This window comes from Streptomyces mobaraensis, from assembly GCF_020099395.1.
Lineage (GTDB): Bacteria > Actinomycetota > Actinomycetes > Streptomycetales > Streptomycetaceae > Streptomyces.
This window is the reverse complement of record NZ_CP083590.1, coordinates 344,969-399,847: the sequence shown is the minus strand read 5'-3', so window position 1 is coordinate 399,847 and position 54,879 is coordinate 344,969. Positions and strand designations below refer to the sequence as shown.

General features: G+C 74.5%; 55 protein-coding genes and 1 pseudogene (1 of these 56 running past the window's edge). 17 read left to right on the top strand and 39 right to left on the bottom strand.

What is annotated here, in order from left to right; all coding sequences use genetic code 11:
- Together K7I03_RS01425 and K7I03_RS01420 are read right to left on the bottom strand one after the other, a co-directional pair.
- A protein-coding gene (locus K7I03_RS01425; protein ID WP_185945044.1) for a cytochrome P450 crosses the window boundary here: on the bottom strand, window positions 1-973 show its 5' portion. The gene continues 230 nt to the left of window position 1, outside the view; 973 of the gene's 1,203 nt are visible here — the first part of the coding sequence; its start codon is at window positions 971-973; its stop codon lies beyond the left edge, outside the window.
- A gap of 587 nt (window positions 974-1,560) precedes the next feature.
- The gene (locus K7I03_RS01420; protein WP_185945043.1) at window positions 1,561-2,589 is read right to left on the bottom strand and encodes a ParB/RepB/Spo0J family partition protein; all 1,029 of its coding nucleotides are present in this window, start codon (window positions 2,587-2,589) and stop codon (window positions 1,561-1,563) included.
- Window positions 2,590-3,231: 642 nt separating this feature from the next.
- Here K7I03_RS01420 and K7I03_RS01415 point away from each other — a divergent pair.
- Entirely contained in the window at window positions 3,232-5,001 is a 1,770-nt protein-coding gene (locus K7I03_RS01415) for an NAD(P)/FAD-dependent oxidoreductase (protein ID WP_224346807.1), read from the top strand.
- 103 nt (window positions 5,002-5,104) lie between these two features.
- Here the strand turns inward: K7I03_RS01415 and K7I03_RS01410 are convergent, their stop codons facing one another.
- The 3 genes from K7I03_RS01410 to polX form a co-directional block, all read right to left on the bottom strand.
- Complete coding sequence (locus K7I03_RS01410) at window positions 5,105-6,466, bottom strand: cytochrome P450 (RefSeq protein WP_224346806.1); 1,362 nt, start codon at window positions 6,464-6,466, stop codon at window positions 5,105-5,107.
- Between the two features lie 286 nt (window positions 6,467-6,752).
- Entirely contained in the window at window positions 6,753-7,589 is an 837-nt protein-coding gene (locus K7I03_RS01405; protein WP_185945042.1) for a pentapeptide repeat-containing protein, read from the bottom strand.
- 165 nt (window positions 7,590-7,754) lie between these two features.
- The gene (gene polX, locus K7I03_RS01400; RefSeq protein WP_185945041.1) at window positions 7,755-9,485 is read right to left on the bottom strand and encodes a DNA polymerase/3'-5' exonuclease PolX; all 1,731 of its coding nucleotides are present in this window, start codon (window positions 9,483-9,485) and stop codon (window positions 7,755-7,757) included.
- Between the two features lie 94 nt (window positions 9,486-9,579).
- On the opposite strand from polX, the gene K7I03_RS01395 reads away from it, so the two are divergent.
- The gene (locus tag K7I03_RS01395; RefSeq protein WP_185945040.1) at window positions 9,580-11,262 is read left to right on the top strand and encodes a bifunctional 3'-5' exonuclease/DNA polymerase; all 1,683 of its coding nucleotides are present in this window, start codon (window positions 9,580-9,582) and stop codon (window positions 11,260-11,262) included.
- A gap of 632 nt (window positions 11,263-11,894) precedes the next feature.
- On the opposite strand, the gene K7I03_RS01390 is transcribed toward K7I03_RS01395, so the two are convergent.
- Window positions 11,895-12,821, bottom strand: coding sequence for a phytoene/squalene synthase family protein (locus K7I03_RS01390; protein ID WP_185945039.1), 927 nt, complete (start codon window positions 12,819-12,821; stop codon window positions 11,895-11,897).
- Between the two features lie 86 nt (window positions 12,822-12,907).
- The gene (locus tag K7I03_RS01385) at window positions 12,908-13,516 is read right to left on the bottom strand and encodes a TetR/AcrR family transcriptional regulator (RefSeq protein ID WP_185945038.1); all 609 of its coding nucleotides are present in this window, start codon (window positions 13,514-13,516) and stop codon (window positions 12,908-12,910) included.
- A gap of 108 nt (window positions 13,517-13,624) precedes the next feature.
- Here K7I03_RS01385 and K7I03_RS01380 point away from each other — a divergent pair, with 108 nt between their 5' ends.
- Window positions 13,625-14,527 (top strand): NAD(P)-dependent oxidoreductase, encoded by a 903-nt coding sequence (locus tag K7I03_RS01380; RefSeq protein WP_185945037.1) that lies wholly within the window; start codon window positions 13,625-13,627, stop codon window positions 14,525-14,527.
- A 66-nt stretch (window positions 14,528-14,593) separates the two neighbouring features.
- Here the strand turns inward: K7I03_RS01380 and K7I03_RS01375 are convergent, their stop codons facing one another.
- Window positions 14,594-15,220 carry a CBS domain-containing protein gene (locus K7I03_RS01375; RefSeq protein ID WP_185945100.1) on the bottom strand — a complete coding sequence of 209 codons (627 nt, stop codon included), beginning with the start codon at window positions 15,218-15,220 and terminating at the stop codon, window positions 14,594-14,596.
- Between the two features lie 182 nt (window positions 15,221-15,402).
- Here K7I03_RS01375 and K7I03_RS01370 point away from each other — a divergent pair, with 182 nt between their 5' ends.
- Window positions 15,403-15,783: a hypothetical protein gene (locus tag K7I03_RS01370; protein ID WP_185945036.1), complete on the top strand. Its 381-nt coding sequence runs from the start codon at window positions 15,403-15,405 to the stop codon at window positions 15,781-15,783.
- A gap of 136 nt (window positions 15,784-15,919) precedes the next feature.
- On the opposite strand, the gene K7I03_RS01365 is transcribed toward K7I03_RS01370, so the two are convergent.
- The 4 genes from K7I03_RS01365 to K7I03_RS01350 form a co-directional block, all read right to left on the bottom strand.
- Complete coding sequence (locus tag K7I03_RS01365; RefSeq protein WP_185945035.1) at window positions 15,920-18,874, bottom strand: tetratricopeptide repeat protein; 2,955 nt, start codon at window positions 18,872-18,874, stop codon at window positions 15,920-15,922.
- Window positions 18,871-20,697, bottom strand: a complete 1,827-nt coding sequence (locus K7I03_RS01360) for an HSP90 family protein (protein WP_185945034.1) — start codon at window positions 20,695-20,697, stop codon at window positions 18,871-18,873. The genes K7I03_RS01365 and K7I03_RS01360 overlap by 4 nt, the downstream gene beginning before the upstream one ends.
- A 100-nt stretch (window positions 20,698-20,797) precedes the next feature.
- A complete protein-coding gene (locus K7I03_RS01355; protein ID WP_185945033.1) occupies window positions 20,798-22,264 on the bottom strand; it encodes a hypothetical protein in 1,467 nt (488 codons plus the stop codon).
- A gap of 116 nt (window positions 22,265-22,380) precedes the next feature.
- Entirely contained in the window at window positions 22,381-22,680 is a 300-nt protein-coding gene (locus tag K7I03_RS01350; RefSeq protein ID WP_185945032.1) for a hypothetical protein, read from the bottom strand.
- A 123-nt stretch (window positions 22,681-22,803) separates the two neighbouring features.
- On the opposite strand from K7I03_RS01350, the gene K7I03_RS01345 reads away from it, so the two are divergent.
- Both K7I03_RS01345 and K7I03_RS01340 read left to right on the top strand, forming a co-directional pair.
- The gene (locus K7I03_RS01345; protein ID WP_185945031.1) at window positions 22,804-23,172 is read left to right on the top strand and encodes an arsenate reductase family protein; all 369 of its coding nucleotides are present in this window, start codon (window positions 22,804-22,806) and stop codon (window positions 23,170-23,172) included.
- A gap of 150 nt (window positions 23,173-23,322) precedes the next feature.
- Window positions 23,323-23,745: a hypothetical protein gene (locus K7I03_RS01340; protein ID WP_185945030.1), complete on the top strand. Its 423-nt coding sequence runs from the start codon at window positions 23,323-23,325 to the stop codon at window positions 23,743-23,745.
- A 7-nt stretch (window positions 23,746-23,752) separates the two neighbouring features.
- On the opposite strand, the gene K7I03_RS01335 is transcribed toward K7I03_RS01340, so the two are convergent.
- Window positions 23,753-24,958 carry a flavin-dependent oxidoreductase gene (locus tag K7I03_RS01335; RefSeq protein ID WP_185945029.1) on the bottom strand — a complete coding sequence of 402 codons (1,206 nt, stop codon included), beginning with the start codon at window positions 24,956-24,958 and terminating at the stop codon, window positions 23,753-23,755.
- Entirely contained in the window at window positions 24,955-25,326 is a 372-nt protein-coding gene (locus K7I03_RS01330; RefSeq protein ID WP_185945028.1) for a YybH family protein, read from the bottom strand. The genes K7I03_RS01335 and K7I03_RS01330 overlap by 4 nt, the downstream gene beginning before the upstream one ends.
- Window positions 25,327-25,432: 106 nt before the next feature.
- Between K7I03_RS01330 and K7I03_RS01325 the strand changes: the two genes are divergently transcribed.
- On the top strand, window positions 25,433-26,323 hold the full coding sequence (locus K7I03_RS01325) for a LysR family transcriptional regulator (protein ID WP_185945027.1): 891 nt from the start codon (window positions 25,433-25,435) through the stop codon (window positions 26,321-26,323).
- 40 nt (window positions 26,324-26,363) lie between these two features.
- Here the strand turns inward: K7I03_RS01325 and K7I03_RS01320 are convergent, their stop codons facing one another.
- Together K7I03_RS01320 and K7I03_RS01315 are read right to left on the bottom strand one after the other, a co-directional pair.
- Window positions 26,364-26,918: a hypothetical protein gene (locus K7I03_RS01320; protein ID WP_185945026.1), complete on the bottom strand. Its 555-nt coding sequence runs from the start codon at window positions 26,916-26,918 to the stop codon at window positions 26,364-26,366.
- Window positions 26,919-26,993: 75 nt separating this feature from the next.
- A complete protein-coding gene (locus K7I03_RS01315) occupies window positions 26,994-27,665 on the bottom strand; it encodes an AAA family ATPase (RefSeq protein WP_185945025.1) in 672 nt (223 codons plus the stop codon).
- 163 nt (window positions 27,666-27,828) lie between these two features.
- On the opposite strand from K7I03_RS01315, the gene K7I03_RS01310 reads away from it, so the two are divergent.
- Window positions 27,829-28,554, top strand: coding sequence for a class I SAM-dependent methyltransferase (locus K7I03_RS01310; RefSeq protein ID WP_224346805.1), 726 nt, complete (start codon window positions 27,829-27,831; stop codon window positions 28,552-28,554).
- A 9-nt stretch (window positions 28,555-28,563) separates the two neighbouring features.
- On the opposite strand, the gene K7I03_RS01305 is transcribed toward K7I03_RS01310, so the two are convergent.
- Entirely contained in the window at window positions 28,564-29,025 is a 462-nt protein-coding gene (locus K7I03_RS01305; protein ID WP_185945024.1) for a MarR family winged helix-turn-helix transcriptional regulator, read from the bottom strand.
- 61 nt (window positions 29,026-29,086) lie between these two features.
- On the opposite strand from K7I03_RS01305, the gene K7I03_RS01300 reads away from it, so the two are divergent.
- Complete coding sequence (locus K7I03_RS01300) at window positions 29,087-29,488, top strand: VOC family protein (RefSeq protein ID WP_185945023.1); 402 nt, start codon at window positions 29,087-29,089, stop codon at window positions 29,486-29,488.
- A gap of 18 nt (window positions 29,489-29,506) precedes the next feature.
- Here K7I03_RS01300 and K7I03_RS01295 read toward each other — a convergent pair whose 3' ends face one another.
- The 5 genes from K7I03_RS01295 to K7I03_RS01275 all read right to left on the bottom strand — a co-directional run bounded on the left by K7I03_RS01295 (window position 29,507) and on the right by K7I03_RS01275 (window position 32,784).
- Window positions 29,507-29,911, bottom strand: coding sequence for a hypothetical protein (locus K7I03_RS01295; RefSeq protein WP_221903448.1), 405 nt, complete (start codon window positions 29,909-29,911; stop codon window positions 29,507-29,509).
- 116 nt (window positions 29,912-30,027) lie between these two features.
- Window positions 30,028-30,978: an anti-sigma factor RsbA family regulatory protein gene (locus K7I03_RS01290; protein ID WP_185945021.1), complete on the bottom strand. Its 951-nt coding sequence runs from the start codon at window positions 30,976-30,978 to the stop codon at window positions 30,028-30,030.
- Between the two features lie 121 nt (window positions 30,979-31,099).
- The gene (locus K7I03_RS01285) at window positions 31,100-31,354 is read right to left on the bottom strand and encodes a WhiB family transcriptional regulator (RefSeq protein ID WP_185945020.1); all 255 of its coding nucleotides are present in this window, start codon (window positions 31,352-31,354) and stop codon (window positions 31,100-31,102) included.
- Between the two features lie 185 nt (window positions 31,355-31,539).
- Window positions 31,540-32,382 carry an RNA polymerase sigma factor SigF gene (locus K7I03_RS01280; RefSeq protein ID WP_398858450.1) on the bottom strand — a complete coding sequence of 281 codons (843 nt, stop codon included), beginning with the start codon at window positions 32,380-32,382 and terminating at the stop codon, window positions 31,540-31,542.
- 231 nt (window positions 32,383-32,613) lie between these two features.
- Complete coding sequence (locus tag K7I03_RS01275; protein ID WP_004947742.1) at window positions 32,614-32,784, bottom strand: hypothetical protein; 171 nt, start codon at window positions 32,782-32,784, stop codon at window positions 32,614-32,616.
- On the opposite strand from K7I03_RS01275, the gene K7I03_RS01270 reads away from it, so the two are divergent.
- A complete protein-coding gene (locus tag K7I03_RS01270; protein ID WP_185945018.1) occupies window positions 32,783-32,959 on the top strand; it encodes a hypothetical protein in 177 nt (58 codons plus the stop codon). The genes K7I03_RS01275 and K7I03_RS01270 overlap by 2 nt on opposite strands.
- A 40-nt stretch (window positions 32,960-32,999) precedes the next feature.
- Entirely contained in the window at window positions 33,000-33,173 is a 174-nt protein-coding gene (locus K7I03_RS01265; protein ID WP_185945017.1) for a CsbD family protein, read from the top strand.
- A gap of 129 nt (window positions 33,174-33,302) precedes the next feature.
- Here K7I03_RS01265 and K7I03_RS01260 read toward each other — a convergent pair whose 3' ends face one another.
- On the bottom strand, window positions 33,303-33,752 hold the full coding sequence (locus K7I03_RS01260) for an SRPBCC family protein (protein WP_185945016.1): 450 nt from the start codon (window positions 33,750-33,752) through the stop codon (window positions 33,303-33,305).
- A gap of 267 nt (window positions 33,753-34,019) precedes the next feature.
- On the opposite strand from K7I03_RS01260, the gene K7I03_RS01255 reads away from it, so the two are divergent.
- On the top strand, window positions 34,020-34,286 hold the full coding sequence (locus tag K7I03_RS01255; RefSeq protein WP_185945015.1) for a hypothetical protein: 267 nt from the start codon (window positions 34,020-34,022) through the stop codon (window positions 34,284-34,286).
- A 46-nt stretch (window positions 34,287-34,332) separates the two neighbouring features.
- Here K7I03_RS01255 and K7I03_RS01250 read toward each other — a convergent pair whose 3' ends face one another.
- The 11 genes from K7I03_RS01250 to gvpO all read right to left on the bottom strand — a co-directional run bounded on the left by K7I03_RS01250 (window position 34,333) and on the right by gvpO (window position 43,252).
- Complete coding sequence (locus K7I03_RS01250; protein ID WP_185945014.1) at window positions 34,333-36,390, bottom strand: phosphocholine-specific phospholipase C; 2,058 nt, start codon at window positions 36,388-36,390, stop codon at window positions 34,333-34,335.
- Between the two features lie 189 nt (window positions 36,391-36,579).
- Window positions 36,580-38,391 (bottom strand): hydroxysqualene dehydroxylase, encoded by a 1,812-nt coding sequence (locus K7I03_RS01245; RefSeq protein WP_185945013.1) that lies wholly within the window; start codon window positions 38,389-38,391, stop codon window positions 36,580-36,582.
- A gap of 466 nt (window positions 38,392-38,857) precedes the next feature.
- Window positions 38,858-39,244 (bottom strand): hypothetical protein, encoded by a 387-nt coding sequence (locus tag K7I03_RS01240; protein ID WP_185945012.1) that lies wholly within the window; start codon window positions 39,242-39,244, stop codon window positions 38,858-38,860.
- A gap of 143 nt (window positions 39,245-39,387) precedes the next feature.
- Window positions 39,388-39,675: a gas vesicle protein K gene (locus K7I03_RS01235; RefSeq protein ID WP_185945011.1), complete on the bottom strand. Its 288-nt coding sequence runs from the start codon at window positions 39,673-39,675 to the stop codon at window positions 39,388-39,390.
- A gap of 7 nt (window positions 39,676-39,682) precedes the next feature.
- Complete coding sequence (locus K7I03_RS01230) at window positions 39,683-39,913, bottom strand: gas vesicle protein (protein ID WP_185945010.1); 231 nt, start codon at window positions 39,911-39,913, stop codon at window positions 39,683-39,685.
- Window positions 39,910-40,863, bottom strand: a complete 954-nt coding sequence (locus K7I03_RS01225) for a GvpL/GvpF family gas vesicle protein (RefSeq protein WP_224346804.1) — start codon at window positions 40,861-40,863, stop codon at window positions 39,910-39,912. Before K7I03_RS01225 ends, K7I03_RS01230 begins: the two co-directional genes overlap by 4 nt.
- Window positions 40,860-41,246 carry a gas vesicle protein gene (locus K7I03_RS01220; protein ID WP_185945009.1) on the bottom strand — a complete coding sequence of 129 codons (387 nt, stop codon included), beginning with the start codon at window positions 41,244-41,246 and terminating at the stop codon, window positions 40,860-40,862. The genes K7I03_RS01225 and K7I03_RS01220 overlap by 4 nt, the downstream gene beginning before the upstream one ends.
- A 108-nt stretch (window positions 41,247-41,354) precedes the next feature.
- Complete coding sequence (locus K7I03_RS01215) at window positions 41,355-41,561, bottom strand: gas vesicle protein GvpG (protein WP_185945097.1); 207 nt, start codon at window positions 41,559-41,561, stop codon at window positions 41,355-41,357.
- Window positions 41,561-42,280, bottom strand: coding sequence for a GvpL/GvpF family gas vesicle protein (locus tag K7I03_RS01210; RefSeq protein WP_185945008.1), 720 nt, complete (start codon window positions 42,278-42,280; stop codon window positions 41,561-41,563). The genes K7I03_RS01215 and K7I03_RS01210 overlap by 1 nt, the downstream gene beginning before the upstream one ends.
- Window positions 42,277-42,693: a gas vesicle structural protein GvpA gene (locus tag K7I03_RS01205; protein ID WP_185945007.1), complete on the bottom strand. Its 417-nt coding sequence runs from the start codon at window positions 42,691-42,693 to the stop codon at window positions 42,277-42,279. Before K7I03_RS01205 ends, K7I03_RS01210 begins: the two co-directional genes overlap by 4 nt.
- Window positions 42,694-42,871: 178 nt before the next feature.
- The gene (gvpO, locus tag K7I03_RS01200) at window positions 42,872-43,252 is read right to left on the bottom strand and encodes a gas vesicle protein GvpO (protein WP_185945006.1); all 381 of its coding nucleotides are present in this window, start codon (window positions 43,250-43,252) and stop codon (window positions 42,872-42,874) included.
- Between the two features lie 196 nt (window positions 43,253-43,448).
- Here gvpO and K7I03_RS01195 point away from each other — a divergent pair, with 196 nt between their 5' ends.
- Entirely contained in the window at window positions 43,449-43,904 is a 456-nt protein-coding gene (locus K7I03_RS01195) for a VOC family protein (RefSeq protein ID WP_185945005.1), read from the top strand.
- A gap of 122 nt (window positions 43,905-44,026) precedes the next feature.
- Here K7I03_RS01195 and K7I03_RS01190 read toward each other — a convergent pair whose 3' ends face one another.
- Both K7I03_RS01190 and K7I03_RS01185 read right to left on the bottom strand, forming a co-directional pair.
- The gene (locus K7I03_RS01190) at window positions 44,027-45,367 is read right to left on the bottom strand and encodes a UDP-glucose dehydrogenase family protein (protein ID WP_185945004.1); all 1,341 of its coding nucleotides are present in this window, start codon (window positions 45,365-45,367) and stop codon (window positions 44,027-44,029) included.
- Window positions 45,368-45,990: 623 nt separating this feature from the next.
- A complete protein-coding gene (locus K7I03_RS01185; protein WP_185945003.1) occupies window positions 45,991-47,133 on the bottom strand; it encodes a PP2C family protein-serine/threonine phosphatase in 1,143 nt (380 codons plus the stop codon).
- A gap of 124 nt (window positions 47,134-47,257) precedes the next feature.
- On the opposite strand from K7I03_RS01185, the gene K7I03_RS01180 reads away from it, so the two are divergent.
- Window positions 47,258-48,055 (top strand): maleylpyruvate isomerase family mycothiol-dependent enzyme, encoded by a 798-nt coding sequence (locus K7I03_RS01180; protein WP_185945002.1) that lies wholly within the window; start codon window positions 47,258-47,260, stop codon window positions 48,053-48,055.
- On the top strand, window positions 48,052-48,285 hold the full coding sequence (locus K7I03_RS01175; RefSeq protein WP_185945001.1) for a hypothetical protein: 234 nt from the start codon (window positions 48,052-48,054) through the stop codon (window positions 48,283-48,285). Before K7I03_RS01180 ends, K7I03_RS01175 begins: the two co-directional genes overlap by 4 nt.
- Window positions 48,286-48,354: 69 nt before the next feature.
- On the opposite strand, the gene K7I03_RS01170 is transcribed toward K7I03_RS01175, so the two are convergent.
- Window positions 48,355-49,275 (bottom strand): alpha/beta hydrolase, encoded by a 921-nt coding sequence (locus tag K7I03_RS01170; RefSeq protein ID WP_185945000.1) that lies wholly within the window; start codon window positions 49,273-49,275, stop codon window positions 48,355-48,357.
- Between the two features lie 444 nt (window positions 49,276-49,719).
- Here K7I03_RS01170 and K7I03_RS01165 point away from each other — a divergent pair, with 444 nt between their 5' ends.
- Window positions 49,720-50,292: a signal protein gene (locus K7I03_RS01165; RefSeq protein WP_221903446.1), complete on the top strand. Its 573-nt coding sequence runs from the start codon at window positions 49,720-49,722 to the stop codon at window positions 50,290-50,292.
- Between the two features lie 16 nt (window positions 50,293-50,308).
- On the opposite strand, the gene K7I03_RS01160 is transcribed toward K7I03_RS01165, so the two are convergent.
- Together K7I03_RS01160 and alaS are read right to left on the bottom strand one after the other, a co-directional pair.
- Window positions 50,309-50,815, bottom strand: coding sequence for a hypothetical protein (locus tag K7I03_RS01160; protein WP_185944999.1), 507 nt, complete (start codon window positions 50,813-50,815; stop codon window positions 50,309-50,311).
- Between the two features lie 267 nt (window positions 50,816-51,082).
- Entirely contained in the window at window positions 51,083-53,740 is a 2,658-nt protein-coding gene (gene alaS, locus K7I03_RS01155) for an alanine--tRNA ligase (RefSeq protein ID WP_185945095.1), read from the bottom strand.
- 213 nt (window positions 53,741-53,953) lie between these two features.
- On the opposite strand from alaS, the pseudogene K7I03_RS01150 reads away from it, so the two are divergent.
- Window positions 53,954-54,688 (top strand): annotated as a pseudogene (locus K7I03_RS01150) (phosphatase PAP2 family protein); the annotation flags it as partial.
- Window positions 54,689-54,879 lie beyond the last annotated feature (191 nt).

Genomic DNA, 54,879 nt, shown 5'->3' with positions numbered 1-54,879 from the left:
CGAAGACCCGCTCGTCGCGGTCGCCGGCGGCCCGCTGGAAGATCACGGTGTCGCCCTTGCGGATCGGCACCCCGCCGATCTCCACGTCCTCGGCGGCGCGGCGCGGGAAACTGCCCACCGAGCGCAGCGGGATGACGCGCAGCATCTCCTCGATCGCGGGGTCCAGCAGCGACCGGTCCGCGCGGAGCCGCTCGTAGAGCTCGTGCTGGGCGAGCAGGAGGAAGGAGACGTTGGAGATCATGCTGAGGGACGTCTCGTGGCCGGCCATGAGGATGCCGATGCCCGTCCGCACCGCCTCGACCTCGGACAGCCGGCCGTCGTCCAGCGCTTCTATGAGCACGGATATGAGGTCGTCGGAGCGGCTGTCCCGGCGCTGCTTGATCAGCCGGCGCAGGAACGCCTCCAGGCCGTCGCGGGCCTCGTCGATCTCCTCCTTGGTGTGCGCGGAGGTGGCCACGAAGACGTCGGAGAACCTTCGGAACTGCGCCCGGTCCTCGTACGGGACGCCGAAGAGCTCGACGATCATCCGGACGGGGAGCGGGATCGCCAGCCGCTGGACGAGGTCGCCGGGCGGGCCGGCCGCCTCCATGGCGTCCAGCTCGCTGGTGACGAGGTCGCGCATGCGGTCGGCGAGCTGCGACACGATGCGCGGCCGGAAGGCGTGGGCGACGACCTTGCGGATCCTGCCGTGGTCCGGCGGGTCCATGCTGAGCAGGTTGCCCGGGCGCAGCGGCAGCGGCGTCACCCGGGCGGTGTCGGGGGCCGTCGCCGCGAACGAGCTGAACCGGGTGTCGGCGAGGAACTGTTTGATCTCGTGATAGCCGGTGACGAGCCAGGCGTCACCGCCGTAGGGCAACCGCACCCTGGCGACCGGCTCGTTGCGGCACAGTTCCAGGTAGCGGGGGTGCAGGTCGAGACGGACCACCGGGCCGAAGGGGTAGGCCGGTGGCCCGGACGTGTCTGTGGCAGACATGGGTGCCACCTTCTGCGAGTCGTCCGGCGCACGGAGGATCCGTCGCACGGTGATGGAGAACCGGGGCGGCCCTTGCTCGGCCGCTGGCGGCCCGCGAGGTCCGACGTCGCCCTGTGGGGGTTCCGGCGACCGGTGTCGAGAGGACGGAAGAGAACTGAGCTGAGAGCCGAGAGCACTGAAGAGGACCGGACGGGACGGTGAACGGCACTCCTGAGGGCGGAACCGGTCGTGACGGCGGTGGCGTCTGGCGCCCGTCGGCCCGATCCGGCGTGGGAATCCTCCCACAACGGCCGCCGGGGGAAGGCGTGTTCGACGCCGCTCACGGGCCCGGCCCGCCGGCCTCTATGACGAACGGGGCCGGACGGACGCGAGGGGCCGACGGAGACCGGTGGGGAGCAGGGACGCGCCGGATGCGGCGGTGCCGGACATGCCGAACGCCCGCGCGACCGGATGGCATGGAAGCCGTACGGCCACGCGGGCGCGTGGTGTCCCGGGAAGGGCGCCGGGCGGCGCTCTCGGCGGGCGGAGAAGGGCGGCGCCCGGCCGGTGGGACGCGTGGGACGGAGGGGGCCGTTGTGGTGGTCCGGTCAGGCCCTCGGCCGGGACCGCCCGCCGGCCGGCTCGGCCTGCCCCGCCTCCCCGGCCTGCGCCTCCCGCTCCACCTGCTCGGCGAAGCGGGCCCACACGTCGGCGCACTCCCGCGCCAGTTGGGTGATCCCGTCCGCGCAGTGCGGCGGGATGGTGGCGGCGAGCTTCGCCCACACGGTGGCGTCCAGGTCGTGCACGGCGAAACCGCGCAGCAGGAAACGGCCGGACTGGGAGAGCCGCAGCGCCGGGTCCTTGCGGAGCCGGTCCAGCCGCTCCCGCGCGTCCCGCAGGGACGGCGCCTCGGCGATACGGGTCTCCGGACGCGGCTCGGACCGCGGCTCCCGGGCGCGCTCGGCGGCGGCGCCGGAGCCTTGCGGCACCGGGTCCATGCCGAGGAGCAGGCGCTTCTTCACGTCGTGCGCCGTGCCGAGCGAGATCCCGGCGAGCCGGGCGATCTCGCGCAGACTCGCCTCGGGGCGCTGCCGGATCACCTCGACCGCGCGCAGCCGGCCGCTGGCGACGCTCGCCACGTCCGCGCGGCGCCGCTTGCCGTCCAGCCCGATCCGGGTGTTCAAGTGGGCAACGTCGACGCTTGAACGCCGTACCCGGGAGACGGTCCGGGGCGACAGGGCGGTGACGGACGCGACGTACCGGTCCGAGAGCGCCGGGCTCTCCCGGAGGATCCGGGCCGCGGCGGCCAGCCGGTCGTCATGGCTGAGCGGTTTGCCGTGGGTGATGTTCAGACTCACCGCGGTGGCGAACACGTTCCGCTCCGGCATGTCCAGCAGGTAGGCGCTGATGGTGCGGTCGCCCCGGACACGGGCGGCGGCGAGCCGGTGCATCCCGTCGATCACCCGCCCGGTGGGCCGGTGGACGACGATCGGCGGAAGCTCGTCCTCGAGCGCGACGAGGGTGTCGATGTAGGCCCGGTCCAGGCCGTTGGTGCGCGGTGAGTCCGCGGACAGTAAGGAGTCGACCGGCACGTCGGCGCGCGTCGTCGCGCTCAGGACCGGTGTCAGAAAAGGCATGGAGCCGCCATCGTCACTCATCAGATCCCCCGCGTTCCCCCGCATGACTGATGGTGCTGCGCCTTTACGCTAACCATGCGCTTCCGATCCAGGCAAGAGGTTAACGGAGGGTATAACCGGACACCGTGCGGAAGATCGAACTTCCTTACGTAACAGTCGACTTGGAAGAGGAACCGGTATAAGGGGATCCGGTCTCCTGCCGCGGTTTTCCGCCGGTGAACGCGCGGGGACGAAGGTACGCTCGCGGCGCGCCGTGGGCCGGAAGCGGAAGCACCCCACCGGACCCGCACGGCGTCCCGCCGCTCCGGCGGCCGGCGCCCGTCGTCGCCCGCGGACCCCAACCCTCCACTGGTGGCCGCCCGTTCAGGGTCCCGCACACGCATGGACGGCACCGCCGGCGCCGCGTACCGTCAGGGCGTCGATCCCGAGCCAGGCGCGGAACGACGGGGCGGTGCGCGGCCCGTTCGGCGATCGGCGGCCTCATGGCCCCGGCCCGGCGTGCGCCCCGCCGCGCGGCCACCGGGCGGACGGCCCGTGCGGGGCCCCCGAGCCGCCCTCCTCCACCCTCCGGTCCCTCGAACACTCGGCACCCACCTGTTCAGCGAACGAACCCACCTGTTCAGCGAACGAAAGGTCAGCACCGTGCGGGAGTACTACGACGTCGTGATCATGGGTGGCGGGCCGGCCGGCTCCACCCTCGGTGCCCTGCTCGCCCAGCGCAGCGACCTGCGGACGGCCATCTTCGACAAGGAAGTGTTCCCCCGCGAGCACATCGGCGAGTCGTTCGCCCACCCCGTGGTCCCCGCGCTCCAGGAGAGCGGCGCCCTCGCCAAGGTCCTCGCCAGCCCGTGCTGGGTGAAGAAGTACGGCGGCGTCTACGCCTGGGACCCGGACCGGCCGAGCGTCGCCCTCTTCGACCGGGCCCTGTTCGAGCAGGACGGCGTGCTGCGCTGGACGATGCACGTCAACCGGGCCGAGTTCGACCACATCCTGCTGGACCACGCCGCCGACGTAGGCGTCGAGGTCTTCCAGGGCACCGCCGTCACCGCCTACGAACCCGACGCGAACGGCGGGGTGGTGCGACTCGCCGACGGGACGTCGGTCCGCGCCGGGTACTTCGTCGACGCCTCGGGACGCCAGAGCAGCGTCTCCGCCGCCCGCAACAAGCGCGGCTGGCTCTCGAACTTCAAGAACATCGCCATCTGGCAGCACTTCACCGGCGGCAAGCACACTCAGAACCTGCCCGCCGACTGGAACGTCTTCACCTCGGACAACTTCTCGCCCATCGGCTGTTTCGCCTTCCGGGACGGGTGGTGCTGGTACATCCCCGTGCCGAAGATCATCGACGGCCGGCGCGTCCTCACCCACTCCGTCGGCATCGTCACCAACCCGGCCGTCCTCAAGGAGCCGGGTCGCGACTACACCGACCAGGCGACGTTCCTCGCCGCCGTGCGCGAGGTCCCGTACCTCAGGGACCTGGTCACCGACGTGGTGCCGGTCGCGGACCACATGATCACCGCCACCAACTACTCGCGCGTCGCCGAGGAGTTCGGCGACTACGACGAGCGGCACCTGCTCGTCGGCGACGCGGCCTTCTTCGTCGACCCCCTCTTCTCCTCCGGCGTCGCGGTCGCCCTCACCCAGGCCCAGGCCGCCGCGCTGCTGCTGCTGAAGACCACCGACGGCAGCCTGGAGGAGGCCGACCGGCGGCAGCTCTGGCGGGACTACAACGACAAGTGGCACGGCACCGCCGAGACCTTCGCCCTGATGATCGACCAGTGGTACCACGCCATCGCCAAGAACAACCCGGACAGCGTCTACTGGAACACCCGCGGCACCGGCGCCGACCTCGGCATCCGCGAGCAGACCTTCGACGCCCTGCTCAACACGGCGTTCCAGCCCGCCCTGCTCGACGTCATGACGCACAACAGCCGCCGGGTCGAGGACCTGGACGCGGCGGGCCCCTACCTGTCCGCCACCGCCCTCGCCGAACCGGCCGGCCTCACCCCCGACGCCGTCCTCACCCTGGCCCCCACCACCGCCGTCCGCGACGGCGTCACCATGCTGGTGCCGGGCTTCAAGGCCACCAACCCGCCCGCCAACGTCCAGCTCCCGCCCGCCGTCCTGGCCGGCATGGCGGAGTACTGGAAGAACCCCCTGACCCACCCCACCGCCGTACCGGCGCCGCTGCGCGACACCGTCCCCTGCAAACGGATCCACTCCACCGAGGACCCGCACGGCCCGTCCATCGACGCGGACGTCCGCCGGGACGGCGTCGACGAGCTGTGGGAGCTGCTGAGCGCCGGCCCGGTGAAGTACGGCGAGATCGCCGGACGCCTCACCCCCGCGCAGATCCGGCTGGTGAAGCGGATGTGCGTGGGCGGCTTCCTGCACATCGCCCCCGCCGCCTGACACGACGGACCCCGGCGTCCGCGGCAGGGGCGGCCGCCGGGATCCGCCCTGCCGCGTACGCCGGGGCGTGTGCCCGTGTTCCGCGGCCTTCCACGGCCTCCGCTCAGCCGCCCCGGACCCGCGCCGCCGTGGTCATCGGCAGCCGGTGCGGGCTCAGGACGAGGCGGGGCGCCGGGCGGACCCGGCGGCTGCCCGCCGGGCGCAGGTCCCAGTCGGCGACGACGGTCGCCAGCGCCAGCGCGGCCTCGGTGAGGGCGAAGACGTCGCCGATGCACTTGCGGGGTCCGCTGCCGAACGGCAGGAACGCCGTGCGCGGCGGCACGGGGGCGCCCGGCGCGGCCAGCCAGCGGTCCGGATCGAAGCGCTCGGGGTCGGGGAACAGGTCCGGCCGCCGGTGCAGAAGGTAGGCGCTGTAGACCACGGCCGTCCCGGCGGGGAGGGTGTGCCCGCCGAGGCGGGTGTCGCTGGTGGTGGTACGCGTGAGCAGCCAGGCGGGCGGGTACAGCCGCAGCGCCTCGTTGACCACCGCCGAGGTGAGCCGCAGGTCCGGCAGGTGGGCGAGGGTCGCGACGGGAGCGGCGCCGAGCACCGCGTCCACCTCGGCGCGCAGCCGGCGGGCCACCTCGGGGTGGCCGCCCAGCAGATGCAGGGCCCAGGCCAGGGCACTGCCGCTGGTCTCCGTGCCGGCGGCGAAGAAGGTGACGAGCTGGTCGGCGATCCCGGCGTCGGACAGCGCCCGGCCGTCCGGCCCGTCCCGCCCGGCGGCCAGCAGCAGGGAGAGCAGGTCGCCGTGGCCCGTGCCGGCGGCGTCGTCATGGCGGCCGGCGATGAGCCGGCCGATCGCCCCGCGGAGCCGCGAACGCGCCCGGTCGTAGCGGCGGTTGCCGGGCGTCGGCAGCCGGTCGGCCGCCGGTGGCACGAGGGCGCGCCGCGGGATGCCCGCCACGACGGTGGTGAAGTCGTCCAGGAGCGGCGCGAGCCGCGCGTCGTCCGCCTCCGCGCCGAACATCGCCGCGACGGTGATCCGCGCGCTGAGCGCGAGCATCTCGTCGGCGGCGTCGACCGTCCCGCCGTCCCGCCACGTCCCGGTCGTCACCCGTACCTGACGGGCCATCACCTCGGCGTACGCGGGCATCCGGGCGGAGTGGAACGCCGGCTGCAGCAGCCGCCGCTGCTCGCGGTGGTCGCGGTGGGGGCAGCTCGCCAGTCCGTTCCCGGTCACCTCCCGGATCCGTTCGTAGAGGGGGCCGCCCTTGTCGAAGGTCCGGTCGTCCCGCAGGACCCGGCGGGTCAGTTCGGGATCGCAGACCACCACCGCCCGGACGGGACCGAGCCGGACCTGGACCAGGTCGCCGCGGCCGGGCAGCGCGCTGAGGAAGGCGAGGGGGTCGCGGAGGAGGGGCAGGGCGTGGCCGAGGAGCGGCAACGCCCCCGGGGCGACACCGTAAGTGCAGCGAGCGTTCACGAGCGCTCCGAGGTTCGTACCGACGGGGTGGCGGCGGCCCGGTGCGGTGTGACGGCCGGGCGGCCGTCGGGCACGGGCTGAACCCCGCGTTCCGGGCCGCCGAGGTACCCCGTGCCCCCGACGGGTCGCCACAATCCCCGGCAATCGGGGAGCACCGGGGTGAAAGACGGGCGAACACCCGCGGAGGGCTCCCCTCCGCGCGCCTCGGCACGGACGCGACCGGCGCCCGGGCGGCGGGGGTGGCGCGTTGCCGCCCGTGTGCGCCGTCCGGAGCCTCGGTGGCGCGCTACCGCTCCCAGTGCGCCGGCCGGTCCAGCCCCTCGGGCAGCCGGGTCCGCGCGTCGCCCTTGGCCGCGTTCACCTGGAGCTGGGTGAGGAAGAAGGCGCCCGTCAGATCCGCCCCCGCGAGGTTCGCGTCACGCAGGTCGGCGCCGATCAGGTCGGCCGAGCGGAGGTCGGCCCCCGAGAGGTCGGCGGCGATCAGATAGGCACCGCGCAGGTTCGCCGCCCGCAGGTCCGCGCCCCGGAGAGCGGCGCCCATCAGATCGGCGCCGCGCCGGTTCTTCCCCTTGCCCTTGCCGTCCCGGCCGCGCACCAGCTCGCTCGCGCGCAGCAGCAGGACGTTCACCTCCTGCCGGAGCGCCGGCACGTCCAGCCCGAGGAGCACCTCGGCGTCCGACCGCGTCAGCGCCTCGACCTTCCCGAGCACCACGCGGACGTCACGGTGGACCGGCCGGGCCTTCGGCAGCGTCAGCACCTCCGCCAGATACCGCAGCAACTCGTGCAGCTGCCGCATCACCGGGAACACGTCGAACATCGGCTTGGCCGTCACCGGCGCCTCCCGCCAGCTGGTCCCGCCGAAGGTGACCTGCGAGACCTTCTGCCCGGCCCCGAAGCAGTCGTAGACCGTGCACCCCGAGAAACCTTTCTCCCGAAGCGTGGTGTGCGTGCCGCAGCGGAAGTCCTCCCGCAGGTTCGGGCACGGCTTCCCCGCCTCCTTGTTCATCGCGAAGTCGGCCGACGCCGCGAACGGCAGGGCCACGCAGCAGAGCGCGAAACAGCTGCCGCAGTCGGCCCGCAGGCCGAGGGAGTCGATGTCCGGGACGTCGCGTATGTCGGGCACGGTGCGCGCGGTTCCTCTGAGCGTGGCGGCGGCGGAGCGGGAGCTCCGGCCGGCGGGGGCGGGCGGGATTCCGGGCCGGACCGGCGGGCACGGCGCGGGGTGATCCACCCAGTCTAGGCCGCCCCGGGGCCGGGGCGCCGGGGCGGGCGGCCGTCCCGGCCCTGGTCAGCCGCGCCGCCGCCCCTCGTCCAGGAAGCGCCTGAGCTTCCGCAACGGCCAGGTGTTGACGACGTCGTCCGCGGTGAGCCAGCCGCGCCGGGCCGTTCCCACCCCGAACCGCAGGTACGGCAGGTGCGTCACCGAGTGCGCGTCCGTGTTCACCACGAACTTCACACCGTGCCGGCGCGCCCGCAGGATGTCCTCGTCGCAGAGGTCCAGCCGCTCCGGGTGGGAGTTGATCTCCAGGGCCGTGCCGGTGCGGGCACAGGCCCTGAAGACCTCGTCGAAGTCCGCGTCGATGCCCGGCCGCTTGCCGATCCGCCGGGTGGTGGGGTGGCCGATGACGGAGACGTGGGGGTTCTCACAGGCCCTGACCAGCCGGCGGGTCAGTTCCTCGCGGGTCTGGTGGAAGTGGGAGTGCACGGACGCCACGCACAGGTCGAAACCGGCGAGGAAGTCGTCCGGCCAGTCCAGGTCGCCGTCCGGGCCGATGTTCAGCTCGGTGCCGTGCAGGAGCCGCATCTTCCGGTGCTTCCCGTCCAGCGCCCGCACCTGTTCCCGCTGGGCCAGGACCTTCTCGTCCGTCATCCGCTGCATGTACAGGTTCGGGGCGTGGTCGGTGACGGCGTAGTAGGCGTAATCGCGCGCCGCCGCCGCGGCCACCATGTCCTCCAGGGACGAGACGCCGTCCGTGAGGTCGGTGTGGGTGTGCAGGTCGCCGCGGATGTCGTCCTCGGTGACCAGGTCCGGGAGGCCGCCCCGCAGCGCGGCGGCGATCTCGCCGCGGTCCTCGCGGAGGTCCGGCGGGATCCAGGGCAGCCCGAGGCGGGCGTACACCTCCTCCTCCGTGCGCGAGGCGACCTTCCGGCCGGTCTTGACGCGGAAGAGGCCGTACTCGGAGAGCTTCAGCTCCTTGCGGACGGCGATCTCGCGGATCCGGATGTTGTGCGCCCTCGAACCGGTGAAGTACAGCAGGCCCGCGCCCCACGCGTCCGGCGGGAGGACGCGGAGGTCGACCTGGAGCCCCGTCGACGTGCGGACGGAGGTCTTCTTCCGGCCACCCGCGATGACCTCCGCCGTGTCCGGGAGGGCACGGAACGCCTCCATGAACGGCTCCGGGTCGTCGGCCGCGACCAGGACGTCGATGTCGCCGATGGTCTCCCGCATGCGCCGCAGCGACCCCGCGTACGCGCAGTCCGCGCAGCCGGGCACGCGCGACAGCTCGGCGACGATCTTCTCCGCCGCCTCCAGGGCCGCCGAGAGCAGGATCCGCCCGCCGGCCTTCTGCATGAGCTCGATGCCGTGCAGGATGTTGTGCTCGGTCTTCTCACCGAACCCCTTGAGATCACGCAGCCGTTCCGCGCGGACGGCGTCGAGCAGCTCCTCGACGGAGGAGACGCGGAGCTCCTCGTACAGGGCGAGCGCCTTCTTCGGGCCCAGGGTGGGGATGGTGAGCAGCTCCCGCACCCCGGCCGGGACGGACGCGCGGGTCTCCTCGAAGGCCGCGACCCGGCCGGTCCGCAGGTACTCCACGACCTTCTCGGCGATCGACTTCCCGACGTTGGGGATCTCGCGCAGCGCCTTGCCGTCCATGGCCGAGACGTCGTCCGGGAACCCGCCGACCGCGCGGGCCGCCTTCTCGTAGGCGCGCGCCTTGAACGCGTCGCCCCCGGTGATGGCGACGAGGTCGGCGTACTCCTGGAGCAGCGCCTCGACCTCTTCGTTGGGCCGGGCCATGGATTCAGCGTGCCACCGGGCCGCGCCGCCCGCACATCTCGGCGACGCGGCCCGGTCAGGGCCCGTTGTCAGACCCCGGTGCGACACTGCGGACGTGAGATGGGCAGTGGTGGGCGCCGCGGGCGCGGGGGACGAGAGCGTCCGGCTGTGCCCGGTCGACGTCGACGGACGGGCGGCCGGGCCCGCCGTCGTGGAGCGGAGCCTGGCGGACGCGGTCCGAGCCCGGCCCGGGGCGGCGCGGTGGATCTGGCGGTCGACGGCGGAGCTGTACGGGCGGGCGGCGGCGGCCGGGGTGCGCGTCGAGCGCTGCTACGACGTGGAGGCGGCGGAGGCGCTGCTCATGGGGTACGTGGAGGGGCAGTCCGGGCAGCCGCGGTCGCTGGCCGCCGCGTGGGCGCGGCTGCGCGGGCTGCCCGTCCCCGCCGACCCGCCCGCCCGCGCGCCCGACGGGCAGCCGTCGCTGTTCGAGCCGGGCCCGGTCCCGCTGCCGCCCGGCACCGATCCGCTGGACGCCCTCCTCGACGTCTACGCGGACCAGCGGGCCCGGGTGAAGGACACCGAGCACCCCGGGCGGACGCGGCTGCTGATCGCGGCCGAGTCGGCGGGCACCCTCGTCGCCGCCGAGATGTCCCGCGCGGGCGTGCCCTGGCGCGCCGACGTCCACCGGGCGCTGCTGACGGCGCTGCTGGGGGAGCGGTATCCGGGCGGGCAGGAGACCCGGCGGCTGGCCGAGCTCGCGGACGAGGTGTCGCGCGCGTTCGGCGGCGTGCGCGTCCGCCCCGACCTGCCCGGCGACATCGTCCGCGCCTTCGCCCGCGAGGGCGTCGCCCTCTCCTCGACCCGGGCCTGGGAGCTGCGCGGCGTCGACCACCCGGCCGTCGCCCCGCTGCTGGAGTACAAGAAGCTCTACCGGCTGCACACCGCGCACGGCTGGCAGTGGCTCCAGACGTGGGTCCGCGACGGCCGGTTCCGCCCCGAGTACGTGCCGGGCGGCACGGTGACCGGCCGGTGGACGACCAACGGGGGCGGCGCCCTGCAGATCCCCAAGGTGATCCGGCGGGCCGTGGTCGCCGACCCCGGCTGGCGGCTGGTCGTCGCCGACGCCGACCAGATCGAACCCCGGGTGCTGGCCGCCGTGGCCCGCGACCCCGGGCTGATGGAGGTCGCGGGAACCGGCCGCGACCTCTACGCCGACCTGGCCGAGCGGGCGTTCTCCGGCGACCGGGACCGGGCCAAGCTGGCCATGCTGGGCGCCATCTACGGGCAGACCTCGGGGGACGGGCTCAAACACCTGGCGGACCTGCGCCGGCGCTTCCCCCGGGCCGTGGCCCACGTCGACGACGCGGCCCGGGCGGGGGAGGAGGGCCGGCTGGTGCGGACGTGGCTCGGACGCACCTGCCCGCCCGCCTCGACCGCCGTGCCCGACGAGGCGGGGCTGCCGCAGGACGAGCCGGCCGGCGGTTCCCCCGGATTGGCCGGCGCGGCGCGCGCCCGGGGCCGGTTCACGCGGAACTTCGTCGTTCAGGGCAGCGCGGCCGACTGGGCCCTGATCGTGCTCGCCCTGGTCCGCCGGTCCCTCGCCGGGCTCCGCGCCGAGCTGGTCTTCTTCCAGCACGACGAGCTGATCGTGCACTGCCCGGAGGAGGAGGCCGCCGAGGTGGCGGAGGCCATCCGGTGGGCCGGGGACGAGGCGGGACGCCTCGCGTTCGGTGAGACGCCCACCCGCTTTCCGTTCACGGTCGGCGTGGCGGAGTGCTATGCGGATGCCAAGGACTGACGGGGGGAGGGGCGGGCGCCGGCCCGGGGCTGCGGACCGGGCGTCGCTGACGCGGGGTCGCGGGGTTGGCGCTGCGGCTGGGCGCGCGCTCGGATCCGCGACGTGGGGGCCGTTGGCTCGGGGGGGGCTGTGGCCTGGCATCTACGTCGGCTGTCGGTGGGTTAGGGGTGGTGGTCTGGCCGTCTGTGCTTAGGGGGCGTGGCCCGGGTGTCTGCGGCTGGGGTCGGCTACCTGGGAGTGGTCTGTGGCCCGGTGTCTACGTCGGCTGTCGGTGGGTTAGGGGTGGTGGTCTGGCCGTCTGTGCTTAGGGGGCGTGGCCCGGGTGTCTGCGGCTGGGGTCGGCTACCTGGGAGTGGTCTGTGGCCCGGTGTCTACGTCGGCCGTCTGTGGCTCAAGGGTGGTGGTCCGGCCGCCTGTGCCCAGGGATCGTGCCCCGGGCGGCTGCGGTTGGGGCCCCGTGGCCCGGGTGACCGCGGCCGTGGTCCGGTGTATGCGGCCCGGCGGCCGTGGCCCGGACCATGTGGCCCTTCCGGCGGCCGTGGCGGGGATCGTGCGGCCTGCCGCCGCGTCGGCCGCGGCGGCTCCCCGCCCCGGGCGGTTTCCCCGGAACAGCCCCGCCCCCCGAGGGGCGGTCAGCGCCCCCTGCGGCGGTATTCGCGCAGCAGCACGGCCAGCGCGCCCGGCAGCGGCGGGCGGACGGGGTGGCGTAGCACCGCCGGGCCCGCGGCCAGGGCCGCGCCGGCGGTGAGGGTCTCCAGGGCGATCACCGCCCGGGTGAAGGCGCGGTGCCCGGGTGGGGCGAACGCCACCAGCCGCCGGGCCGCGAGCAGGTCGCGGCGGGCCTGGAGGAGCTGGTCGCGCAGCAGGTCGCGGACGCCGGGCGCGTCCCGGCCGTGTTCCAGCGCGGCCCGGGTGACGCCGTACCGCGCCAGCGCCTCCTCGGAGAGGCCGAGCCGGCCGTCCCGCAGGTCCTCGGACAGGTCGTTGACGAAGTCGAGCCGCTGGCTGCCGTCGATGTAGGCGCGGCAGACCTCGCGGGAGGCGTCCGCGTCGGCCTCCGGCGCGAGCAGCAGCGCGGCGATCGTCATGAACGCGGGGAGCGCGTAGACGTCGACGTACTTCTGGTAGTCGGCCTCGGTGGCGAAGCCGGTGGCGTCCCGCTCCAGGGGCGCGCCGGCGAGGAAGTCCTCGACGTGGCCGCGCAGTCGGGGATGGGCGGCGACCGTGCGCAGCAGTGGCGCGAGCACGGGGTGGCCGTCCGCGTCCGCCTCCCCGGCCAGCCCGGCCCGGACCCGCGCCTCCCAGGCGGGCCAGGCGCCGGCCGCGCCGGGCCCCCGGTCGAGCAGGTTGTCGGTGTGGTGCATGAACGCCGTGGTGGCGATGGCGTGGGGGACGAGCGCGGGCGGCAGCAGCAGCCGTACCGCGAGGTAGGCGTGCCGGCGGTAGCCGGCGACCACGGCGCGCTGCCGGGTGTAGGCGGCGCGCAGCCGGGGGTCGTCGATGTCGGCGGCGGTCAGCGCCCGCTCCCACGAGCGGCCGCCGGGGGGCCACGCCTGCATGCCGGTCCGTCTCCCTGTACGCGGTGATCACCCTGTTCGGATGCGGTGATCGTCCGGCCGAGCCTACCGGCCCGGCCGGGGCCGCCTCACCGGTAGCAGGCGATCAGCCGGGCCAGGTGGCGGCCGGCCGTGTGCAGCGGTTCCTCGCTGCGCGACACCTGGGCGGCCAGCTCCGCGCCCTCCAGGGTGCTGATCACCGTGTGCGCGAGGTCGCGGGCGTCGTCGTCGGCGAAGCCCGCGGCGGTCAGCTTGGCGTGGACGAGCCCGCGCCAGCGGGCGAACGCCTCCGCCGCGGCCTGCTGGATGTCGGGGGCGCGGCCCGCCGTGCCCAGCGCGGTGGCGGTGACCGGGCAGCCGTCCGTCCAGTCGGATACGCGCAGGATCTCCGCGAGCGTGGTGGTGCAGGCGACGAGCGCCTCGCCCGGGTCCTCCGCGCTGTCCAGCGCGCCGCGCAGGATGTCGGCGAACTCCTCGTCGCCGTGGCGGATCGCCGCGACCGCCAACTCCTGCTTGCCGCCCGGGAAGAAGTGGTAGAGGGAGCCGAGCGTGGCCTCCGCCTCCTGGGAGATCTGTTTGATCCCGGTGCCGTCGTAGCCCTGGCGCTGCATCAGCCGGGAGGCCGCGCGGACGATCCGTTCACGGGTGTCGAGGACGGCGTCGTCCGTCCCGGTGCCCTTCCCTGTGGTCGTCTTCATCCTCGCAGCCTACCTGGGTAGAGCGTTCGCCCTAGTGTGTAGAGCGTTCTTTCTAGGGCCGTGCTACGGTGATCGCCAAGTAGAGCGTTCATTTCAGAGGGGTCTTCCGTGAGCAGCCAGCCCGTGAGCAACGAGTCCGTGAGCAAGCAGCCCGTCACCGTCATCGGCCTCGGCCCGATGGGCAAGGCGATGGTCCACGCGTTTCTGAAGTGGGGCCACGCGGTCACCGTGTGGAACCGCACCGCGTCCAAGGCGGACGAACTGGTCGCCGCGGGTGCCGTCCTCGCCCCCTCCGTGGAGCGGGCGCTGACCGCCAACGAGCTGGTCGTGCTGAGCATGACCGACTACGACGCCGTGTTCGCGGTGCTGGAGCAGGCCCCGGACGCCGTACGCGGCCGGGTGATCGCCAACCTCAGCTCGGACACCCCGGAGCGGGCCCGCGAGGGCGCCGAGTGGGTCGCGCGGCACGGCGGAACGCACCTCACCGGCGGGGTGCAGTCGCCGCCCTCGGGCATCGGCGACCCCCAGATGTCCACCTTCTACAGCGGCGACGAGGCGGCGTTCGAGGCCCACAAGGAGACGCTGGCTGCCCTCACCGGCACCGACTACCGCGGCGCCGACCCGGGGCTGGCCCAGCTCTACTACCAGATCCAGATGGACATCTTCTGGACCGGACTGATCAGTTACGTCCACGCGCAGACCGTCGCCGACGCGTACGGCATCCCGGCCGCCGAGTTCCTGCCCTACGCCCAGTCGACGGCCGCCTCGCTGGCGGACTTCTACGCCTTCTACGCCCCGCGGCTCGCCGCGGGCGACCACACCGGCGACGTCGACCGGGTCGCCATGGGCGTCGCGAGCGTCGACCACATCGTCCACACCGCCCGCACCGTGGGCGTCGACCCCGCCATGTCCGGCGCCCTCCTGGACGCCTTCCGGCGCGCCGCCGAGTCCGGGCACGCCGACTCCAGCCTCACCAGCCTCTCCGAGGTCTTCAAGAAGAAGGCCGCGTAATCGGCGGAGCCGGGTGAGAACGCCGTCGGACCGGGCCCCCGTCCCGGTCCGACGGCCGTCCCGCCCCTACGCGGCCCCCACCGTCAGGTGGTGATCGACGCTCACCACGCCGTCCACACTGCCGCACAGCCGCACCAGCACCGGAACCAGACCCTCGTCCCGCACCGAACCGCTCAGCCGCACCTGCCCGTTGGTCACCTCGACGCCGATGCCGGACGGCGGCTCGTGCAGGGTCCGCACCAGCACGTCCTCGATGATCTCCTGGCGGATGGCGCGGTCGTCGCGCAGGAAGACCCGCAGCAGGTCGCTCCGGCTCACCAGACCCACCAGCCGGCCCTCGGCGTCCACCACCGGGAGCCGCTTGACGTGCCGTTCCTCCATCGTGCGGGCCGCCTCCACGACGCTCCAGTCAGGCCGGGCGCAGACGGCGGGGCTGGTCATCAGGCCCTCGGCCGTCGTCGCCTCGTGCTTGGCGCGCACCGCCGCCGGGAGCGACGGATCCACCCGCCGGGCCGCCTTCGCCAGCAGGTCGGCCTCGGAGACCACCCCCACCGGGCGGTCCTCCGCGTCCACCACCGGAACGGCCGTGATGTCGTGCTCGTGCAGCACATGCACGATCTCCGTGAACAGAGTGCCGCGCTGCACGCGGACCACCGAGTGCGTCATCAGATCGCCGACGGTTCTGTGCTGCAACATGTCCCAGTCCCTTCCGGTACGCACCCGGCGGCCGGGCGTGCGGCCAGGCTGACCACCGGGAACGCCCCCAGCCTCGCACACCCGCCGGAACGCCGGAGCGGCACCTCCCGCCGTCACACCGGAGGGTGAGCGCCGGGCCCGACGGTGACCCGCCCCCGGGCCGGTCTAGGCTCCCGGACGTGAGCGACATCCACGAACTCCGCCTCGACTGGCACCTGCGCGCCGACCTCCCCGCCGCCCTCCTCACCGAACTGCGCGGCCACCTCGCGCCCGACCCGGACGGCGAACGGGAACCCGCGCCCCTGCTCGACGCCACCGGGCCCGCGTGGCGTGTCGGCGGCGTGCTGAGCTCGGTGCTGGCCCCGCTGCCGGACGGATGGGCGCTCGTCGTCCGGCAGGAGGTGCACACCGAGCGGCTGGACGAGCTCCGTGAGCTGCTCGACCGGCTCGCGCCGCATACGGTTGCCGCCGGGGCGATTGGGTCGCTCCGCTTTTACGAGTACGAGAGTGGTGAGGTGTTGGAGGTGTGCGACGGGGTGGTTCGGGGGTTCGGTTCCTGATCGCCTCGTCGTGGGCGCGGGTGGGGAGGGGGTTTGCCCCAGCCCCACCCTTTCTCCCCCAGCTACCGCTGGGAGGTGCCCCCAGTTTCCTGGGGCTCCGCCCCAGACCCCCAAACCGCGCTTCGCGCGGTTGTCCTCAATCGCCGGACGGGCTCTCTCTCGTCGCGTACATGAGGATGCTCTCCGCCTCGGCCCGCCGCGTCTCGGCCACACCCTCCGACGCGTCGCCGTACTCCGCGAGCACCGCCCGCGCCCGGTCCGCGGCGGCCGCGTTCCGGCCCAGGTCGATCTCCAGCCAGGCGGCCGCCAGTTCGGCGGACGTCCGTTGGTCCCGCAGCGCGGGGCCGGCCTCGGTGAAGACGGCCACCGCCCGTCCGAGGTGCGCCAGCCCCTCCTCGTACGCCTCCCTGGCCGCGTCTTCCTCGTCGTCCCCCGGAACGCCCTCGCAGCACCGGACGATCAGCTCGCCGGTCTGCCGGTGGGTGCCCGCGAGTTCACCGCGCAGCAGCTCCCGGGCCTCGTCGTCCCCGGCCGCCGCCAGCGCGGCCGCGCACGCGCGCTCGGCCTCGGCCATCAGCTCCCGGGCCCGGGCCGGGCCGTCGTCCTCCCCGCGCGCGGCGAGCCACGCGCGGGCGCGCAGCACCCGGACGTACGCCTCCGGCCGGTCCAGGTCGCGCCACAGCGCCTCGGCCCGCCGGTAGGCCCGCTCGGCCTCGTCGTCCCGGCCCGCGCGGCCCAGGCAGTCGGCGGCCATGTGGGCGAGGACGGCGTGGTCCCGCTGGTCCTCCCAGTGCTGTGCGACCGAGGCGGCGCGCAGGAACTGCCCGGCCGCCTCCCGGTGGTCGCCCAGCGCGGCCAGGCACTCGCCGAGCCACCAGCGCGCCTGGACCACCTGGCCCTCGCCGTGGCCCTCTTCGAGGTCCGGGAGCGCCGTCTCCAGGACGGACGCGGCCTCGTCCGCGCGGCCCAGCCGGTGCAGCGCGCCGCCGAGGGTGAGCCGGGCCCAGGCCCCGAGGGTCGCGCTCTCGCCCGCCTGGTCCGCCCGGTGCGCCGCCTCCAGGGCGTGCTCCACCGCGGGCTCGTGCCGGCCGGTGGCGGTGAGGGCCTCGGACAGCAGGATGTGCACCTGCGCCGCGTGCACCTCCTGCATCGACCCGGCCTCCATCGACCCGGCGCCGTGCTCCAGGGCGGAGCGCGCCGCCCCGACCGCCGTCTCCGGATCGCCGCAGGCCATCGCGGCCCGGGCCAGCCCGACCCGCGCCTCCGGCGCGTACCAGGCCAGGTCCGCCTCGTCCGTCAGCTCCACCGCGCGGCCGAACCACTCCGCCGCCCGGGCCGGATCCCCCGCCTCCAGGGCCAGTTCGCCGCGCAGCCGCAGGATGTCGGCCAGCCGGCCGGACATCATCCGGCCCGCCGCCCGGTGCTCCTCGCCGAAGGCGGCCGCTTCGTCGAGCGCGGCCTCCAGGGCGGACAGGGCGTCGCCGGCGTTCCCCGGGCCGTCGTCGGACCCGTTGCGGAGGACGCGGCACCGGTAGAGCAGGGCCGTGGCCACCGACCGGGGCTCCGCCCGGCCCTCCGCGTGCAGCCCGCGCAGCAGCGCGCACTCGGCCTCGACCGCCGCCACGGCCTCCGCCGCGCGCCCGGCGAAGGACAGGGCCAGCGCCGCCCTCGCCCGCGCGAGGGCGGCCTGGGCGGGATGCCCGGCGTCCTCGTACAGCAGGGCGGCCGAGCGGAAGCCCTCGACGCACTTCTCCGGTTCCGCGACCCGCTCCATCGCCTCGTGGTCGGCGAGTTCGGCCCGGCCGAGCGGGTCGAGCTCGTCCTCGCGGCCGTGCGCGGCCCGTGCGAACGCCTCCCACGCGGCCCGGACGCCGGGCGCCGGATCCTCCGTCAGCCGGCGGGCCGTGGCCAGCAGTTCCCGGACGTCGTCCGGGGACGCCGGGGCCGGCGGCGCGGCGGGCGCGGGCCGCGGGACGGTCAGCCGCTCGGCGCGTACGCCCAGCGGCAGCCGCTCGGCCAGCGGCGCGGCGTCCGTCCGCGCGCGGACGCGGTCGCCGACGACCGTACTGCCGTTGCGCCGGTCGAACCGGCCGGCCAGCTCCAGGGCCTCCGCCCGAGCATGGGTGTGCAGCTCCGCGGCCGTCCATTCACGCCCGGCCGGACCGGGCACCCGCCGCTCGCCGAGGCCCAGGTCCGTCAGCCGGCGGGCGAGCAGCGCGACGGGCGCGAGGAAGTCGAGCAGGGACAGCGGGTCCCCGGAGGGCGCGAAGTGGCCCGTGTGCTCGGCGAGGATCTCCAGGGCCCGCGCCTCGTTGCCGGTGAGCGCGCAGAACTCGATGTGGTCGCCGACGGTGGCCCGCATCGACTCCATGTCCCGGATCATCCGGTAGCCGCGCAGGTGGTGGGCGCGGGCCTCGTCGACCCGGCCCAGCCGCACCAGCGGGAGCAGCGAGGCGGCGAGGACCACGTGCGGCTCGTGCGCGCACGTGTGCTCGCCGGCCAGGACCGGGCGCCAGGTCTCCAGGGCCTCCTCCGGCCGTCCCAGCCGGTTCAGCCAGTCGCCCTGGGTGTGCAGTTCGCAGGCGTGGCAGTCGCTCATCGGGTCCCGGTCGGCGGCGAGCCAGGCGGCGAAGGCCCGTTCGGCCCGCGCGGTGTCACCGGTGTCCCGGGCGATGCGGAACTCGCTCTGCCGGACGGCCCGTTCGCTGTGGCCCGCGACCCGGTAGCGGTGCTCCATCTCCGCGTGCCACTTCTCCACCGACGCCAGCGGGATGTCCGGCTGGTCCAGCATCCCGCTGGCCACCCACTTGAACATCCAGTGCAGCCGGTGCTCGGCGTACCGGTCGAAGTCCTCCGGCCGCTCGTCCCACATGCGCAGCACGCGGGCGAACGGGACGAACATCTTCTCGGACTCGGAGCTGAAGTTGTAGGCGGACAGCACGTTGAACAGGGTGTCGAGCAGCAGCCCGGTGTCGCCGGCCTGCCCGGCCTCGTCCACCAGCCGCTCGGCGACGGCGTTGCGCGCCGGGCCCTCGGGCTCGTTCATGTTGTCCTGGAGCGCCTGCCGGAGGGCGGAAGCGGTGCGGTTCATCGGCCCTCCTCCGACGGCTCGGACGGCGCGGCGGGGTGGGCCGCCCACTCCAGGAGGCCCAGGAAGGCACGGTTCAGCAGCGCCGAGTCGGCCGGCCGCAGCGGGCGCTGGGCCATCAGCAGGGCCTGCCCGTAGAGGGCCTCGGCGGCGGTGCCCGCCAGGTCGCGGTCGCGGTCGGCGAGCGCGCCCACGCGCCGGACCAGGGGGCTGAGGTGGTTGAGGACGAGCCGGGCGCGCGGGGTCTCGTCCCGCAGCGACCCCAGGATGGACGACCACAGGTCGTCGGCCTTCGACTCCTCCTCGGCGCGCGCCCGTTCGTGCCGGGCCGCGCGATCGTCCAGGTGCAGCGCGGGCACGGTGACCGGCAGGAAGGAGCGGAGCACCACGTCGCAGCCGAGCGCGTCCAGCCGCGCCCGCGCCGCCGCCAGGAAGTCGGCCAGCGCCAGCTCGTCGCCCGGCTCCACGTGGTCGAGGTGCGCGGTGACCGTCTCCGCGTCCAGCTCGGCGACCGTGGTGCCCGGGCGCACCCGGGGCAGCATCTCCACCAGTTCGCCGTCGAAGGTGTAGCCGCCGTTGACCACGCCGACGCCCTGGGCCGCGGCGATCGGCGCGACCTGGCGGAACTCCTCGACGGTCCGGGTGAAGTGGACCGTCCGGTGCCGCTGCGCGAACTCCTCCAGCGACAGCTGCCCGTCACTGGTCTCGAACGGCAGCCACGGCAGCATCGTGCGCAGCATGTCCGCGTCGTGCCGCGCCAGCGACTTGACGCCCACGTGGTGGACGGACAGGAACTGCCGCAGCCGCTCCTGGTCGCCCGCCGCCAGCTCGGCGAGCCAGTCGCGGATCCGCTCCCCGAGGGCCTCCCGGACCGCGGCCAGCCGGTCGTCGTCGTACAGGCTCTCGCGCGAGGCGGTGGGCCGCAGGCTGTCGGTGTCGACGACGCAGCGCACGAAGAACGCCCACTCCGGCAGGAGTTCGTCGGCGCGGTCGGTGAGCAGCATGCCCTTCAGGTGCACGCGGTGCCCGCCGCGCCGGCCCGGGCTGACCGCCTGCGGCAGCACGTACGCGACTCCGCGCACCCCGGCCACCGGCACGTCGAGCTCGACGGCGTCCAGCGGCGCGAAGCCGAACAGCTCGTGGCAGTGCCGGGCGAGCGCCGCCCGCCGGGCGGACGGGCTCGGATACGTGCGCTCCCAGACGGGCGGCCGGTCGGTCACCGGGGTGTCGCCCACCCGCACGTCGTGGGGGAGGAGCGCACCGAAGTCCTTGGCGAGGGTGAGCACCCGCTCCTCGGCCAGCCAGTCCTCCGCGCCGCGGCGCGCGGCCAGGTACACCGTCGTGCCCGGCTCGGGGCGGGCGTCGTCGGCGAGCGTGCGGACGGTGTACGAACCGTCGTCGCGCGCCGTCCACTCGACGGGCGGCGCGCCGGGCGTCCGGGCGGACCGGCTGACGACCCGGATCTCCTCGGCGACGACGAAGCAGGCGAGCAGCCCGATGCCGAACTGGCCGAGGAATTCCGAGCGCGCCGACTCCAGTCCGTCGCGCTTGGAGCTGCGGCCTATGGTGGCCAGCAGGTCGTGGACGTCGGCCTCCGTCAGGCCGATGCCGCTGTCCTCCACCCGCAGCCGGCCCCCGTCGGCGTGCAGGCGCACCGTGGCGGGCGCCGTCGGCTCCTCCGCGCGGCGGGCCGTGATGGCGTCCACGGCGTTCTGCAGCAGCTCGCGGAGGTACACCTTGGGGCTGGAGTACAGGTGGTGGGACAGCAGGTCCACCAGGCCGCGCAGGTCGACCTGGAAAGTGTGCGGTATCTGGTCGTCAGTCATCGTCGCAGCAGCGTACTGGGTGGGTCGGACACCGGGCCGGGCATTATCCGGTGCGGCCCGGGCGCGACGGGTCCCGGCTCGGCGGTACTCGGCTGCGGAGTCAGCGGTACTCGGCGAACCGGGGCCGCAGCCCCGCCCCGACGAGGAGCACCGCGCCGCCCAGCACGCCCGCCGGCACCGCGGGCCAGCCCGTCAGCCGGTCGCGGGCGGACGCCGTCCGTTCCGTGAGGACGTCCAAGTGGCGCGCGGACAGGGTGTCGAGCGAGCCCGCGAACTCCGAGAAGTCGAACGGGATCCGCCCGCGCCCGAGTTCGGTGAGCGTCAGCACGGCCGCGTCCGTCCGCCCGGTGGCGTGCTCCTCCCGCATCCGGCGGTCGTCGTCGCGGAACCGCCCGTACCGGTCGAGCACGTCCCGGTGGGCGGCCCGTCCGGGCGCGTAGGAGTAACCGTCCGGCGCGAGAAGGGAGTCGAGGCGCGCGGTCAGGCCCTCGAACCTGCTCACGGCGGCGGATCCGGGGCGGGTGTCGTAGACGAACCAGCGGCCCTCGGTGGCCGCCGCCTCGGCGGCGACCGCCCGGGCCTCGGCCAGCCGGGCCCACGGGCGCAGACCGTCACGCGCCGCACTCCGGACGCCGTCCGCCGCCGACAGGAACGCCACCGTGCCGAGGACGGTGACGACGGCGGCGGCGACCGTCGCGGCGCACAGCGCCGGGTGGAACACCCGCCGGTAGCGGCGGGCCAGCCGCCACTGGCACCAGCCGAGGACGGCCAGGGCCGCGGCGCCCGTCCCGGCCGTGGTCCACGCGGCGGTCACGGCCGCGCCGTGCGCGCGGCCCGCCAGCCCGTCCGCCCGCCGCGCGTACCCGGACGCCAGGGCGTCCGCCGCGGGCAGCAGTTCACGGTGCATCACCTCGCCCGCGTCGACGGACAGGGTGACGGCACCGGCGGGCGGGCGGCCGGCGGGCCGGTCCGGCGCCGTCTCGTCGACGGCGGACGACCGCGCGGTCAGCTCGTCGTACCGGCCCAGGCCGTCCAGCAGCGCCCGCACCCGGACGCTCTCGGCCGGGTCCCCGCCCAGCCGCCGCAGCAGGTCGCTGACTTCCGCGCGCCGCTGCCGGGCGGTGAGCAGGGCCAGGACGCGGTTGCCCACCTGGAAGTCGTCCGCCGACCGGCCCGCGGGCAGGACGGCGGGCCGGTCGGCGGAGTGCCCGGGCACCAGCGCGTTGGCGCGCTGCGCGTCGAGGTCGGCCAGGGCGAAGCGCAGCCCGGCCGCCGTCGCCGCCCGCTCGGTGACGGTCTCCCGCAGCCGGTCCGTGTCGGCCCGCACCACGACGGCCCCGGCCACGGCCGCCGCGCACAGCGCCGCCAGGGCGGTCAGCATCAGCAGCGCCTGTGCTCCCAGCCGGCGCACCGGCGCGGCCGGACCGCGCCGCCGCCGCGACCGGGCCGTGGCCCCGCCACCGGCCGTCGGGGGCGCCGGCGGCGGACCCTCCGGCGCCGGCCCGGCCGCGGGCGCGACGGGCGGCGCCGGGGCGGCCGGAACCGGAGCGACCTGCTGGATCGTCATACGACGACGCTACGGACGGGCCGGGGCCGCCGGGTGACGGGTGGCGGAACGGGCGATGGCCGGGCGGTTGCGGCGCGGCCGTACCGCACCGGATGTGGGTACAGGTGTGGATACGGTCAGCGGCGGGCGGCGCGTGCCGCGGGCGCCTCGGCGTGGATCAGCGACCTGACCATCCGGCAGGTCGCGTTCGACGGCGGGCGCACGCCGATCCGGTCGGCGACCCGGCGTATCCTGCGGTTGGTCGCCTGCTCGGGCCGGTACGCGCCGCTGTGGAGCAGGGCTATGGCGAGGCGCATGGCCTTCAGCCGGCGGTTGTGGGACTCGTACCACTCACGGGGATGCCCGGCGGGCAGACGCTTTTTGGGCAGCGTCTCGAGGGTGCACGGGTCGGTGAGCGGTGCTGCTGCTGCGGCCATCGGCGTCCTCCTGACGAAGGGGTCGGGCGACCTCTTCACTACCCCTCCATTCTACTGCCGGGCACTGACAATCGCCCCAGCTCAGACGGGATTTGACGGGGTGGTGACGGTACCCTGTGCGGCATGGAGATCTGGATCAACCCCGCCTGTTCGAAGTGCCGCTCGGCCGTCAGCCTGCTCGACGAGGAAGGCGCCGAGTACACCGTCCGCCGCTACCTGGACGACGTCCCCGACGAGAGCGAGATCCGGGCCGTGCTCGGCCGGCTCGGGCTGGAGCCGTGGGACATCACGCGCACCGGGGAGGACGAGGCCAAGGAGCTCGGCCTGAAGGACTGGCCGCGCGACGCCGCCGCGCGCGACCGCTGGATCGGCGCCCTCGCCGGGCACCCCAAGCTGATCCAGCGGCCCATCATCACGGCGGACGACGGCACCGCCGTGGTGGGCCGCACCGACGAGGCGGTACGGGAGGCGCTGTCCCGGTCGAACAGCTGACGGCCGGAGTCCGCCGCTCCGCATCCCGTTCCCGCGCTGTCCGGAAATCGCCGGTTCCCGGACGGCGGGGAGGGGCTTCAATAGGGGCCTTTCCCCGCGGGGTTCCCGCATGAGGCACGCGGGGCCCTCCCATAGGCACGAGGAGCGAGCATGCCGGTGCGCAAGGCGACGATCCAGGAACACGTGGGACGGGCGGTGGCCGAGGCCAACCCCTCCGACCGGCCGGTGGTGACGGTCTACGGCATCAGCGGACCCAGCCCGGTCGCCATGGCCTTCCTGTCGAGCGTGTGGATCTTCTTCGTGGACACCTACTTCGTCACCTTCACCCAGCAGGCCCTGCTGTTCCACCGCGCCGGGAAGCTCAGCAGCCGGCCCAGGGAACTCGTCCTGGCCCTGCCGCACGACCAGGCCCGGCACCTGGTGAGCGACGTGCGGATGGGCTCCCTGTGGAGCTCGTTCCGCTTCCTGATGCCGGGCCGGGAGAAGCCGACGCGCATCAACGTCAACCGCCCCTGGCGGCCGGAGCTCGACCAGCTCCTGCGGGTGCTGGCCGCGCGGCCGGCCGGGTACTGACCGCCGGTCAGCGGGGCGTCAGCGACGGGCGGGCGTTGAGGTCGGCGGGATCGCCCCCGCTGGCCCGCCGGTAGGCGTCCGTGATGCGGGCGTAGTGCTCCGCGCTCCGCCCGCCGTCGTCCGGAACCCCTCGCACCGCCTCGTTCATGGCCCGGTTGGCGCGGACGACGGCGGCCGTCGCCTCCCGCCGCTCGTCCGCGTAACGGGCCAGCGCGGCCGGCACGTCGCCGGCCCCCGCCAGCGCGTGGGCGAGCACCCGGGCATCCACGACGGCCTGGGAGGCGCCGTTGGCCCCCACCGGGTACATCGGGTGCGCCGCGTCACCGAGCAGGGTGACCCGGCCGCGCCCCCAGGACGGCAGCGGCTCCCGGTCGACCATCGGGTACTCCAGGATCCGCTCGGCGCCGGCCAGCAGGCCCGGGACGTCCAGGAAGCCGAGTGACCAGTGCGCGTAGTGGGGGAGCAGGTCGGCGAGCCGGCCCGGGCGGTTCCAGCCCGCCTCCTCGCCCAGCGGTCCGGGCGGCGCCTCCCGGACCAGGCAGACCCAGTTGATCCGGTCGCGGCCGATCGGATACGCGATGAACTCGGCGTCCCCGTCCCGGACCAGGACCGCCGACCGCCCGGTGAGGAAGGGCTTCCCCTCCGTCACCCCGCGCCACATCCGGACCCCCGACCACAACAGCGGCCCGCCGTCCGGGCGCAGCAGCCCGCGGACGGCCGAGTGCAGCCCGTCCGCCCCGACCAGCACCCCGGCCTCCGCGGTCCGGTGCTTCCCGGTCGCCCGGTCGAGGAGCCGGGCCCGGACGGCCGACCCGGTGTCCGTGAAGCCGTCCAGACGCGTCCCGGTGCGGACGGCGTCCGGGCCCAGCCGGTCGCGGACCGCGGTGAGCAGCATCAGCTGGAGCTCACCGCGGTGCACCGAGTACTGCGGCCAGCGGTAGCCCTGGGCGACGCCGCGCGGTTCGGAGAACAGGACGGTGCCGTCACGGTCGCAGTACACGTTCTCGGCGGTCGGCACGCCGATGGCGGCCAGCGCGTCCCCGAGCCCCAGCTCGGTGAGTTCGCGGACGGCGTGCGGCAGGAGGTTGATGCCCACGCCGAGCGGGCGGACCTCCCGGACGCTCTCCACGACGGTCGCGTCGATCCCCGCGGTGTGCAGGGCGAGAGCGGTGGTCAGGCCGCCGATGCCGGCCCCGGCGACGAGCACGCTCACCGGCCGGCCTTCGACTCGGGCCGGTCGATGATCCGCAGCCAGGTCCCGTCGGGTTCGCGCCGGACGACCTGCACCCTGCCGCCCGTGTCGTCGGCGGACCGGGTCGACGTGAGGGCCAGGTCGGCCCCGTAACGGACCGTCGGCAGCGGAGGCTCAAGCGTGAACGGCAGCTCCGCGTGGAGCAGGAGCTGCTCGCAGACGGCGCGGATCGCCTCCCGGCCGACCGTCGCGCTGCCGGGCGGGAAGGCCAGGACGGCGTCGGGCGCGTAGAGCGCGGCCATCCCCTCGGCGTCGCGGGCGTTGGCCCGCTCGACGAACAGGCGGGTCAAGTCCTCGGGGGTGGTGGCGCGTTCGCGGAAATCGGTCATGGCGCTGCTCCTTCGGTGCGGTGTCGCTGCCTTGTGGTCACCAGCCTCCTCCGGGGCGCACCAGAAGTCCAAGACATGGAAAGTCTGGCTGCTAGCATCGCTGGTTATGGAACTGCGGCAGCTCGAATACTTCGTGACGGTGGTGGAGGAACGGAACTTCACCCGGGCCGCCGAGCGGGTACGGGTCGCCCAGCCCGGGGTCAGCGCGCAGATCCGCAAGCTGGAACGGGAGCTCGGGCAGGAACTGCTGGACCGCTCGGGGCGGTCCGTCGCGCTCACCGAGGTCGGAGCGGCCTTCCTGCCGCACGCGCGCGCCGCGCTCGCCGCCGTCGAACGGGCCCGGCTCGTCGTCGGCGAGATGGCCGGACTCCTCCGGGGCCGCGTCGCCGTCGGCACCGTGACCTCACACAACGCCGACCTGCCCGGACTGCTCGCCGGCTTCCACCAGGAGCACCCGGCGGTCGAGATCACCCTCGCCGAGGACACCACGGACCAGCTGGTCGACGGCCTCCGCGGCGGGCGCTTCGACGCGGCGATCATCAGCGTGGGGCGGGACGGCCCGGCCGGCATCTCCCTGCACGTCCTGGAGGACCAGGCGATCGTCGCCGCGGTGGCCCCCGGCCATGAACTCGCCGTCCACCCGGTCGTCTCCCTCGACACCCTGCGCGACCGGCCCCTGATCAGCCTGCCGCGCGGCACCGGGCTCCGGGCCCGGCTCGACGAAGCGTGCGTCGCGGCCGGGTTCCGGCCGCGGATCGCTCTGGAGGCGGGTGATCCGGGCACGCTCGCCGAACTCGCCGCGCATGGGCTGGGGGCGGCGATCCTGCCCGCCGAATTCGCCGCCTCCCGCGCGCCGGAGCTGGTTTCTGTGGCCATCGACCCGCCGGCGTTGCGGGGGCGGCTGGCTTTCGCCTGGCGTACGGATGGTCCGACGAGTCCGGCGGGGCGGGCGCTCATTGCCCGTGCGCGGCGGGTGCTGGCGGGGCCGGGGCGGTGAGGGTGCCCCCTCTGGGGGAGGGACAGGGGCCTCCCCCCCCTCAAACCCCAGGCCCCTCCGGCCATATCTCCACCACCCGCCGCGCCGCCTCCCCGAGGCCACTCGTGTCCAGCGCCACCGCCGTCTCCGCTATCCCCTCGTCCGCCCACTCCAGCACCAGCACCAAGGGCCCGCCCTCCGGCACCGCCGACAGCAGGAACCGTGCCGGTCGGTGGAACGCCCCGCCGGGGTCCGTGCCGTGCTCCCGCAGGGTGAGGCCGGGACCGCCGGCCGCAGGCCGCAGCCCCACCCGGAGCGCTCCCGCGCCGGGCCGGGCGAACCAGGCGTCGCCGTACACCTCGTCCGTCCGCCTGCGCCGCCAGAAGATCTGCAGACACAGCGTCACCTGCTCGGGCCACACCTCCCAGCCCGTGAACATCACCCGTACCCGCGGCCCCTCGGCCACCCGCGCCACCCGGGGAAGCACCGTCGGCAGGTACCGGTCGGCCGGCGGCCCGTCGTCCGCGTACCGCGGGCCCGCCGGTCCCAGGTCGACGAACTCCGGACGGTCCGGCTCGTGTTCGGCCGGCATCGCCCGGCCGTCGAAGAAACCCATGGCTGTCCTCCCCGCACCCGCCCTCACGGATACTCACACGAACGATCGTGACAGAGGGGTCTGACAACGGCCGCGCTACCGCCGGAACGCGACGGCCGTCACGTGCTCGCGCGTCGTCCGGTCCAGCAGGACCACCGAGGCCGCCTCGGGCACCGGGCTCCCGCCCGGCTCCCCGGCGCCGGGTGCGGTGAGCGCGTCCGACAGCCGTCGCAGCCCGCGCCGGTGTCGGTCGAAGACGCGGGGCCGGGCCCAGCGCCCGCGTGCCTCCTGGCCGGCGAGGGCGTCGGCCGCCGCCATGTCCAGGAGGACCAGGTGCAGTTCGCGGCCCCGGCGCCCCGCCTCCCGGGCGAGCAGCCGCCGCAGCCACGACCGGCTGCCGCAGTCGTGCACCAGCAGCGGCCCGCCCGCCCGGACCGCGTTCCACAGCCGGCGGGCGTACACCAGGCGCGCCCACGGCCGGTACACCGCGTACGGCAGCCAGGTCGGCATCACCGCCGCGCAGTCCTCGTGCGCGTCCCTCGGGTCGACGACCGACGCGGCCCCCGACCAGCGGCGGATCAGGGTGCTCTTGCCGCTGCCGGGCAGTCCCGACACGACCAGCACGGCGTCGGCGGGGTACACCAGCAGCGCGGGGGCCCGTTCCCGCCCCCGCAGATCCAGCAGACCCGTCGGGCGCGGCGCCGGTTCCGGCCCTCCGGCCGACGCCTCCCGCACGGCGGTCGCGGCCGGCCTGCGTATGTCGTCCACTGCTCCCACGGTCCCTTCGCTCACGAGCCCTGACACCCGGCGTCATCACCGCCGGAGCCTCGCACAAGACGCCGGGGGAGCGCGGACGGTTGCGCACCGCGCCCGCGCGGTCCGGCGCCCCGGCCCGGACGTGACCGGGCCGCGAACGGGTCGTTGGCCGACTGTGACCGACGACATGCCCCGGGGCGGCCCCGGCGCCGCGTGGTGGGACCGGCTGTACGAGACCGACCGCCCCGAGTACCTCGACCGCGCCGACACGGCGGGCCGGCGCCGCCGGGTGCTGCGCGGACTGGCCCGGCTGGAACGGCTCGCCCTCGCCCACCGGACGTTCGGCACCCTCGTCCTGGACGGGCTCCGGGACGTACCCCAGCCGCGCTTCCTCGAACTCGGCGCCGGGGACGGCGGACTCACCCGCTGGGTCCTCGACCGGCACCCGGCCGCCCGGGCCACCGTCAGCGACGTCGCCCCGGACCTCGTCGAGGCGCTGCGGGCGGGACCGCTCGGCCGCCACGCGCGGGCCACCGTCGCACGGCTCGACGCCACCGCGATCGACGCCCCCGACGGCTCCTACGACCTCGCCGTCTTCACCCAGTCCCTGCACCATCTGCCGCCCCGGGGCGCGGCGGACGTGCTGCGCGAGGGTACCCGCGTCGCCCGGCGGCTCCTGGTCATCGACCTGTGGCGCCACCCCGCCTGCCTCGCGGCCGTCCCCGCGGCCTTTCTCTGTGGCGGCCCCGCCCAGGCGCACGACGCCGTCGTCAGCCTGCGCAAGGCGTACAGCCCCGCGGCGCTGCGGCACTTGGCCGGTGTCTGCGGTGCGCCCGTCGCCCTGCGCACACGGTTCCTGCCGCCCCTCTACCTGGCGGCCGTCGCCACCAGGCGGGCGTGAGGCACGCGGCTACGGCCGCCTCGGCTCGTCCACGGCATCTTCACCGTGCCGGAAGACCTTGTCGAGCAGTGTGTGCAGCCGCTCCCGCTCCCGGACGGTCAGCGGGGCGAGGAGCTCGTCCTGGGCGGCGCGTACGTCATCGGTGAGCCGGGCGAGTTCCGTGGCGCCGGCGGGGCACAGGGTGACGGAGAGGCGGCGGCGGTCGCGAGGGTCGCGGGTGCGTTCGACGTGGCCGAGGGCGGCCAGGTCGTCCACGATCTTCGTCATGTCGCTGGGGTCGATCGTCAGGCGCTCGGCGAGCTCCCGTTGGGCGTGCGGGCCGAAGTCGGCGAGGGCGGCCAGCACGGCCATGTGCCACATCCGCAGATCGCGGCCGGCCAGCCGCGCCGCGACCCGGCCGCGCGCGTTCTTGCCGATCCGGGAGAGCAGATACGGCGTCAGGGCGGTGAGGGTGGGGGGTGTCTCGGTCACGTCTCTATTGTAGGTTGCAACCCATCATTGGGGCATACCCACTATTAGAGGAGTGAGTGACATGGACGCACTGCACCCCCGGCTGCTCGTCGGCCGGTTCGCCGAGACCTTCCGCTTCTACGCCGCCGTCCTGCCCGAACTCACCGGCGCCCGCCTGGTCCAAGGCACGGAGGAGGGGCCTTACGCCCACTGGGACCTGGCCGGCGAGGGCGTCCTGATGCTGCTCGACCGCCGGGCCATGGCCGACGTCACCGGGCCGGCGGCGGAAGCGGGCCCCGCCGACCGGACGATGCTCGTCAGCCGCGTCCCGGACGTCGACGCCGGCTACGCCCTCTGCCTGCGGCACGGCGCCACGGCGGTCGCGGCCCCCGCCCAGCGGCCGGAGTGGGGGCCGACCCTGCGGACGGCCCACGTCCGCGACCCCGAGGGCAACCTCGTCGAGTTGCAGTCCTACGACGGATGAGGGCTGCCGGGGCCGCCGTCAGCCACCGGACTTCCGGATCTCCACGCACTTCTTGCCGAGCGGCTTCAGCTGGCCGCCGACCTGCTCCCAGCCCTCGGCGCAGATCTTGGTGTGGTCCGGCACGCCCCGGCCCCAGGCCACCGTGTAGCGCAGCCCCTCGTGCCAGTGCTGCGACGCGCTCTTGTTGTCGACGCCGCCGCCGTACAGCCGGTAGTGGCCGAAGAACTTCGCGCCGGGGGGCGGGGTGACCGTCGCCCGCGCCACATAGAGGCCGTTCCGGTCGACCTGCAGGCAGGTCTGCCCGACGCAGTCGCCGCCGTCCGCCGAGGCCGGCGGTGCCACCGCGGCGCAGAGTGCCAGGGTGCCCACCGCGGCCACGGCCGTGCGTACGGCCCACCGCGTTCTCGCCATGACGCGCTTCATCCGTCCCGTTCCTTCCTTCCGTCGGCCCGGCGCCTCGCCGGCGCTCGCCCACGCTCGCCGTTCCGGGCGGGCCGGCGCAATCGAACTGCGCCGGTTTCACCCGCACGACGGGTGGTTCAGGGCGACGGGACGCGGGAGAGCAGGCAGCGCGTCGTGGTGCCGCCCGGGCCCGTGTGGGTGCGGACGAGGTCGCTCAGGGTGTGGACGAGCAGCAGGCCCCGGCCGCCGGGGCGGTCGGGCGCGGGCGGGCGGCGGCCGGCCAGCGGATCGCTGACGTGCCCGCGGTCCTGCACCTCCCACACCACGTGACCGCCCTCGGCCCAGATCCGCACCGTCCCCGTCCCGCCGCCGTGCACCACGCTGTTGGTGGTCAGCTCGGCGACGGCCAGCGCCAGGTCATCCCGGCGCTCGGGCGCCAGCCCCAGCGCCGCGGCCCGCTCCACCACGGCGTGCCGTGCGTCCGGCAGCAGCTCGTCGTCGAAGTCGAAGGAGAGGACGGACCCGGCACGCGGCGGCGGCAGCGGCTGGTTGTAGGCGGCGATGATGTGGTCCGGCGCGTACGAGCCGCTGGGGCCGTTGCGGTCACCGTCGATGATCACCGGGTGGGTCGCGTAGGCGTCGGCCACCGCCCGCGGATCCAGCCGCGCCGTGTCGTACGGGCAGACGATGGTCACCCTGCGGCCCGCGAACGCGTGGTTGATCAGGGCCTCGTGCTGGACGCACGCCGGGTACTCCGCGGCGGTCCGGCTCGCCCAGATCGGCTCGCCGATGATGCGGACGTGCCGGTCGGGGTGGGCGTCGGCGAAGGCCCGCAGCACCCGCGGGATGATCCGTCCCGGATTGCGGCCCGCCTCCTCCATGTCGACGAACCGGACGCCGGACCCGTCCGCGCCCAGCGCGTCCCGCAGCAGCTCCAGCCGGGCGCGGGGCACGGCGACCGCCACCGGATCGCCGTCGGCCAGTCCTTCGCGGACGAACGCCGTGAGCGCGGCGACGTATTCTCCCCCGTCCCGGTAGAACAACGCCGGGTGGACGAACGGCCCGGCCACGGCCGTCGTGTTGTTCACAGCGTCACCTCGATCACTGGCGGGTCGGGACCGTACGTCCGTCGCGCGTCCGCTCACCGTCCCCGCGAGGGCGCACGATGGGCCCGGAACGCCCCGTCCCACAGGGAGCTCCGCCACCGTACTAGGAAGAGGTACCCGCACGGCGCCTTCCCGTCCCCCGCCGGAGCTCACGCCTGTCCCCCTCGCTCGTACCACCCCACACTCCGTACTCCTGACGGGTCTCCACAGCCCATCGCAGACATTCTTCCCTCACCGGGCAGCGCGCGCAGACCGATTTGGCCCCTTCGGTCTGCGCCAGCGCCGGAGCTCCCGTGCCGATGGGAAAGAACAGGTCGGGGTCCTCTTCCGTACAGGCGGCGTACTGTCGCCAGTCCACGTCGGTACCTCCGTTCCGGGTGTTCCGGGATCGTCCCTCTCCCCACGCCTCGCCCGGAAGTCCGGAAATAACCCTGGAAGAAGCCCCGCGGTTGTGCTCTCGCGCGCACGGCGGCGCCCCTCGCCGGCCGGAGGGCCGTGAGGGGCGACGTCGTTCGCGGTGGGACCGGCCGCCGACGGGCGGGGTCACTGCTGGGCGAGCATCTTCTTGCGCAGCCTGGCGAGGGTGCGGCTGAGCAGCCGGGAGACGTGCATCTGGGAGATGCCGAGCTCGGCGCCGATCTGCGACTGGGTCATCTCCTGCCCGAAGCGCAGCTCCAGCATCAGCCGTTCCCGCTCGTCCAGTTCCTCCAGCAGCGGCTTGAGGACGTGCAGCGACTCGACCTTCTCCAGGTTCTCGTCCACCGTGCCGATCCGCTCCGACCACGAGCGCGAGGAGTCGTGGCCGCGCGGCCCGGGCTCGGCGGGGGTGTCGATGGAGTGGGCGGAGTAGCCGTTGCTGGCGACCTGGGCCTCGATGACCTCGTCCTCGGACAGGTCCAGCACCTCGGCCAGCTCCTTGACCGTCGGGGAGCGGCCGAGCCGGCCGGAGAGCTCCTCCGTCGCCTTGACGAGCTCCACCCGGAGCTCCTGGAGCCGGCGGGGGACGTGGACGGCCCAACTGGTGTCACGGAAGAAGCGTTTGATCTCGCCGGTGATGTAGGGGATGGCGAGGGTGGTGAACTCGACCTCCCGGGTCAGATCGAACCGGTCGATCGCCTTGATCAGGCCGATCGTGCCCACCTGGACGATGTCCTCCATCTGGTCGGCGCGGCCGCGGAAGCGGCCGGCGACGTAACGCACCAGGGAGAGGTTCATCTCGATGAGGGTGTTCCGGACGTACTGGTACTCGTGCGTACCCTCCTCCAGGACCGACAGCCGGTCCAGGAAGAGCTTGTTCAGGGCCCGGGCGTCGCGCGGGTCGATGCCTCCCGCGTCCTCCACCTGTGGCAGATCCACACCGAGAGGCCCACCCGCCGCAGTGCTGATCCGCTCGGCGTCGGCCGTCTGCGTCACGCTCGTGCTGGTCACGTGCGCCCTCCTTCAACTGTGCTTGACAGTTCGGCTCCTGCCCCGGGTTTGCCGGGACATGCGTGCAGGCAGGGCGATTTTCGGCCGGACTTCCCAAGGAATCCGGCCGGACAGCACCGAGGCCCGGCGGGGATCAGGTCCCGCCGGGCCCGGAGGAGACGGGGCCGTGATGGCTGTGTGATCAGCGGGTCACCATCGGTACCAGCGGCTGCGGCCGCCACCGGAGTCGACGGAGCGCACGAGGAAGCCGAGCAGCCAGATGACGAGTACCGCCACCGCGACCCACCACAGAATCTTCACGGCGAATCCGGCACCGAAAAGGATCAGAGCGAGGAGCAGGACGAGAAGAAGGGGAACCATGGAAATCAACCTCCGACGTGTCGTCTTCCCGATGCTTTCGCTTTTATCCGCGCTTCCTTTCTTCATGCCGGGCCGATGCGGATTCGAGACCGAACTCGCCCGGCGCGCGCCCGGCTTCGGTGCGCCGGTGACCGATGGGTTTACGGGGGGCCGGCCCGGGCAGCCGCCGGGATGAAATCGATACGGTTCACCGTCGACACCGAGGAGATATCGAGATGAGCGCTCAGGAAAAGGCCAAGGCCAAGGCGGAGCAGACCAAGGGCAAGATCAAGGAGAAGGCCGGCCGGGCCGTCGGCAACGAGACCAAGGAGGCCGAGGGCCGGGCCGATCAGGCCAAGGGCGACCTGCGGGGCGCCAAGGAGAAGGCGAAGGACGCGTTCCGCGACTGATGTTCTTCCGGTGGGACCCCCGAGGGGGCCGCGGTCCTCGGACCGCGGCCCCCTCGCCGTTCCGTGGCCCGGAGCCTCGCCGTTCCGTGGCCCGGAACGCTCCGGGCCACGGATCACGGACCTCCGGGTTCAGACCCGGCCGCGCCACCGGCCCGTCTCCAGGCCGCGCGACTCGATGAACGTCTTGAACCGCTCGAGATCACCCTTGGCCTGCCGGCGGACGAACCCCAGCTTGTCGCCCACGGTGTCCACCACGCCCTCCGGCGTGTGGTCGAACTGGAGCATCACCTTGGTGCGGGCGGCGTCCAGCCGGTGGAACGTGACGACGCCCGCCTGCCGGACGTCACCGTCGACCGTGGTCCACGCGACCCTTTCGTCCGGGATCTGCTCGGTGATCACCGCGTCGAACTCCCGCCGGACGCCGTCCGTCTTGGTCACCCAGTGCGTCAGCGTCGGCGAACGCTGCTCGATCCGTTCCACGCCCTCCATGAATTGCGGGAACTCCTCGAACTGCGTCCACTGGTTGTACGCGGTGGTGACCGGAACGGCGACCTCGACGGATTCCTCGATCTGCGACATGGTGCCTCCTCGCGCGGTACGTACGCGCCGTGTGTAGGGAGGAAAGACGGACACCTCGCGGATGCCCGGGAATCCGGCGGGCAGGCGTGCCTTTTCGGCGATGTGGAGGGACACATTCGCCGCCCGAGAACCACACGTCCCGGCGGCAATGCCGGGAACACCCCTTTGTGTGCGCCCTTTTCCGCGCCGGTACGCGCCCCGCAGAATGGGCGCCCCGGCGCCACCGGAAGGAACGTACGGGAACCATGACGAGGGGGACGGAAGCGGATGAATGACGCCCATGCGGACCATCCGGGTTTCGTCGCCCTCTCGGCCCGGCTGACCGGGCGGGACGAGGACGAGCTGCGGGCGACCGGACTCGTCCGGCTGTACCACGATGCCACGCTGGAGCGGGTCGGCCGCGAGGCCGTCGGGCGGTTCCTCGACGACCTCGACGCGGCCGGCGGCGACCCCGACGCGCTGGTGGACCCGGAGTCGCGCGCGATCGCCCGGGCCATCGTGCACCTGTGGCGCACGGGCGTCTGGCCGCCCTGACCCGCGAGCGGGGGAGCGGCCGGACGCCCGGGAGCCCGGACGGGGATCAGCGGGTGGCGAGGGCCGGGTCGCTCACTCCGGAGGCGCCCGTCTCGACGTGCCCGGCGAAGCGTCTCAGGAACACACCGTCCTCGTGCGACACGACCGACACGTCGTACCACCGCTTGCCCGCGCGCGTCCGCACCGTGTGCCGCACGGTGGCGCCCGGCCGCACGGTCACGGTCTCGGCCGGGCCGCCGTAGGCGTCGGTGAGGGTGAGGTGGCAGTCGGCCGTGCCCTGCTGGGTCAGCGTGAGGTCGAGGTCGCCGGTGGCCGCGTTGTGGCGGGCGGTGACCTCAGGGCCCGCGGTGCCGCCGGGGCCCCTGAAGCTCCGGAGGAAGCCGTTCGGGCCGTGCACCGTGAGGTCGTAGACGCCCTTGGAGTAGGCCGTGTTCCAGGTGTCGGCGATCGTCTTCCCGGCCTCCGCGGTGTACGTCCACGGGCCGTCCGTGCGGTTGGGCGAGGTGACGAGGAACTGCGCGCCCGCCGCCTCGCCACCGCCGAACGCCAGGGTGAACCTGCCGGTCGCCGGTGCCGCCGTCCCGTCGGTGAACGGCGCGTAGGGCAGCGGCCGGGTGGGACGGGAGCCCGGCTCCTGGCGGGGGAGGGCACCGGTCGAGGGCGGCTTCGGCACGTAGTCGGGGTGGCGCAGCCGGTCCGGGGGCCGGTAGCCGTCCGTGGACGGCAGCGCGGCGGTGTCGGTGCTCGCCCGGCTGAAGTCGAACGCCGAGGTGAGATCGCCGCAGACCGCCCGCCGCCACGGCGAGATGTTGGGCTCCCGCACCCCGAAGCGGCTCTCCATGAACCGGATGACCGAGGTGTGGTCGAAGACCTCGGAGCACACGAAGCCGCCGGTGCTCCACGGCGAGACCACCAGCATCGGAACACGCTGCCCCAGCCCGTACGGGCCCGCTGTCTTGCCGATGCTCCCCTTGTAGAGGTCGGGCCCCGGGTCGACGGTGGACAGTCCCTGGGCCGCGGAGGCCGGCGGGAACGGCGGGACGACGTGGTCGAAGAAGCCGTCGTTCTCGTCGTAGGTGATGAACAGCGCGGTGCGGCTCCACACCTCCGGGTCGGCGGTGAGCGCGTCCAGCACCTGCGCGATGTACCAGGCGCCGTAGTTGGCGGGCCAGTTCGGGTGCTCGCTGTACGCCTCCGGCGCGGCGATCCAGGAAACCTGCGGCAGCCTGCCGGCCTTCACGTCCGCCTTGAGGACGTCGAAGAGGCCGTCGCCCTTGCGGACGTCGGTTCCGGTGCGGGCCTTCTCGTACAGCGGGTCGCCCGGCTTGGCATTGCGGTAGGTGTTGAAGTAGAGGAGCGAGTTGTCCCCGTAGTTGCCGCGGTAGGCGTCGCCGGTCCAGCCCCACTTGCCCGTGGCGTCCAGGCCGTCGCCGACGTCCTGGTAGACCTTCCACGAGACCCCGGCCTTCTCCAGCCGCTCGGGGTAGGTGGTCCAGCCGTACCCCGCCTCGTCGTTCCCGAGGACCGGGCCGCCGCCCTTGCCGTCGTTGCCGGTGTACCCGCTCCACAGGTAGTAGCGGTTGGGGTCGGTGGACCCGATGAACGAGCAGTGGTACGCGTCGCAGAGGGTGAACGCGTCGGCGAGGGCGTAGTGGAACGGTATGTCCTCGCGGGTGAGGTACGCCATGGTGGTCGCCGTCTTGGCCGGCACCCACTGGTCGTAGCGGCCCTTGTTGAACGCCCGCTGTCCGCCCGCCCAGTCGTGGTTGAGGTCCTGGAGGAACTGCATGCCCAGGTGGTCGGCCTCGGGGCGGAACGGCAGGATGTCGCGCTTGCCGTCCGACTGGTGCCAGACGGACTTTCCGCTGGGCAGGGTGACGGGCCGCGGGTCTCCGAAGCCGCGGACGCCCCGCAGGGACCCGAAGTAGTGATCGAAGGAACGGTTCTCCTGCATCAGGACGACGATGTGCTCGACGTCCCGGATGCTGCCGGTGCTCCGCCGGGCCGGAATGGCCGCGGCGCGGGCGATGCTGCCGGACAGCGCGGTGAACGCGGCGGTGCCGCCGGTCAGTTGCAGGAACCGCCGGCGGTCGATCTCTCCCATGGGCAAGGTGACCTCTGAGGGTGTGTGTGGGGGAAGGGGGACGAAGCGCTCCAAGGACAGCGAGGCGGGTGGAAGGGGTGATGGCGACACTGTGACGCCGGGGGGTACGGGAGGGGAACAGGGTGTCCGCGCCATCCCTGCGCCCCCGGGCGCCCCTGTCGTCCCCTCGTCCTCCCCCGTGCCTTGTGGTCAGCCGATGTCCAGGACGTGCCGCAGCCCCTGCCGCCACCGCTGCCGGTCCAGCGCCCGCGCGGCGGCGAACTCCGGCGCCTCGTAGCCCCGGAACGTCCGGACCTCCGCCCCGCCGCCCCCGCCCGTACCGCCCGCCGCGGCCAGGATCGCCCCGGCGGCCCGGCGCCCGGCCTCGTTCGCCGTCTCCATCGAGGCGAAGTCGATGTTGCTGTACGTCCGGACGTGGTCGGCCGCCAGGAACAGGTTCGGCACGGCGGTGGTGGCCTCCGGGCGCAGGTCCCAGGAACCGGCGGTGTTCATCAGGAACGGGTCGTCGTCGCGCAGGCCGCCGCTCCCGTCCTCGGTGATCGCCTCGTCCAGGTACCAGGTCTCCAGCAGGGCGTCGTCCAGCGGGGCGTGGTCGGCGAGGTGCGCCTTCATCTGCGCCCACACCTCGCGGGCGACCTCGGCCCGGGTGCAGCGCCGGGCGGGCTTGCCGTAGAGGATGCCCGGCGTCTCCCACTCGGAGATCACCACGGACAGCGACTCCCGCACCCGCCCGTCGCCCCAGGTCCGGGCGAAGGGCGCCGACCAGACCCGGGACTGGGCGATGGACGCCAGCTTCCAGGGGGAGTCGACGTGCACGACGTGGCCCCGGATGCCGGGGGCCTGTTCACGGAGGTAGTACTGGATGCCGCTGCACCAGGTGTGCCGCAGCCCGTCCATGGCCGCCAGCCGGGGGTCGGCCGACCGGAGGGCGGGATTCCAGAGGCGGACGGCCCGGTCGGCGGGGAGGGCGACCACGAACCAGTCCGCGTCGATCCGTTCCGTCGTGCCGTACACGGTCCGGGCCGTCGCGGAGGCGATCCGGCCGCCGCGCAGGTCGAGCCGCTCCACGCTGCGGCCGAAGGCGAACCGTACACCGAGCGCACGCAGGTGGGCCGCCCAGGGGTCGAGCCACGCCTCGCTGGTCGGCGCGTCGAAGACCCGGTCGAACGGGCCGCCGGTGTCACTGCCGCGGCCCGCCAGGTCGTAGAGGATGGACTCCATGCCCTGGCCGCAGGTCCGGGTGCTGGCCACGGGCGCGCGAAGGGCCTGGAGCAACTGGACGCCGCCGCCGAGGAACTTCTGGTAGTCCTCCGACATCCCGTCCGCCCGGATGAAGTCCCACCAGCGCACGTACTCCCACTGCCCGAACCGGCGTTCCGTACAGCTCGTCAGGAGCATCACCGCCTGCTTGGCGAAGAACAGCGCCTCCCACGGCGGCAGGCGCACGCCCTCCTGGAGCAGGCCGGCGAGCGAGGAGATCAGCAGGTTCACGTCGGAGAGCGACGACGGGACCCACCGGTCGACGGGGACGGGGAGGTCCGGACGCCCTGTGACCCGGGCGAGCTCGACCCACCGTACGGGGGTGAGGCGGGAGTGGACGCTCTGCCCGCCGGGCAGCGGGATGCGGCGGAGGGTGTCGGGGAGGTTGTGGTAGAAGCCGAACACCCCGCGGTGGCCGTGCTCGCCGGGCAGGTCCCGGCGGCCCCCGGTGCCGGTGTGCGGGACGTACAGGGAGCGCGCCTTGCCGCCGGGGACCGCGCGCCGCTCGTACACCGCCACCGCGAAGCCGCGCTCCGCGAGCTCGTGGGCGACGGTGAGACCGCCGACGCCGGCGCCGATCACGGCGACGCGGCGGCCGTCCACCGACCGGGCCGCCCGCCGGGACGCGGACCGCGCGGTGCCCGGTGCCAGGCCGGGCGCGGCGCCCGCCGCCGCCCCGAGGAGCAGGGCGCGACGGCGGGGGACCGCGGACGGTCGGGCGGCTGCGGGCAGTTCGGGCATGGAGCGCTCCCTTTCCTCCGGAGCCTGGACCGGAGAGGCCCGGGCGCTCACGGCGGACGCTACGGGCCGGGTGCGCGCCGGGTGCGGAAAACACCGCCGGGTCCGTCGAACGGGTTGCGGCAGCGCCCGCGGCTGCCACCGTCCCACCTGCCGGTACGACCATGGGATCATCGTTTGATGAGGAAGCGGGAGCGCGAGTGTGAGCGCTGCGGACGGCTCGGCCGGAGACGTCGGCGCACGTGCCGGAGGTGCCGGACCGGGCGGTTCGAGGCGGCCGACGCCGTGGCGGACATCGCCGAGACGGCGGTGGAGGTGGGGGCGCTGCGGGCGGTGGCACGCGGGGTGGGCGCCCTGCTCCGCGCGTTCTTCGTGTGACCTCGGCGGGCCGGTCGCCGTATCGGGGGAGCGCCTGCCGGTTCGGTGGGCCTGCCGGCTAGGGGCCTGCCGGCTCAGCGGATCGGGCGGCTCAGCGGATCGGCCGGAACGAGAAGTACGTGTGGGACGGGTCGTTCCAGGAGCGACCGGAGGCGACGAGCGCGGTCGCGCTGCCGACGCAGTCGCTGCTCGGCCAGAGGTGGACCGTGCGGTTGGTCATGTTGGTGCCCCGGACCGCGCCGGCCGAGGTCATGTTGTAGCAGGCGCCGACCTCCGGGCTGAGCTCGATGCTCCGCCGGCCGGCGCTGTCGAACCACTCGAAGTAGCAGGTGCCGCCGCCGGGCGGTGGGCAGGCCGGTTCCAGGGACCCGGCGGCGGCGCGGCTCTCCGTGGCGGGAGCCGTCCGGGAGAAGCCGGCCGCCCCCAGGACCAGGGCGGCGGTGCACAGGAGGCGCGGGATGACGCGGCGACGGAACACGGGTTTTCCCCTCCCTGTCCGGAATCGCGTGGATGCGGGGTTCATCCGGACTTCTCCGTCATGGTCATGCCTGGACGCACGGCTGTCCATCACCCGAACGAGCGGATCCGCAGGGGCAGTCGAGGTCCTCGGGGAACCGCCCGTCACTGACGTCCCAGCAGTGACCCCAGGGGCCCCAGATCCAGATCGAGTTCTTCGGGGTCCAGGCCGTACTGCCGGCAGAGGCCGTCCATGCGGTCGGCGAGCAGCATCAAGGTCATGCCGATCCGCTCCTCCTGCTCCTCGGTGAGGTCGCCCTGGTCGACGCGGCGCAGCGCCTGACGCTCCATCAGCTCCCGGAGGAGTTCGAGGATGGTCAGGATGAGTTTCATCAGGTCGCGTTCGACGGTGTCGTGGTCCAGCTCCACGCGGCGGTTCGCGGCTGCGCTCATGTCTCCGTCATCCCTCCGTCGCTCGTTCGAGGCTCTGGACCGGGTCCCGCCAGTCGTCCCAGGGCGAGGGCACGCGGGCGTCCACGGAGCTGATCAGGGCCCGCAGGTTGATCCGGACGAGGTCGACGTCCGCGATCCGCAGGGTGAGGTCGCCGGTGAGCACCACCCCGCCGGCGAGCAGCCGGTCGAGGAGGTCCACCAGGGACAGCCGCTCCGCCGGGAGCCCGTCACCGTTCACGGTGCCTCCGGGACGCAGGGGTCGTGGGTGACGAAGGAGTAGGGGGCCCACGGTCCCGTCAGCCGGATCCGGAACCCGTCGGGGGTCCGGTCCGTCATCTCGGAGACCGTCCTCGTGAACTCCTCCGCGCGGTCCCGCGGCACCAGGTAGGCGGCGTTGAGGAGGTTGCGGCCCGGGTGCGCGGCGAGCGGGGAGTTCTGCGGCGGGTACAGCCGGACCGCCTCCGCCAGGGCGGCGAGCGTCTCGTGCACCGTCTCCGCCTGCCGGGCCTCCTGCCGCGCGCCCGCCTCGGCGGCCCGGCGTTCGGCGCCGCGCCGCCGCAGGTAATCGCGCCCGGACGGGGGGCCCGACGGTTTCGGCGGTGCTTCCGCCGGCGCCGAGGTGGCGTAGACCGTGACGCCCCACTCGACACGGCCCTCCAGCCGGTCGAGCGCGGTGCCGAACGCCTCCCGGCCCGCCGTCAGCATCCGCCGGAGCCCGTTCTCGTCGTGGTAGACGGTCGCCAGCCGCAGCGGCAGCGCGCAGGGGAAGAGGGAGACCGCCGCGTCGACCACCCGCTGGTGGCCGCGGGCCACCCGCTCCAGCCACGCCAGGTCCTCCAGCCGCTCGCGCAGCGCACCCTCCTCGAACTCGGCCGCGGGCACCCGGCCCACCAGGGCCGCGAACCCTTCGTGGCACACCTCGCGCACCGGCTCGCCGGCCACGCCCGTCACCGTCTCCGGCACGTCCCGGGCCGGGCCGGTGTCCCGGGCGACCGCGTAGGCGTACAGCAACTCGCCCTCGGCGACCGGCTGCCCTTCGGTCACCGCGTCTTCTTCGGGCGCCGACTTTCCTTCGGCTACCAGATCCTCTTTGGACGCCGGCTGGCCTTCGGTCACCAGCTCACCGTCCAGTACGGGCTGCCCCTCGGTCACCAACTCCCCCTCCAGCACCCGCTTTCCTTCGGTCACCGCTCCTCACCTCCCCTTCCGTCCGCCCGCCGGTCCCGGACGGCTTCCGCCTCCTGGGCGGGCAGAGCCGGCCGCTCCTCCTCCAGCGCGGCGAGGCGCTCCCGCAACCGCTCGTTCTCCTCGCGCAGTTCACGGGAGCGCGCGCCCGAGGACAGCGAGGGATCGCTCTCCCACCAGTCGATGCCCATCTCCTTCGCCCGGTCGACCGAGGCGACCACCAGACGGAGTTTGATCGTCAGCAGTTCGATGTCGAGCAGGTTGATGCGGATGTCGCCCGCGATCACCACGCCCTTGTCGAGCACCCGCTCCAGGATGTCGGCGAGGTTGGCCCCCGAACCCTCCGCGGGGGAGCGGGCGTCGGGCAGTCGGCTCGGGAAACTCATGGGTCTCGGGGCTCCTCTGCGTCGTCGTCGGCCCTGGTTCGCGGGCCCTGCGTCGTCGGCCCTTTGCCGCCGGCGCGGCGAGTCGTCCGTGAGGTCCGCGCCGGAGGGTCAGCCCGGCGCCGCCGGTGAGCGCCGCCGGGCCTCCTCAAGGCGGTCCAGCAGGGCGTCCTCCAGCCGGTCGAACTCCGCCTCGTCCAGCCGTCCGGCCTCCAGCTCCTGTTCCAGCGATCGGAGTTCTCCCTGGATGACGGCCGGGTCGTAGTACAGCCGCTCGGCCTCGGCGAGGACGCGGCGGAGGACCCAGCCGACGAACATCACGAGTCGACGAAGCTGTACGGCGGCAGCGGACCGTTCACCTTCAGGTCCAGCTGTGGGTGGGCCCGGCGCAGCCGGTCGGCGGTGGTCAGCAGCCGCTCGGCGGCCGACTCCGGCACCAGGAGGGACAGGTTGAGGAACCAGCCGCCGCTCTCCGGCCCCGGCCGGCACCCCTCCGCCAGCGGCTCCAGCGTGTCGCGCACCAGGTCGGCGTCCCACGCCTCCCGGGAGCGGACCGCCTCCGCCACCTTCTCCCCGAACCGCAGCCGGTCCTCGTACGTGCCGCCGCCGGCCTTCCGGTTGGCTTCGGCGAGGGCCCGCAGCTCGGCGTTCTCGGCGAGGACGAGGTGGAGCACCACGTCCTCGTGGTGCACGGCCTTGATGTTGTACTCGACGCGGCCGGTCAGCTGCTCCAGCTTCGACCGGTAGTGCTCGGCGTGCTCCGTCAGCACCCGGAGCACGTCGTCGTCGCTCTCGCAGACGCTGCCGAACCGCATGGGCAGGACCGAGGACTTGCGGCCGGCCTCGGACAGCACCTGCTGGTGGGCCAGCAGGTCGCGCCGCTTGGGCCGCAGCTCCTCGGGGCAGTCACTGACGACCGCGGCCAGCCCGGCCTCCGTCACCAGGCGTACCGGGCGCGGTGGTTCGCCGATGCCGGTGAGCCCTTCGGGCAGCTGCGCGCGCTCGCCGGCGGTGATGCCGTAGACGTAGGTGCTCACTCGCTCTCCTCCTTCTTGCTCCGCGAGGAGCTCCGGCGGGTCCCGCTCGACTCGCCGCCCCCGCGGGCCTGCTGGAAGGCGTCGGTGATGGACTGGGCGGCGCCGGACAGCGCGCCCTTGCTCTTGCCGCGGGCGCCGCTCTCGGTGACCTCGCCCACCAGGTCCGGCAGCCCGGCGCTCCGGTGCGGGCCGGCCTCCAGGTCGAGGCGGTTACAGGCCTCGGCGAACCGCAGGTACGTGTCCACGCTGGCGACGACGACACGTACGTCGATCTTCAGGATCTCGATGCCGACCAGGGAGACGCGGACGAACGCGTCGATGACCAGGCCGCGGTCGAGTACGAGCTCCAGGACGTCGTACAGACCGCTGGTGCCACCGGCACCCCCGGACTGCTGCGCCGGGACAACACTCATGTCGGGAACTTCCTCTCGTGGCCGACGGGCCGGCGGCAGCGGGCGGTCCCGCGCGCCGGCGGACGGCGTCCGTCGGGAGTCGGTACGGCGGTGTCCGTCGCGGACGGTGTCCGCCGTGGGCCGATTCCCCGCGCGGACGCTGCCCGTTGTGGACGGTTTCCCTCGCGGACGGTGTCCGTCAGGAGTCGGTCCTGCCGCGCTCGTAGCGACGCGCGCGGCGGTAGCCGGTGAGGTTGCCCTCGGGGTCGAGGGTCACCAGGTAGAGCCCCATCACGCTCATCGTCTCGGGGACGCGGGGGATCTCCTCCACCTCGATCTCCACCGTCCAGCCGTCGGGGGTCCGTTCGAAACCGGACACTCCTTCGGGCCGCAGCCCGGCCAGTTCGGCGAGCTGGTCGCGGGCCGCCCGCAGGATGCGGGGCACCGGGATGGTGACGGATTCGCCGTCTTTTTTGTGGTCTTGCTTGTCGTCTTGGTTGACGTCTTTGGCGTCTTTGACGTCTTTGTTTTCTTTGGCGTCTTCGACGCCTTTGCCGTCGGATTCGGACTTGGCTGTCATCTGGGGCCTCTGGGTCGTCTGCAAGGACCTCGTCAGTGCGCGTACCGCGTGAAGCCATGGCCAAACCCCCTGGGCGGGTGGCTCGTTGCCCCGCCGGGAAGCCGGTCGTAGGCCGCCCGCCCTCGGCCGTGCGCCGTAGGGACGGGTGGTCCTGGGACGGAAGAGGCGGGAGTGGCCCCTGTGCAACAGTGTGGCCATGACACACACCTGGCCCGAGCATCTGGCCGTGGGCGCCGTGCGGTTCGCCCGGCCCACGGCCCACTACGACGACGTACTGACCTTCTACGCGGACGACCTCGGCCTCCCGGTCCTCGCCCGGTGGCGCGACCACGACGGCTACGACGGCGTCGTCCTCGGACTGCCCGGCACCCCCGTGCACATGGAGATCACCCAGCACGGCACACCGCCCCGCGTCCCCGCGCCGCACCCGGAGAACCAGTTGGTGCTGTACCTGCGCGGGCCCGAGGCCCGGGACGCGGCCGTGCGCCGGCTGGAGGAGCGCGGCCGCCGGCCGGTGGCCCCCGCCAACCCGTACTGGGCCCGGCACGGCGCCGTGCTGTTCGAGGATCCGGACGGCTGGCTGGTCGTCCTGGCGCCCTGGGTGTTCGGCAGCGACCCGCAGCCGGGTGACGCGCGGGTGGACGGCGCCTGACGGGCGGCGGGGACGCGGCGCGGAACTCGGCCACCCCTCCCCGCTCAGCCCCCGCTTAGACCTCGCTCAGCCCTTTGGCCAGGCCCCGTTCAGCTTTCGCTCGGACCCGGCTCGGACCCGGCTCAGACCCCCGTGATCCCGGCGGACCCCGCCGGGTCCGGGACGCCGGCCGCCGGCCGGTTGCCGATGCCCCGGTAGCGCAGCGGCAGCCGGGCCAGCTGCCAGGGCCGCAGGCAGTTCTTGCCGTCCACGACGACCCGCGGGCGGGCCAGCCGTGCCCCGAGGTCCGTCCAGTCGGCCTCGACGACCTCCGGCCACTCGGTCAGGATGACGGCGGCGTGCGCGTCGCGGACCGCCGTCCGCAGGTCCGCGACGGGTTCGGCGCCGGGGAAGAGGGCCGCCAGCCCGTCCTGGCCGAGCGCCGGGTCCCAGACCCGCACCCGCGCGGTCTCCCGGATCAGCGCGGGGACCAGCGACAGGCTGGGTGCCGCCCGCATGTCGTCGCTCCACGGCTCGTAACGGGCGCCGAGCACGGCGATCACCGACCGGCGGAGGTCCTGGCCCAGCTCCCGCCGGAGGATCTCGCGGACGACGCCGGGCTGGGTGGCGTTCACCTCGATGACCGCGTCCAGCAGCGGGGTGCGCACACCCAGCCCGGCGGCCCAACGGGCCAGCGCCAGCGTGTCCTTGGGCAGGCAGGAGTCGCCGAAGCCCAGCCCCGGCTGGAGGAACGCGTGCCCGACGCGCGGGTCGTAGCCGACCGCCTGCATCACGTCGTCCACGTCGAAGCCCGGCGCGGAGCACAGCCGGGCGATCTCGTTGGCGAAGCTGATCTTCGCGGCGAGGAAGGTGTTGCTCGCGTACTTGGCCATCTCCGCGCTGGCCGGGGTGGTCACCACCCAGGGGCAGATCACCCCGTCGTAGAGGCTGCGGAGCAGCGGGAGCACGCGGCGCGACCAGATGCCGACGACGAGCCGGGAGGGGGCCGTCCAGTCCTCCATGGCGCTGCCCTGGTTGAGGAACTCGGGATTGCTGGCGAACCGGTCGCGGAGGTCCGGCCGGGCCGCGAGCAGCCGGTCGCTCGTGCCCGGCGGCACCGTCGACTTCAGCACCACACAGGCCGCCGGGGACAGCGCGGCCGCCTCGGCGACGGCGGCGGTCACCTGCCGGAGGTCCGCCGTCCCGTCCGGCGCGGGCGGTGTGCCCACCGTGATCAGCACGGCGTCGAAGGGCCGCTCGGCGTGGGCCGGCGCGAGCGCGCCGGCGAAGGAGAGCCGGCCGGAGGCGAGGGCGAGGGACAGCTGGTCCTGGAGCCCCGGTTCGACGACCGGCGCCCGGCCCAGCGTCAGGGCCTCCAGCCGGTCCCGGTCCTGCTCGATGCCGGTGACGAGATGCCCGGCCTGGGCGAGGGCCACCGCCCCGGTCACCCCGACGTACCCCTGGCCCACGACGGCTATGCGCATGACGACTCCCCGGTGCCGAACGGTAGTGCCCCCGAAGAGCCGGGCGGCACGACGCCACCCCGCACCGCTCCAGGGTGCGGGCTCCGGCCGCCGGGGGCGAACGGATGTGGCGAACGGGTGACGGCGGGGGCCCCCGCCCCGGACGCGGCTGCCTCCTCCGGGGCGGGGGAGCGCATTGTGGGCCGGGCTACCTTCCGGGCCGGGGTGCCCTCCTGGGCTGGGGCCGGCCTGGGCGGGCTGCCTTCCCCTGTGCCAGGCCGCCCCCGGGCCTTCGGCCGCGCCTTTCAGGCTCCGGTCGCTCCTTCCGGGCTGTGGCTGCCCCTCCAGGCTGTGGCTGTCCCTCCGAGTGGCAGCCGTCCCCCCGCCAGGCTCCCGGCTCCCCGGCGCCGACCCCTAAAGGACGAGCGGAGCGCGCGGCCTCGCGAGGGCGCCGCCGCGGGGGCCCCGCCCCCGGGCCGGGCCGATGGTGTGGCGGCGGTCGCCGTTCGTCCGCTGCCCGATCATGCGGCCGCTGCCTTGCCGGCCGGCCGCCGCCCGATCGCCCGGTACGGCCGCCGCCCGGCCGCCCCCGGGCCACTCCCGGACCGTGACCGCCGCCCGGCCGCCGCCCCGCCGGCGCCCGCTCAACCCGCGCGTGCGACGGCGATCAGGGCGACGTCGTCGTCCAGCGCACCGCCCGCGTGCGCCAGCAGATCCTTGTAGACGCGGTCCACCAGCCGCCGTGGATCGTCCTCCCGCCAGCCCGCCACCCGCTCGGCGAGCGGGTAGAAGCGGCCCTCGGCGTCCCGGGCTTCCACCGCGCCGTCGGTGTAGAGCAGAAGGACGTCGCCCGGACCGTACCCGAAGGACTCGGCCGCGTAGTCGTCCTCCGACACGTCCCCGCCCAGGCCCAGCGGCAGGGCCGGGTCCCGGACGGTCAGCGGGACGGCCCGGCCGCCGCGCAGCAGCAGGGGCGGCGGATGGCCGCAGTTGATGACCCGGACGACGGGCTCGGCGTCGGGGAACTCCAGGACCGCCGCGGTCACGAAGGTCTCGGACGTGGATGAGGACGTGGACGCGGACGTCGATGAGGACGCGGATCCGCCGTCCGCAGGCTCCACGGTGTCCCAGTAGACGGTGTTCTGCAGGTGGGCGACCAGCCGGGGCAGTGGCGGGTCGCGGTGCGCGGCGGCCCGGAAGGCGCCGAGCAGCAGGGCGGCGTCCCCGACCGCGTCCAGCCCCTTGCCCCGCACGTCCCCGATCAGCACCCGCGTTCCCTCCCGGCTGCGGACGGCGGCGTAGAGGTCCCCGCCGATCTTCGCCTCCGCGGCGGCGGCCCCGTACACCGCGGCCATCCGCAGCGGCCCGCTGCGCGCCGGGAGCGGCCGGAGCAGCACGGACTGGGCGACGTCGGCCACCAGCCGGACCTGTGCCAGCTCCCGCTCGTGCCGCTCGTGCGCGTAGCGGAAGACCACCACGACGGCGGAGATCAGCAACAGGCCGATGATCTGCGCCTCGTGGTTGAAGGTCGTCAGCCCGCCGTGGAAGATCCCGATCACCACTTGCGCGGCGACGGCCAGGGCTCCGACCGCGCCCGTGACCAGCGGCCCGGCGAACGCCGCCGTGATCGCCGGGGCGACCACCAGCAGCGGGCCGAGGTGGACGTCCGGGCCGGACAGCAGGTCGACCACCACGATGACGGCGATGAGCGCCAGCGGCACGGCCAGCAGCGTATGACGGCGGTGCCGGGCCGGCCCGGCACCGGACGGTCCGTGCGAGCGGCGCATGTCTCCTGCTTACACTCCCCGGCGCCCGGGCGCCCGCCGTGCGGGGGCGTACGGTGCCGGGCACCGCTCGGCGGCCGGGGAAAACGGATGTCCTCGCGCCGTCCCGCCTCACTATCGTGCACCCATGAGCGTCCTGACCTTCGACCGCCACCGCGCCGAAATCACCGGGCAGGCCGGGCGGTTGCTCTCCCACGTCGACGGTGTCCCGCTGACGGCGCCCGTCGCGTCCTGCCCCGGCTGGACCGTCGCCCACCTCCTCCGGCATGTCACCGGCGCCCTGACCTGGGCCGGGACCATCGTCGCGAGCCGGGCCACGGAGCCCGTGCCCCACGACATCGTCGACGACGTCGAGCCCCGCCCCGGTGACGACCCGGTCACGCTGGCCGCGGAGCTCGCCCGGGCCGCCGAGCGGCTGGCCGAGGCGCTGGGCGAGGCGGGCCCCGACACGGCCGTGTGGTCCCCGGGCCCCGTCGTGACCACGGGCTTCTGGGCCCGCCGGATGGCCCACGAGACGGCCGTGCACCGGGCGGACGCGGCCCTGGCGGCCGGCGTCCGCTACACCCTCGACGACGCGGTCGCCCTCGACGCGCTGGATGAGTGGACGGCCTTCGCGGCGCTCCCGGAGGCGTACGGGCCCCGGCCCGGCGCCCCCGACCTGCTCGGGCCCGCCCGCACCCTCCGCTTCGAGGCCACCGGCACGGCGGCGGACCCGCTGGGGGAGTGGCTGATCGACCTCACCGGCGACGCCCCCGTCCGGCGCCGCGCCGCCGAGCCCGCCGCGGTCACCGTGCGCGGCACGCCGGGCGACCTCCTGCTGGCCGTCTACCGGCGGCCCGTTCCGGAGGGGACCGTCGAAGTCCTCGGCGACGCGGCCCTGTTCGACCTGTGGCGCACCCGCGCCGGCTTCTGGTTGGAGGAATGAGCGTCGGGCCCCCGGTGCCGCCAACTGGTGGTGGGCGGGCCGCCGTCGGCACCGTCGCCCGCGTCCCCCCGCTCCCGCCGCCGTACCGGGACCCCGTCGCCGTCCCCCCCCCGATCCACGACCACGCGGGCCACACAGGCTCCGGAGTGGCCCTCGGCCGCCACGGGCTCGGCCCGGCCCCCCGGTTCGTCGACGTCATCGGGGACGGCCCGTACGGCGCGCCGCGCTGATCCATGCCCGGTTCGCCGACGCGGCCCGGGTGCGCCGCGGCGGCCGAGCGGCCCCCGCCCCGGCGTCGTCTACGGGGCGAGCGCCGCCAGTGCGTCCGCCACCGGCGCGGGGTCGAGCGGGCCGATGTGGGGCGCGGCCGGGAAGTCGTGGACGTGGAAGCGGTTGCGGGGCGTGCGGGCATCCGCCTCCGCGATCATCCGGTCCTGGAGCCTCGTGGCGATCGTCCGGTCCTTGCCGAAGCGGAGATAGGTGCGCGGCAGGCGCCCCCAGGTCTCCGTCCGGCCCACGGCCCGGCCCGCGTAGGCCGTGGTCGACTCGTCCGTCTGCATGCTGCCAAGGCGCTGGCGGAACACGTTGTCCGGATAGCCCGCGCACATCATCTCCCGCAGCGCCTTGAGGTAACCCGGGTCTCCCGAACGGGGGTTGAGGCGCAGGACGCCGAGCCGTTCGGGGTCGCCGATGATCTGGCCGAGCGGGATGAGCGCGTCCGCGTTCTCCGGGGCCGCCGTGCAGGCGTCGGGGGTCGGCAGGGCGGGGCTGGGGCAGAAGGCCGCCACGTAGCAGATGTGGTGCAGCAGTTCGGGCACGGCGTCGCTCACGCGGCTGACCGTGGCACCCCCCAGGCTGTGGCCGGCCAAGACGACGGGTCCGTGCGCGGCCGCCCGGCGCACGACGCGCGTGACATGCCGCTCGTAGTCGTCCAGGCCCAGCGCCGCGACCGGCGACGGCTCGGTGGCCATCGCGGCGAGATCCTGCCGCTGGTACGACTCCGGCACAAAGGCCTGCGAGCCGTGCAGGGGGAGATCGACGGCGACGACGCGGTGGCCGCGCAGGCTCAGCTCCTGCGCGACGGGCAGCCAGTACGCTCCCGCGCTGTGCGTGCCGTGGACGAGTACGTAGGTACACGGCCCGGACCGGTCCCGCCCGCCGCCACCGTCGCTCGACCCGTGCGACTCATGCAACTCATGCAACTCGCTCTGAAGTGCCATGGGTTGACGGTACGGGCGGCCGCCGTCCGCCAGGAATGGGGGCAGCCTCCGGTTTACGGGGGGTGGTGGCCCCCGGCATCCACCGGATTCCGGGGCCCTCCCGTCCTCCTCCTCGGCGGCGGCGCGGCAGCGTCCGACGCCGTTCTACGAGCCGGCCTACCGGTCAGGGGCCGTCTGGGAGACGAGGGCGGCGAGCGGTTCCCCGCCTTCGCGCAGACGCAGCCGGATGCCTTCCCCGAGGGCTGGGACGGGTGCGCGATCGATTGGAGCTCCCCCGTTTAGGTGCGGCTGGGCCCCGCCCGGCGCGCAAGCTACCCACGTGGATCAAGGGCCTGTCCGAACAGCGCGAGTGAGACCGCCGAACGGCCCGGGCATCGGTCGTCTCCGCGAGGCGGCCGGGGGCGGGTGCCCTCTCGTCGTCCTGGGCCCTCGTACTATTCGCACATGCGATTGATACGTTCCACCGCCCTCCTCCTCGGTGCCGGCGCGCTGCTGTTCACCGCCGCCTGCTCCTCGTCCTCCGGGGACGGGGAGAGCGACGGCACGCCGGCCAAGCTGTCCGCCGCCGACCTGCAGAACCGCTGGTGGAACTGGACGGAGGCGGACCCGCAGGGCGCGAATCCGATCGACGACCGGGACGGTCGGCTCTGCGGCAGAAACCAGGCGACCGACGTCTGGTTCCTGGCCGGCACCCATGGCGGCCCGGCCAAGCGCTCCTGCCACGTGCCGACGGGCGTCCCGATCGCGTTCCCGCTCGTGAACCAGATCGCTTCCAAGAGCGGTTGCGACGCCTTCCTGGCCACCGCGAAGGGCACCGCCACCCTGGACGGCAAGGCCCTGGAACCGGAGCGCCTCACGGGCACCCCGGTGAAGGGGACGGGCTCCGGCTCCCTGTCCTGCGGCCTGTGGATCCAGGCAGGGCCCCTCTCCGCGGGCACCCACACCCTCCGCTTCGAGGGCTCCTCGGGCTCCTTCTCCACCGCCGTCGACTACCGCCTGGAAGCCGCGGCCCGCTGACGGGCGGTCGGGGCCGTCACTCCACGAGCGAGGCCCGCATCCGGTCGATCGCCCGCAGGATCTCGTCGCGGTTCTTCCCCCGCTTGATCCAGGCGGGCAGCCGGCCGATGTACGTCATCTTCCGGTGGTGCTCGTACCACGGGGGCCGCTCGCGCAGCGTCGCGCCCACGAACCGCCGGAGCAGATCGAGCTGTTCGAGGTTGTACGCCCACAGCGGGCCGTGCCGGGTCTCCGTCCGCAGCCACAGGGGCAGCCGGAAGTACGGGTCCGTGGTCTCGCACCAGCGGTAGACGGTCGGGCCTTCGTGCCGGCGCGTCAGACCGCAGGCACGGCAAACCAGCCGCCGCTCCGGCAGCCCGTGGGGCTGCGACGCGCGGGGCTCCGCGTCGTCGGGGAGCTCCGGGGCCGCGATGATGCGGGCGACCTTCGCACACCGGGGACAGTGCACGAGGACCAGGTCGGAGAACCCGTGCTTGGTGAACAGCGGGTCCTGGAACCGGGACGGCGGGGGCAGCGGAGACATGTCCCCAGTATCGGTGCCGGGTGGCCCGGGCCCGGCCCGGGGTCCCCGGTGGCGCGGAGGGCCGGCTCACGGCCGACGGCCCGTGGCCGGCCGGCCCTTCAAAGGCCGGTCCTTCGACGGCCGGTCCATGAGGCCGCGCCGGCGCATGCGCCTCGGCGCCCGGGCGAACGGCCGGCGCAGCCCGCCGCTCACGCGTCCACCCGTTCACCCGCCTACCCGCTCACTCGTCCACCTGTCCGGCCCGGGCGCGCCCTGCGGCGCCCCCGCTCACCCGGCGGCGGACGCCACCAGCCCCGGCAGCTCCTCCAGCACCTCCGCGATCCGCCGCGCCGGCAGCCCGCCGCCCTGGGCCAGGTCCGGGGAGCCGCCGCCGCGTCCGTCGAGGAGGCGCTTGACGAGGTCGGAGGCCGAGTGACCCGCGTCCCGGGCGGCGCGGTTGACGGCCACGACGACGATCCCGCCGCCGCCCGCCGTCCCGCCGACCGCGACCACGGCGGGCCGGTTCGCGGACAGGCGGCCCCGGACGGCGACGGCCAGGGACCGGGCCGCGTCCGCGCCGCCGTCGGCGGTGGCCGTCACCACGGCCGTCCCGGCGACGTCCGCGGCCGTGCCGGCCAGTCCGGCGGCGCGGGCCGCCGTCGCCTCGTCGCGCAGCCGCTGGTTCTCCCGCTCGGTGGCCTTCATCCGGTCGAGCAACGCGGCGATCCGCTCCGGGAGTTCGGCGCGCGGCGCCTGGAGCTGCTCGGCGATCCGGCCGACCAGGTCGCGCTCCCGGGCCAGGTGGTCGAACGCCTCGATGCCGACCGCCGCCTCCAGCCGGCGCATGCCCGCGCCGACCGAGGACTCCGAGGTCAGCGAGAGGACGCCGATCTGCGCGGACCGCTCCACATGCGTACCGCCGCACAGTTCGCGCGACCACGCCCCGCCGATCTCGACGACGCGCACCCGCTCCCCGTACGTCTCGTCGAACAGCGCGAGCGCGCCCAGCTCCTTCGCCTCCGGCAGGGTCATCCAGCGGACGTCCACCGGCAGGTCGCGGCGGAGCGCCCGGTTGGCGGCCTCCTCCACGTCCCCGCGCACGGCCGGGCCGAGCGCGCCGCGCCAGGGGAAGTCCAGCCGGAGGTAGCCGGGGCGGTTGTACGAACCGGACTGCAGGGCCGTCGGGCCCAGGATCTGCCGCAGCGCGGCGTGCAGCACATGGGTGCCCGAGTGGGCCTGGCGGGCGCCGAGCCGCCACTCCGGATCCACCGCCGCGCGGACGGCCCCGCCCGGGGCCAGTTCACCGGCGGTGACACGCACCTGGTGCACCACCAATCCCGGCAGCGGCCGCTGCACGTCGAGGACGTCGGCCTCCACCGACGCCCCGGACAGCCGGCCCGCGTCGCTGTCCTGGCCGCCGGACTCGGCGTAGAACGGCGTCCGGTCCAGGACGGCGGTCACCACGTCGCCGGTGCGCGCCACCGGCACCGGGCCGGCCGGGCCGAGGAGGGCGAGGACGCGCGCGTCGGTCTCCAGGGTCTCCCACGCCCGCCAGTCCGTCGGCCCGTGCTCGGTCAGGACCGCACGCAGCGCGGCCGTGTCGGTGGCACCCGACTTGCGGGCCCGGGCGTCGGCGCGCGCCCGTTCCCGCTGGGCGTTCATCAGCGCGGTGAAGCCCTCGCGGTCGACCTCCACGCCCTGCTCGGCGGCCATCTCTAGGGTCAGGTCGATCGGGAACCCGTAGGTGTCGTGCAGCAGGAACGCCTGCCGGCCCGGCAGCGACCGGCCGCCCGCCGCCTTCACCTCGGCGACGGCCGTGTCCAGGACGGTGGTGCCCTGCTTGAGGGTGTCCCGGAAGGCGTCCTCCTCGCCGTACGCCTGGTCCGCGATGCGCGCGAACCCCTCGGCCACCTCGGGATAGCTGACGGCCATGAGGTCCCGGGCCACCGGCAGCAGCTCCGGCAGCGCCCGGTCCTGGTGGCCGAGCTGCCGCATCGAGCGGACCGCGCGGCGCAGGATCCGGCGCAGCACGTAGCCGCGGCCCTCGTTGCCGGGCGCCGTGCCGTCGGCCAGCAGCATCAGCGCCGTGCGGACGTGGTCGGCGACGACGCGCAGCCGGACGTCCGCCTCGGCGTCGGCGCCGTAGCGGACGCCCGCCAGCTCGGCGGCGCGGTCGAGGACCGGACGGGTCTCGTCCGTCTCGTAGAGATTGTCGACGCCCTGGAGCAGGGTCGCCATGCGTTCCAGGCCCATGCCGGTGTCGATGTTGCGGCGGGGCAGCTCGCCGACGATCGGGTAGCCGGACTTGCCGGGGCCCTCACCCCGTTCGTACTGCATGAAGACGAGGTTCCAGAACTCCATGTACCGGTCCTCGTCGACCGCCGGGCCGCCCTCGGGGCCCAGCGCCGGGCCCCGGTCGTAGTACAGCTCCGAGCAGGGCCCGCAGGGGCCGGGGACGCCCATGGACCAGAAGTTGTCCTCGTCGCCCCGGGCCACGATCCGCTCGTCGGGCAGGCCCGCGACCCGGCGCCAGATGCCCCGCGCCTCGCCGTCCGAGTGGTGCACCGTCACCCAGATCCGCGCGGGGTCGAGGCCGAAGCCGCCGTCCGCGACGGGCGCGGTCGACAGCTCCCAGGCGAAGCCGATGGCCTCCTCCTTGAAGTAGTCGCCGAACGAGAAGTTCCCGTTCATCTGGAAGAACGAGCCGTGCCGGGTGGTGCGGCCCACCTCCTCGATGTCCAGCGTGCGCACGCACTTCTGCACGCTCGTCGCCCGCTGCCAGGGGGCCGGGGACTCACCGGTCAGGTACGGCTTGAAGGGCACCATGCCCGCGTTGACGAAGAGGAGCGTCGGATCGGGGGTGGGGAGCGGGGCGCTGGGGACGACGGTGTGGCCGCGCGCCGCGAAGTAGTCCAGGAAACGGGTACGGATGTCGGCGGTACGCACGGTCGCGCTCACGGGTCCCTTCGTCGTGCCGGCCTCGGCGGTGCGGTGGCGGTGATCTTGCTGTTCGTTCATCGTAGGTGCACATCATGTGCAACAGGGGGACGCGGGCCGCTCTTCCGGGACGGTTCCGGGTCCACCCCTGACGAAGGTCAGGGGCCGACCCCGACCTTCGGGCCGGGTGCCCGCCGCCCGCGCTCCCTAACGTCCGGCGGTATGGAACGCACCACACGACACCACCGCCCCGGCGGCACCGCCCGGCCGCTCGGCGCCCTCGCCGTCCTGGCCGCCGCGGCCGGGGTACTGACCTGGGCCGCACCCGGCGGACCCGGACCGAACGGCCGGACCGAGGTCACCGGCGGCCCCTCCGCCTCCCTCTACCGGTCCGTCGCCGGCGCGGCGGGGGACGCGCCCGGGACCCTGGGCACACTGCTCTCCCTCGCCACCGAGGGAACCCTGGTCGTCCTGGGACTGCTGCTGCTGTGGACCGGCTGGGCCGCGCTGCGCCGCCGCGACGTCCCGGCGCTCGCCGCCGTCCTGCTCGCCGGCGCCGCCACGGTCGCCGCCTACGCGGTCAGCGAGCTGCTGAAGGAGGCCGTCGACGAGGAGCGCCCGTGCCGGGCCCTGCGCGGCGTCGGCACCGTCGACACCTGCCCGCCGCCCGGCGACTGGTCCTTCCCCAGCAATCACTCCACCCTCGCCGCGGCACTGGCCGTGGGCGTCGCCGCGGCCCGGCCGCGGCTGGCCGCCGTGGCGCTGCCGGTGGGCGTCCTCGCCGCTGTGCTGCGGGTGGCCGTCGGCGCGCACTACCCGCACGACGTCCTCGCGGGAGCGGTGCTGGGCGCGGCGGTCGCCGCCGCGGCCCACCTCGCGCTGCGGCCGCTTGCCGTCCGGCTGCTCTCCCGGCCGGGGCTGCCGGGGACGCGGTGGTGGCAGCCCGGCCCGGGGCGTGAACTGCCCGCCACGGCACCGGCCTTGTCGGACACGGCCCCGGATCTGCCCGGCGCGGCCCCCGGCTCCTCCGGCCCCGGGCCGCGGCAGTCCGGCCGGGAGTACCGACGCTCCGGCGCAGAGCCGGACTTCCCCGGCTCGGGGGCGGGTCTCACCGGCACGGGACCGCATCTCCCCGGTTCGGGATCGCA

What these genes read in the sequence shown, in the direction of transcription:
- K7I03_RS01420 (WP_185945043.1), bottom strand. Translation starts at nt 2,589, where the DNA reads ATGCCTTTTCTGACACCGGTCCTGAGCGCGACGACGCGCGCCGACGTG.
- polX (WP_185945041.1), bottom strand. Translation starts at nt 9,485, where the DNA reads ATGGCCCGGCCCAACGAAGAGGTCGAGGCGCTGCTCCAGGAGTACGCC.
- K7I03_RS01390 (WP_185945039.1), bottom strand. Translation starts at nt 12,821, where the DNA reads ATGCAGGCGTGGCCCCCCGGCGGCCGCTCGTGGGAGCGGGCGCTGACC.
- K7I03_RS01385 (WP_185945038.1), bottom strand. Translation starts at nt 13,516, where the DNA reads ATGAAGACGACCACAGGGAAGGGCACCGGGACGGACGACGCCGTCCTC.
- K7I03_RS01365 (WP_185945035.1), bottom strand. Translation starts at nt 18,874, where the DNA reads ATGAACCGCACCGCTTCCGCCCTCCGGCAGGCGCTCCAGGACAACATG.
- K7I03_RS01360 (WP_185945034.1), bottom strand. Translation starts at nt 20,697, where the DNA reads ATGACTGACGACCAGATACCGCACACTTTCCAGGTCGACCTGCGCGGC.
- K7I03_RS01355 (WP_185945033.1), bottom strand. Translation starts at nt 22,264, where the DNA reads ATGACGATCCAGCAGGTCGCTCCGGTTCCGGCCGCCCCGGCGCCGCCC.
- K7I03_RS01350 (WP_185945032.1), bottom strand. Translation starts at nt 22,680, where the DNA reads ATGGCCGCAGCAGCAGCACCGCTCACCGACCCGTGCACCCTCGAGACG.
- K7I03_RS01345 (WP_185945031.1), top strand. Translation starts at nt 22,804, where the DNA reads ATGGAGATCTGGATCAACCCCGCCTGTTCGAAGTGCCGCTCGGCCGTC.
- K7I03_RS01340 (WP_185945030.1), top strand. Translation starts at nt 23,323, where the DNA reads ATGCCGGTGCGCAAGGCGACGATCCAGGAACACGTGGGACGGGCGGTG.
- K7I03_RS01330 (WP_185945028.1), bottom strand. Translation starts at nt 25,326, where the DNA reads ATGACCGATTTCCGCGAACGCGCCACCACCCCCGAGGACTTGACCCGC.
- K7I03_RS01325 (WP_185945027.1), top strand. Translation starts at nt 25,433, where the DNA reads ATGGAACTGCGGCAGCTCGAATACTTCGTGACGGTGGTGGAGGAACGG.
- K7I03_RS01320 (WP_185945026.1), bottom strand. Translation starts at nt 26,918, where the DNA reads ATGGGTTTCTTCGACGGCCGGGCGATGCCGGCCGAACACGAGCCGGAC.
- K7I03_RS01300 (WP_185945023.1), top strand. Translation starts at nt 29,087, where the DNA reads ATGGACGCACTGCACCCCCGGCTGCTCGTCGGCCGGTTCGCCGAGACC.
- K7I03_RS01295 (WP_221903448.1), bottom strand. Translation starts at nt 29,911, where the DNA reads ATGAAGCGCGTCATGGCGAGAACGCGGTGGGCCGTACGCACGGCCGTG.
- K7I03_RS01270 (WP_185945018.1), top strand. Translation starts at nt 32,783, where the DNA reads ATGGAAATCAACCTCCGACGTGTCGTCTTCCCGATGCTTTCGCTTTTA.
- K7I03_RS01275 (WP_004947742.1), bottom strand. Translation starts at nt 32,784, where the DNA reads ATGGTTCCCCTTCTTCTCGTCCTGCTCCTCGCTCTGATCCTTTTCGGT.
- K7I03_RS01265 (WP_185945017.1), top strand. Translation starts at nt 33,000, where the DNA reads ATGAGCGCTCAGGAAAAGGCCAAGGCCAAGGCGGAGCAGACCAAGGGC.
- K7I03_RS01260 (WP_185945016.1), bottom strand. Translation starts at nt 33,752, where the DNA reads ATGTCGCAGATCGAGGAATCCGTCGAGGTCGCCGTTCCGGTCACCACC.
- K7I03_RS01255 (WP_185945015.1), top strand. Translation starts at nt 34,020, where the DNA reads ATGAATGACGCCCATGCGGACCATCCGGGTTTCGTCGCCCTCTCGGCC.
- K7I03_RS01250 (WP_185945014.1), bottom strand. Translation starts at nt 36,390, where the DNA reads ATGGGAGAGATCGACCGCCGGCGGTTCCTGCAACTGACCGGCGGCACC.
- K7I03_RS01245 (WP_185945013.1), bottom strand. Translation starts at nt 38,391, where the DNA reads ATGCCCGAACTGCCCGCAGCCGCCCGACCGTCCGCGGTCCCCCGCCGT.
- K7I03_RS01235 (WP_185945011.1), bottom strand. Translation starts at nt 39,675, where the DNA reads ATGAGCGCAGCCGCGAACCGCCGCGTGGAGCTGGACCACGACACCGTC.
- K7I03_RS01220 (WP_185945009.1), bottom strand. Translation starts at nt 41,246, where the DNA reads ATGAGTTTCCCGAGCCGACTGCCCGACGCCCGCTCCCCCGCGGAGGGT.
- K7I03_RS01215 (WP_185945097.1), bottom strand. Translation starts at nt 41,561, where the DNA reads ATGTTCGTCGGCTGGGTCCTCCGCCGCGTCCTCGCCGAGGCCGAGCGG.
- K7I03_RS01205 (WP_185945007.1), bottom strand. Translation starts at nt 42,693, where the DNA reads ATGAGTGTTGTCCCGGCGCAGCAGTCCGGGGGTGCCGGTGGCACCAGC.
- gvpO (WP_185945006.1), bottom strand. Translation starts at nt 43,252, where the DNA reads ATGACAGCCAAGTCCGAATCCGACGGCAAAGGCGTCGAAGACGCCAAA.
- K7I03_RS01195 (WP_185945005.1), top strand. Translation starts at nt 43,449, where the DNA reads ATGACACACACCTGGCCCGAGCATCTGGCCGTGGGCGCCGTGCGGTTC.
- K7I03_RS01190 (WP_185945004.1), bottom strand. Translation starts at nt 45,367, where the DNA reads ATGCGCATAGCCGTCGTGGGCCAGGGGTACGTCGGGGTGACCGGGGCG.
- K7I03_RS01185 (WP_185945003.1), bottom strand. Translation starts at nt 47,133, where the DNA reads ATGCGCCGCTCGCACGGACCGTCCGGTGCCGGGCCGGCCCGGCACCGC.
- K7I03_RS01180 (WP_185945002.1), top strand. Translation starts at nt 47,258, where the DNA reads ATGAGCGTCCTGACCTTCGACCGCCACCGCGCCGAAATCACCGGGCAG.
- K7I03_RS01175 (WP_185945001.1), top strand. Translation starts at nt 48,052, where the DNA reads ATGAGCGTCGGGCCCCCGGTGCCGCCAACTGGTGGTGGGCGGGCCGCC.
- K7I03_RS01170 (WP_185945000.1), bottom strand. Translation starts at nt 49,275, where the DNA reads ATGGCACTTCAGAGCGAGTTGCATGAGTTGCATGAGTCGCACGGGTCG.
- K7I03_RS01165 (WP_221903446.1), top strand. Translation starts at nt 49,720, where the DNA reads ATGCGATTGATACGTTCCACCGCCCTCCTCCTCGGTGCCGGCGCGCTG.
- K7I03_RS01160 (WP_185944999.1), bottom strand. Translation starts at nt 50,815, where the DNA reads ATGTCTCCGCTGCCCCCGCCGTCCCGGTTCCAGGACCCGCTGTTCACC.